We start from the raw sequence: 56,156 nt of genomic DNA, 5'->3' as shown, positions 1-56,156 counted from the left end.
GGTGGTGCGGGGGTGGCCTTGGGTTATCACAGAGCGCCGGAACTCACCGCCGACCGGTTCGTCACCGTGGCGGGCGAACGCTGGTACCGCACCGGCGACACCGGCCGGTACCGGCCGGACGGGACGTTGGAGTTCCTCGGCAGAACCGATTTCCAGGTCAAGCTGCGCGGTCATCGCATCGAGCTCGGCGAGATCGAGGCGGCGCTGCTCGCCGAACCCGGGGTGGCGGCGGCAGTCGCCCTCGTGGCCGGCGCCGGAGCAGGCCGATCGCTGGCTGCGGCGGTGGTGCCACGACCTGGTCCGGCACCGGATCCGGCGCGACTGGTCGCGGCCCTACGGCACACCTTGCCGCACTACATGGTGCCTGCCCGGATCGAATGCCTGCCCGCCCTGCCGCTGACGTCGAACGGCAAGGTGGACCGGCGGGCGCTCGGGCGGCAGCTGAACGGTAGCGGCGCGGACGACGGCGCCTCGGCTCCACCGGCGGACGGTATCGAGCGGTCGATCGGCGGGCTGTGGGTGGAGTTGCTCGGGCTCGCCCGCATCGGTCGCGGGCAGAACTTTTTCGCGCTGGGTGGCAACAGCCTGCTGGCGACCCGCCTGGTGGCCGAGATCCGCCGGCGGTGGGGCACCGAGGTTTCCCTGCGGGAGGTATTCGACGCACCGACCGTGGCTGAGCTGGCGGCGCTGGTCGAAGCGGCACTGGCCGACGGTCGAGACGAAGACGAGGAGGGGACGCTGTGACGCTGCCACAGGACGTCGAGGATCTGGTCAGCGAGCTGGAGAGCCTGGGGGCTCGGCTGTGGGAGGAGGACGGCAAGCTGCGCTTCCGGGCGCCAAAGGGCGTCATGAACGAGCAGCGGCGGGCCTTGTTGCGCGACCATCGCGAGGCGGTCCTCGCCCATGTCCGGGACGGCTCGGTGCCCCGGCTGGTGGCCGACCGGGCGAACCGGTTCGAACCGTTCCCGCTCACCGAGGTCCAAGCCGCTTACCTGCTCGGTCGGCAGCGCTCGTTCGCGTATGGCGGGATCGGCTGTCACGGTTACGGCGAGCTGACCTTCCCCGATCTCGACCCGCAGCGGATGACCGCGGTATGGCGCACCCTGATCGAACGGCACGACATGCTGCGCGCGATCGTGCATGCCGACGGTTCGCAACAGGTGCTCGAACGAACTCCACCGTTCGAGGTCGGCGTGCGCGACGTGCGCGGGCAGGGGCCCGAAGCCGCCGCGCGGGCGCTGGCCGCGGTGCGGGCCGAACTCGACCATCGGTTGTACCAGCCGGACGGCTGGCCGTTCTTCGACGTCCAGATCACCCGGACCGAGGAGAGCGCGGTCCTGCATCTGTCGATCGATTTCCTGATCGCCGATTTCGTGAGCATCCAAATCCTGCTGCGCGAGATGCGCAGGCTCTACGCCGAGCCACAGCAGGGACTGCCGGAGCTCGAGATCTCGTTCCGCGACTGTTTGCTCGCTCAGCGGCAGGCCCGCCGCCGGGCAGCGCAGGAGCGAGATCACTCCTATTGGTTGGCGCGCATCGATGAGCTGCCTCCAGCTCCGGAGCTGCCAGTTTTCGGTGATCGGGCGCTCGGCGACGGTGCGGTGCGCTTCCGGCGCAAGCAAGCGCACCTCGGGCCGTGGGAGTGGGATGCGTTGTGCGCGTTGGCGCGACGGTGGCAGGTCAGCGTGAATACGCTGGTGCTCGGCGCCTTCGCGGAAACCATCGGACGGTGGAGCCGGCGCCCGCGTTTCACCCTCGACGTCACGCTGCTCGACCGGCCGCCGCTACATCCCCAGGTGGATCAGGTCGTCGGGGATTTCACCGCGGTGGAACTGCTGGCCATCGATACCGGTCCCGCCGTCCCGTTGCGGGATCGGGTACGGCGGCTACACCAGCAGCTGTGGCAGGACCTCGATCATCGCGGCTGTAGCGGCATCACCGTGCTGCGCGAGATCGGCCGGCGCGCCGGAGCCGACGCGGCGCTGTTTCCGGTGGTGTTCACCAGTGCCATCGGGCTCGGCGCGATAGCTACTCCCGATATGGACCTGCCCGACGATCACGGCGTGCTCGGATATGGCATCAGTCAGACACCCCAGGTGTGGATCGACTGCCAGAACCTGGAGCGCGACGGTGGCTTGGCCACCAACTGGGATGTGCGGGACGGCGTACTTCCGGAGTCCGTGGTCGACGATATGTTCGACGCCTACGTCGCGCTGCTGCGCGGGCTGCCCGCCGACCCCGCGCTGGGTGACGAGCGGGTACCGGTATCGCTGCCACCTGCCCAGCGCGAGCGCCGAGCGGCCGTGAACGACACGGCGCGTCCGGTGCCGACGGGTCTGTTGCACGACCGCGTGGTCGACGCCGCGGTGGCCACACCCGACCGGGTTGCCGTGTACGCCGCCGACGGCGAGCTTCGCTACGGCGAGTTGCTCGCCCGGGCGAACGCGGTGGCCTCGCGGTTGATCGCCGAGGGGGTCCGCCGGAGCGACTCGGTCGCAATCATGTTGGCGCGCAGACAGGATCAGGTCGTCGCGGTACTGGCCGTGCTGCTGGCCGGCGCCGCCTATGTGCCCATCGATGTCGGGCAACCGCAGCCTCGGCGCGACATGATCCTCGATACCGCGGGAGTGCGTGTCGTGCTGACCGACGAGATGCGGCGCGACACCGACTGGCCCGCGGGCGTTCGCATACTCGACATCGACCGGATCGAGCCCGGCGAGTCGATCGTCGCGGTCGCGGTGTCGCCGGAGGCGCCCGCCTACACGATCTTCACCTCGGGGTCCACCGGTGTGCCGAAGGGCGTGCGGATGAGCCACCGCAGCGTGCTGAACACCGTGCAGGCGATCAACGACATGGCCGGAATCGGCTCCGCCGACCGGGTTCTCGCGCTGTCCCAGCTCGGCTTCGACCTGTCGGTGTACGACATCTTCGGCCCACTCGCCGTCGGGGGCGCGATGGTCGTGCCCGCCACGGAACGCAGGACCGATCCGTCGCACTGGGCGGAGCTGGTAGCCGATCATGGGGTCACCGTATGGAATTCGGTGCCGGCGCAGCTGCACATGCTGCACGACTATCTGGCCGGTATGCCGCGCCCACTGCCGACACTGCGGCTGGCGCTGCTCTCCGGGGACTGGATACCGGTCACGTTGCCCGACCAGATGCGCGCGCTGCTGCCGCAGCTGCGGCTGATCGGGATGGGCGGGGCGACGGAGGCCGCCATCTGGTCCATCTATTACCCGATCGACCGGGTGAGCCCGGACTGGCGCAGCATTCCGTACGGCACTCCGCTGCCGAACCAGACGTTCCATGTGCTCGACACCGAGCTGCGTGACTGCCCGGATTGGACGGTCGGCGAGCTCTACATCGGCGGTGTCGGCCTGGCCGAGGGCTACGTCGGTGACGAGCTGCGGACCGCCGAGCGGTTCCTGCACCATCCGCGCACCGGCCTGCGGCTCTACCGCACCGGTGACCTCGGTCGCTACCTGCCGAGCGGTGACATCGAATTTCTGGGACGGGAAGACCAGCAGGTGAAGATCCGCGGTCACCGGATCGAGCTGGGCGAGGTGGAAACGATACTGCTGGAACAGGATTTATTGGGCGGTGCCGTCGTTGTCGCCAGTGAGCGGCATGGGGCGCGACACCTGACGGCGTTCGTCGAACCGGCCCGTATCGATCGGCCGCAGCGGCACTCGGATCTGGCGAAGGAGCTGGCGCTGGTGTCGCTGAGGATGGGCGTCGACGTGTTCGCCGGGCGGGACCTCGGCCGTTATCGCGAGTACACCGGCCAGCTCGATCACGGAGCATTGCTGACCATGATGCACGCCCTGCGGGAGTGCGGACTGTTCACCGCGGCGTCCGACCGGCACACCGTCGCGGAGGTACTGCGCATCGGTGGGATCGCGGCCCGGCACGAGCGATTGATTCGTCGCTGGTTGCAGGCGCTGGCTGCGGAACGAATGCTGCTCGAAGAACCGGTCGGGAGGTATCGAACGGCCGGCACCGCACCCGAGTGGGCGGCAGCCGCGCTGGCCGAGCCGGATGGCGGGCTTGGTGCGCAGTGGCAGCGGGCCCGTGAGCTGGCCGGGCCCGACGACGCGGAGGTACTGGACTACTTCCAGGCCAGCGCGGACAAGCTACCCCAACTGCTCGCGGGAGCGGCGGATCCGCTGGCGCTGCTCTTTCCGGAGGGGAGCGCAGACCTCACCAGGAGGCTCTACGAGGAAACCGCCTTCAATCGCTGGGCTAACGCGACAGTGGCCCGGGTGCTGCGGGCAATTGCCGAGCGAGACCTCGGTAGCGGGCCGCTCCGGGTACTGGAGATCGGGGCGGGCGCCGGCGGCACCACGGCGGCGATTCTCGACGCGCTGGACGACTTCCGCGGCGGTGTCGAGCTGCATTACACCGACCTGTCACCGTTCTTCCTGACCATGGGCAAGCAGCGATTCGCCGACCGGGCGGGTCTGCACTTCGCCAAATACGACCTCGACGACGACTACCGGCCACAGGGTTTCACGCCCAACACCTTCGACATGATCGTCGCAGGCGACGTACTGCACGCCGTCCGGGATCGCGGGCGCGTGCTCGACCGGATCCGGGAACTGCTGCGACCGTCCGGCTGGTTGCTGTTCAGCGAGATGACCCGCGACCACTATCAGATCATGACGTCGCTGGAACTGCTGGTGCGCCCCGGCGACGCCACGACCTCCGACCGGGTGTTCCTCGATGCGGACGCCTGGTCCGCCGCGCTGGGCGCGGCGGGCTCTGACACCGTGTACTGCCTGCCTGACCAGAACCGGCCGGACGAACGCGACATTGCCGACGTACCGACGATCCTGCGCGAGCTCGGCATCTGTGTCTTCGCGGCCCAGTTCAAGAACGATCGAGCGGCGGTCGATCCCGGCGAGCTGCGTCAGGATCTGCTCGGCAAGTTGCCCGATTACATGGTGCCACCGGTGATCCAGGTGGTCGACGCGCTCCCACTGAGTGCCAACGGGAAGATCGACCGCGCCACCCTGCTGGCATGGCTGTCCTCGAATCGGCCGGTCGACAACACCGACTCGGTCGCCACACCCGCAGACGGGGAGCTCGAACGGCAGCTCGCGGCGATGTGGGCCGAATCGCTCGGCATCCCCGAGGTCGGTCGCACGGCCAACCTGTTCCGGCTGGGTGGCGACTCTCTGGTCGCGGCGCAGATCGCCGGTCGGATCCGCACCGAGGTCGCCATCGCGGCCGACGTGTTCTTCGACGAGCTGCTGCGTCGATTGCTGGAACAACCGACCGTGGCCGCGGTAGCGGAGTATCTGTCCGTCGTCGCCGCCGACACGCGGGCCGAGGCCGTCGAGCCGCCGGGCACCACGGGCGGCGTCGAACTGGTGTCACTGAGTGCCGACGGCTCCGCCGGGCCGGCTACCTTCCTGTTCCCCAGTGGTACCGGCGCGCTGTGTGGTGGCCTGGTGGCTCGCGCCGACGCGATAGGGAATCTGCAGGGACTACGCCCCGGACCGATCGGTGAGCTGGGGCAGGTGGCCGCCGACTATGCCGCGGCCGTTGCCGAGGTGTCCGACGGGCCGGTGCGCATCGTCGGCTACGGTCTCGGCAGTCTGCTCGCCGTCGAGACCGCCAAGGCCTTCCTCGAAGCCGGTGGTGCGGTTGACCGGCTGGTCCTGGTCGCCGGGTATCAGTTACCGGCGCCGGTCGAGGACGAACTGCTGCTGGAGTACCTCTACACCCTCGAGGTGGGTGCCGACCCGGGGCAGATCGGCCTGCCCGAGCCGCGGGCGGTGCGCGAGCTGGTCGGGGCCGACGGCAGCCTCGCCGCCGCCGACCCGGCCGGGTTCGGTGCGCGCTCGCCGCGACAACGTCGGGCCGATCTCGCGCGGGTCAGCGGCGCCGACGACAGTCTCGAGTACTTCCGGAGACTGCAGCGTGTGCTCGCGGAATACCCTCCGTCGCTGTATGCGGGCGACATCGACCTGGTCGTGCCCGCCGCCGAGTGGCCGTCGGGCGGCGAGTGGTCCCTGGACTTCTGGGCCGGACGCTGCCTGGGCGATGTCCGGCTCGAGCAGGTGCCGTGCGGGCACGCGGCCTGCCTGCGCGGCAACGCGACCGACGCGGTCGTGCGACTCCTGGTGGACGGACGGTCATGACGACCAGCGCAGTCGGGGTGATCGGCGCCTGCGGTGCGGTCGGCACCGAGGCGGTTCGGCACCTGCGCACCCTCGGGATCGGGCAGATTCGGCTGAGTGGCCGGGACCTACCGCGGGTCCGGCGGCTGATCGAGCGGGAACTGGCCGGATCCGGCGAGGCCGCGGCCGTCGACGTGCTGGATCCCGATGCCCTCGGCCGCTTCTGCGGCGAATGCTCGGTCGTGCTGAATTGCGCAGGCCCGGCAGCCACTATCGGTGACATCGTCGGCCGCGCCGCATTGGCGGCGGGCGCCGACTACGTCGACCCCGCAGGTGACGACGTGTTGTCGGCCCGCCTCGCCGACGCGCTACCGCCGGGTCGCCGGGCGCTGCTGTCGGCCGGGATGATGCCGGGACTGACGGGATTGTTGCCTCGCTACCTCGGCCCCGCGGCAGGGGGCCGGCTGGTCGCCCATATCGGCGGGCTGGATCGGTTCAGCCCCGCCGCCGCGGCGGATTTCCTGTTGGCGGGCACGGAATTCGGGCACGCCCGCACCGTCTGGCGGCATGGTCATCGAGTACCGGCGGCCGCGCCGCACCGCGCGACTCCGCCGTACTTTCCGGAACCGGTGACCGCGTTGCCGTACCTCAGTACCGAGACGGAGCGATTGGCCGCGGACCTGGGGCTCGACGAGGTCGACTGGTTCTCCGCCTTCGCAGGCGAACAGGTGACGACCGTGCTCGCCCGGCCGACCTCGGGCCCGGATGGGGTGTCACGCTTGCGTCGTGCCGCCGAGCTGGATCTGTTCGGCCGGCGGTCGTATCAACTGCTCGTCTTCGAACTGACCCGAGCCGCTACTCGGACCCTGGTGCTGGGTGGCACCGGAGCCAGCGCGCTCACGGGCGCGCTGGCGGCGCTGGCGGTTGCCGCTGTGCTCGGCTGCGAGGTCCCCCCGGGCGTGTGGCATGCCGCCGAGGCGCTCGATCCGGCCACCGTCATGGCGGCCTTGCCGAGACTGCCATCGGTGACGCTGTTCGACTTGGTGACCGGTTCGGTGCGGGAGCCGGAATACGTGGAGGAGACGCTGTGAACGAGCGTCAGCGAGGTGCGGTCGTGCACGAGCGCAGCCGCGTGCGAGTGGTGGTGTGTGGCGCCCGATTCGGTCAGGTCTATCTGCAGGCACTGGCCCGCTCGAACGAATTCGAACTCGCCGGTCTGCTCGCCCAGGGCAGCGCGCGGGCCCGGGCATGCGCCGAGTTCTACGGAGTGCCGCTGGTCACCGATCCGGCGCGGATGCCTGCGGGTGTTGAACTGGCGTGCGTCGTGGTGCGCGGTGGTCTGCTCGGCGGTCAGGGCGTCGAGGTGGCGAAGACGTTGATGGCGCAGGGGCTGCACGTGCTGCAGGAACATCCGTTGCACCACGACGAGCTCGCCGAATGCCTGCGCTGCGCGCGCCGACATGGCGTGGTGTACCGGCTCAACTCGTTTTACGTGCACCTCGATCCGGTGCGCCGATTCCTCTGCATGGCAAGGGAATTGCTGCGCACCCGCAAGATCGACTACCTCGACGCGGCCTGCGGGTTCCAGATGGCGTATTCGCTGCTGGATATTCTCGGGCGCACCACCGGCCGATTGCAGCCATGGGGTTTCGCCGACCCCGCGCCCGGGATGTCGAAGGGCACCGATCCGGCACCTCCGTTTCGCTGTCTGCTCGGAACGTTCGCAGGGGTCCCGCTGACGCTGCGAATCCAAAATCAGCTCGACCCCGCCGACCCCGACAACCACGCCCATGTGATGCATCAGGTAACCGTGGGCAGCGACGCGGGCCAGCTCATGCTCGCCGCGACGCACGGTCCGGTGGTGTGGAGCCCCCGGCCGGAGTTTCCCCGCACCGTCACCGCGGCCGACCAGCCACATTTCGACCGCATCGAGCCGGTGACGGACGAGCCGCCGAGTTCGGCCGTGTTCGGTCCGGCCACGGTGCCTGGCTACCAGACCCTTTTCGGCACGGCGTGGCCGCGTGGCATCTCGCGGGCGCTCGGGGACCTGCGGCGTGCGGCGGCAGCCGGCGAGGATCCCCTGCGCGAAGGGCAATATCACCTGACGCTGTGCCGGATGTGGCAGGACATTACCGCCCGGCTCGGTCCGCCCGAGCTCTTGCAGATGACCGCGCCCAACCTGCTCACTCCTGCGGAACTGGCCGTCGTGGCCGCCGCGGGCACGCGCGAAGGAACCGGATGAGCGCGACGCCAGTCGATCCGTCACCCAGGGCGTGGCTGCGCCGGTACCGGAAGCGCTCGGCGGCCCGCGTTCGATTGGTCTGTTTGCCTCCGGGCGGTGCCGGCGCCTCCTTCTATCGGCCGATAGCCGCCCGGCTGCCCCCATCGATCGACCTTGTCGCCGTGCAATACCCGGGGCGGCAGGACCGCATCGATGAAACGTGCATCGACGATATGGCCGAGATGGTCGGCTATCTCGGCCGGGTGCTGCACTCGATCGCGGACCGGCCGCTGGCGCTGTTCGGGCACAGTCTCGGCGGTGCCGTCGCCTTCGAGGTGGCGCATCGATTGGAGCAGGAGTTCGGCCTCGTCATGCGCTGCACGATCGTGTCCGGCCGGCCCGCGCCAAGCCGACCGCGGCCGGGCACCCGTCATCTCGACGACGACCTGCTCTGGCAGGACCTGCGCAGGCTGGGCGGTGCCGCCGACGAGGTGCTGAACAGCCCCGCGCTGCGCCGGCGGACGATCGCCGCGCTGCGCGCCGACTACCGGCTGATCGAAACCTATCGGCCCGGTCCACCCGCACCGCTGACGGGCGCCCTCGAGGCGTGGCTTGGCAGCGTCGACCCCGAGGTCAGCGCGGCCGAGGCCGCGATCTGGCGTCGATTCACGCGGGCGGATTTCCGGGTGCGGGTATTCGCAGGCGCACATTTCTACCTGTGGCATCGGCCCGATGAGGTCGTCGCCGCCCTGGTCGACCGGTTGAGCACCGAACTCGGTGATCAGCCGCGCGAGGAAGGAGTAGTCGGATGGGGAAACCGGTGCTGATCGAAGCGGTGCGCACACCGATCGGAAAGCGCGGTGGCTGGCTGTCCGCGCTGAAAGCGGTCGAGCTGCTGCGGCACGTGCAGTTGGCGGTGATCGCCCGGGCCGGACTGGATCCCGCGATGGTCGATCAGATAATCGGGGGGTGTGTGACCCAGATCGGCGAGCAGAGCCTCAATGTCACGCGTAATGCCTGGCTCAACTCCGGTGCCGACTACCACGTCGCGGCGACCACCGTCGACGTGTCCTGCGGTTCGGCGCAGCAGGCCAATCACCTCGTCGCCGGGCTGATCGCCGCCGACGCGATCGATATCGGCATCGCCTGTGGCGTCGAGTCGATGAGCCGGGTTCCGGTCGGCGCCAACCTCACTCGTGGCCCCGGCCACTACAAGACGCGTGCTTATGTCTGGGACGATCCGCCGGACGCCCAGTTCGGCGGTGCCGAGCGGGTCGCGCGGCGGCACGGGATCACCCGCGCCGAGGCCGACGACTACGGACAGCGCTCGCAGCGGCGGGCCGCCGCGGCCGTCGCCGCAGGCAGATTCGGCGCGGAGATCGCCGCCATCGAGATGCCGGAGCTGGACGAGCACGGTGAGCCGACCGGGCAGTCCCGCACGATCGACCGGGATCAGGGGATCCGGAACACGAACGCCGAAGGATTGGCCGCCCTGACTCCGGTCCAGGAGGGCGGAATCCACACCGCGGGCAACAGTTCTCAGGTCTCAGACGGTGCCGCCGCGCTGTTGTGGATGTCCGAACGTAAGGCCGCGGAGCTCGGTCTGCGGCCCCGCGCCCGGCTCCGGCATCAGCTGGTCGTCGGGGCCGATCCGTACTATCTGCTCGACGGACCCATCACCGCCACCGAGCGGATACTGCGCCGGGCCGGGATGGCCCTCGGCGATCTCGACCGCTACGAGGTCAACGAGGCGTTCGCGGCTGTCGTCCTGGCCTGGGCGCGTACTTTTACCGCAGATTTCGACCGTCTCAACGTCAACGGTGGCGCTATCGCGCTCGGGCATCCGATGGGTGCGAGCGGCGCCCGGCTGCTGGTGACCGCCCTGCACGAGTTGGAGCGCACAGATACCGAGCTGGCGCTGATCACGATGTGCTGCGGGGGTTCCCAGGGCACGGCGTCGATCCTGGAGCGGATCTGACCGCCCATGGACAGTTCACAGTTCTACCAGGACGCCCGTCACGATCTGGCGGGACCGCTGCACGGAGTTCGGGTGCTCGATGTCACCAAGGTCTGGTCGGGGCCGCTGGCCTCCTGTGTCCTGGCCGATCTCGGCGCGACGGTCATCAGGGTGGAAATGCCGGGCAACCGGGAAGGGCAGATGCCGCCGACGATTCCGGGAACCGGGCGTTCCTGGTTCCGCGAAACGGTGCACCGGAACAAGCGCAGCATCGGTCTGGATCTGCGAACCGAACAGGGCAGATCAGTGTTCCTACGGCTCGTCGCGACCGTGGATATGGTCGTGGAGAACTATCGGCCGGGCACCCTGAACGACTGGGGCGTTGGCTATCCGGACTGTCGCGCGGTCAAGCCGGACATCGTCGTGGTCTCGGTCTCGGGGTGGGGCCAGTTCGGTCCGGATGCCGACCGTCCTGGCTACGACCCGGTGACCCTCGCGGCGAGTGGCTGGATGTCGCTGAACGGCGACGAGGACGGCCAGCCTGCCCGCGCCCCCACCTTTCTCGCCGACGATCTCGCCGGTCTGCACGCGGTGATCGGCGCGCTCGCGGCATTGCGGCATCGGGATCAGACCGGCGAGGGACAGCACGTCGATGTGTCGATGCTGGATTCCGTGCTGTTCAGCAGCTCGGGCTTGCTGACCCTCGGGGCGTGTGGCGCACCGCTGCGCCGCTGGGGCAGCGAGGTCGACATCGTGGTGCCTGCCAACACCTTCAACTGTGCCGACGGCAGCATCTACCTGGTAGTGGCCATGGACAAGCACTGGCGTGCGCTCACCGCCGCTATCGGCAGGGCGGAACTGGCGGATGACGCCGATTTCGCCACCAATGAGCAGCGGCGTCGTAATCGGGCCGCGGTGAACCGGATAGTCGCGCGGTGGTGCCGGGATCTGCCCGTCGCGCAGGTCGTGCGGACGTTGTCCGGGTGCGGCATTACCGTGGCGCCCGTGCGTACCTATGCCGAGGCGGCCTGCGATGCCCACGTACTGGCGCGGGATATGTTACAGGTGACCGAATTGCGGAATGGAACGAGTGCGCCGTTGACGGGACCCGCGGTGAAATTCTCGCGCACGCCGACCCGGGTACGCACATCGGCACCGGATCCAGGCGCGGACACCGACGCGGTACTGGCCGAACTGGGAATTAGTGAGGGTACCGGCGATTCCGAAATCGAATAGCATCCGAAGTGGTGTGTTCGAGTCGTTGACGTCGGTCGGAACGCTCCGATACATTTGATGTAACACGCCGAATTTCGATCTCGTCGGTGTCTTTCTGCTCATTCGATGCTGGCTGCAGGTAAAGGGGAGGGAATGTCATACGCTCCCGTTGTGCTGGTCACCGGCGCCTCCCGTGGAATCGGGCGCGCGATCACCTTGCGGTTGGCCCGATCCGGATATCGCGTAGCGGGCTGCTTCACGAAATCCGGTGACAGTGCCGAAGCGGCCGAGGCAGCGATTCGTGAACTCGGCATATCGTGCTATTTCGCGCCGTGCGATATTCGTGACGAGCACGCGGTCGACGAGTTCGTCCGCGCCGCGGAAGCGGACCTAGGGCCACTGACGGCGCTGGTCAACAACGCCGGCCTGGTCAGGGACAGTCCACTGGCCCTGATGTCCAGAACGGACTGGCAGGACGTGGTGGATACGAATCTCGGCGGCACGTGGGCGGTCAGCAAATCCGTGATCTTTCGATTCCTGAAACGGCGGGGCGGATCGGTGGTCACTATTTCGTCGATAGCCGGTTTGCGCGGCACGGTAGGCCAGACGAATTACGCGGCGACGAAGGCCGGACTGATCGGAATGAGCAAATCGCTCGCCAAAGAGGTCGCCCGGTACGGAATCCGAGTCAACGTCGTTGCGCCCGGATTCATCGAGACGGACATGACCGATGCCCTGACCGACAAACAACGGAACACAGCGCGGTCGAATATACCGCTCGACCGCTTCGGGCGAGCGGAGGATGTTGCGGATGTGGTCGAATTTCTGCTGTCCGAGCGATCGTCCTACATCACCGGCCAGGTGCTGGCAGTGGACGGGGGCATGTCGATATGAACGTCACGGTCGACTGCTGTAGCCCGCTGTCGGCGATCGCCGAATTATCGGAAAAGCTCGATGACGAGTGCCTGCATATCGGCCTGCGGGTGCCGGTGCGGTCGGCCGGCGTTTATCTAGAGGGTCACTACCCGGGGTTTCCCATATTTCCGGGTGTGTTCATCATCGAATGCGTTCGGCTGGCCGTGCGGTCGGCCGTGCCGCAGGGCAGGCTACTGCGGTTGGCGGAATTGGAGTCTGCGCGGTTCTCCGCCCCGCTGCTCGACGGCGACGAATTGTCACTGGAGCTCACCGTGCGACAGGTGGACGGGGATTATCTGGTGTCCGCCCGTGGCAGGCGGCGCGACGATGTCGCGGCGGCTCAGGTGCGGGCCCGATTCGTCATGCGGGAGGCTTCGGATGCTCGAGCACGATGAACTCCGGCGCATCCTGCCGCAGCGTTTCCCGATGCTGCTGGTCGACCGGGTGATCGGCGAGGAACCCGCGGGAGTCCTCGTCGCCGAGAAGGCCGTGACCGCCGCGGAACCGTGTTACCGCAATCTCCCCGACGATGCCGCGCCTGCTGATTTCGCCTACCCGGAGGCATTACTCATCGAATCGTTCGGCCAGGCGGCCGCGCTGGCCTGGCTGGGCCGACACGATTCCATACCGACGGCTGAGCTGCCGGTATTCGCCGCCGCGCGGGATATCACGTTCGTGGCGGACGTATTTCCCGGCGACACGGTCCGTCACGTCGTCCACATCGTGCAGCGTCTGGACGGCGCAGCGTACGCGGGCGGCGACATGTGGGTGGGCGAGCGTCGGATCGCGACCGTCGGATCCCTGCTGGCCGTCGTTCGCCCGGAATCCGCGTTGACCGGACGAGCCGAACAGGGCCCGGACACGGTGACGCAATCGTCTGAAGGGAGAGGAAACGATGGCCGTAACCAATGAACGGCTCGAGAAACTGCGCGAGATCACCGCCGAGGTGCTCGAGATCGAGCCCTACGAGCTGACCGACGACGGAGATTTCGTCGAGGAATACGACGCGGATTCATTGCGCGCGATCGAGATATTGGCGCGCATCGAGAAGGTATTCAAAGTGGAGATCCCGCAAAGTGAACTGCCAGAAATGACGAACCTCAAGTCGGTCTACGCGGTAGTTGCCAATTATGCCCAGTGGACAGACTGAACCCACCAGGGTTGTCGTTACCGGCCTTGGCCCGGTGTCGAGCATCGGAATCGGGGTGTCCGCCTTTGCCGACGCGCTCGCCGCGGGGCGATCCGGCGTCTCGGCCATCCGCAGCTTCGACACCACCGGGTTCCCCTACGTACATGCCGGCGAGGTGCACGAGTTCCGTCCGGAAAGCCTGCTGCGGCGGCTTGGCGCGGGTTGGGGCCGCGCGAGCCTGCTGGCCGGGGCCGCGGCGAGATTGGCTGCCGACGACGCGGGACTGCCGCTCGACGCGCTTGGCGACATCCGCGCGGGTGCGGTCATCGGTACCACCAGCGGTGAGTCCCAGTCGGTGGAGCAGCTGACCGCGCAGGCGGTGGCCGGCGGTATCGCCACAATGAGTCGGGATATCGGCAGGCAGATCCCGGCGAACAGACTGTCAAGCGCGGTGAACACCGAACTCGGCATCCATGGCGAATCGGTGACGATCGGCACCGCGTGTTCGGCGAGCAACTACGCCATCGGATACGCCTTCGACCGGTTGGTCGCCGGCGGCGCCGACGTGATGATCGCCGGTGGCGCAGACGCCGTGTGCCGATGGGCGCACGCGGGCTTCTATCGACTCGGCGCACTGACCGAGCGGACCTGCCGTCCGTTCGACCGGGACCGCGACGGCATTCTCACCGCCGAGGGCGGGGTGTGCCTGGTGCTCGAGACGCTCGAGCACGCGCGGCGGCGCGACGCCCGCGTCTATGCCGAGTTGCGCGGGTACGGCCTCAACTGCGATGCCAAGCATCCGGTGGCGCCGGATGCGCTGAGCATGGCCGACTGTATGCGGCTGGCTCATCGCGACGCCGGGATCGAGCCGGGCGAGGTCGACTACATCTGCGCGCACGGCACCGGCACTCCGGCCAACGACCTGGCCGAGGTGCGGGCGGTGCACGAGGTCTTCGGATCGCGGGTGCCGCCGATCAGCTCTATCAAGTCGATGATCGGGCACACGATGGGGGCGGCCAGCGGATTCGGCGCGGTGGCCTGTGTGCTGGCCATCTGCCGCGGCTTCCTGCCCCCGACCATCAATCTCGCCTGCATCGATCCAGCCCTGCAACCGATCGATCCGGTGCCGAATGCGGCCCGCGCCGCCGAGGTGCGCATTGCCCAGAACAACGGCTACGCCTTCGGCGGAAACAATGCCATCACCATTTTCGGAGCCCCGCCATGCCCGCACTAGCGATCACCGGGTGGGGGATGGTGTCACCGGCCGGGCTCGGCCCGGAGCTGTTCCAGACGGCACTGGCCGAGCCGCGCCCCCCGGATTCGGCGGGACAGGTGCCGCCTGCACACTGGTTCGGCGCGTTCGATGTCCGGAAGTTGCTCGGCCGCAAGGGAACCAGCGCCCTGGACCGCTACGCCGCGCTCAGCATGGTCGCCGTCGGGGCCGCGCTCGACGACGGCGCGGTGCGGCTCGACGACACGAGTCGGCCCCGCACCGGCATCGTGCTCGGTACCACCCTTGGCAGCCTCGAGTCGACGATGAACTACAGCGCCGAAACGCTGGTCCAGGAGCGCCCGTACCTCGTCAACCCGATGCTGTTTCCGAACACCATCATGAACAGCGCGGCGGGGCAGGCCGCGATCAGATTCGGGATCAAGGGAACCAACTCGACCATCGCGGGTGGACCCATCGCCATCGTCCAGGTGCTGCAGTACGCCATGACGATTCTGCACCGCGGCCGAGCCGACCTGCTGCTGGCCGGGGCGACCGAGGAGTTCACCGAGCAGGCGGCCTGGTTGGCCGCAACGCACGCCGCGTGCTCCGCTGCCGGGGAAGGTGCGGTGATCTTCGTCGTCGAGCGCGCCGACGCCCCGCCGCGCCCCGGTGCCCGCCGGCTCGCGGAGGTGTTGGCTGTGCGCACCGGATTCATCTCGGACACAGGTGATTTCGGTATTGCCGAATGTATCCGGGCGGTGCTGGCCGATGCCGGACAGCCAACCGAATCCGTCGCGGTCGTTGCGGCGGTCGGCGATGACCCCGCGTACCGCGCGGCCGTGGACGACGTGCTCGGACCGGATCACTACGAATGGCTGGACGTGACCGACCGGATCGGCAACGCGCAGGCCGCTACCGGCGCGTTCCAGCTCGCCGCGATGATGCTGCGCTGGGTCCGTGGCGGCGGCCCGCGGTCGGCCGGGTCGGAATGCGCGCTGCTCATCGCGGGAACGGCCGACGGAGATGTCGGCGCCGTACTACTGCGCGGGGGTACCGATGTCGGTCATGGTGACGGCTAGCGCCGCGCGCACCTGCCTCGGTGACGCGGCGGCCACCTTCGACGCCATGCTGCGCGGCCGCTGCGGCGCGGTGCCACTGTCCCCGAGCCGGTTCGGCCATCTTGCCGTCCGGTACGGCTATCCGATCACCGACGGCCCGGCCAGCGGCTGCCGGGCCGCGGATCTGCTGGCCGCCTGCGTGCGCGAGGTCCTCGCCGCATATCGACCTGAACCGGACCGCCGCATGGTCGCCGTGATCGGCACCGGCCTGCGGGAACTGCCCGCGGTCGAGCGCTGGGTCTTGGATGGTGACGAATTCAGTACCGAGCGACTGCATTTCGCGGCCGCCGTGCGCGCGGCCGCTCCATCGATCACACAGGTACTCACCGTATCCAATGCCTGCAGTGCGGGCGGCACCGCGCTCGCGCTGGCCCAGGACCTGATCGAACTGGGTGAGGCGGACGCGGTGCTGGTGGGGGCCGCCGACTCGATGACCGAGTCGATGCTGGCGATGATCGGGCGGACGATGGCAGCACCCAATGACCGGGTACGCCCGTTCGACGCCCAGCGCGTCGGCGTGTTGCTCGGCGAGGGCGCTGCCGCAGTGGTGCTGACGGCGGAGGGCACCGCACCGGCGTCGGCTCGGATCCTCGGCACCGGGATGAGCTGCGACGCGCGCCACGAGACCGCCCCCGATCCCGACGGCATCACCCGCGCGATCGCCGATGCATTCACCCGCGCCGGGCGCGCACCGCGACAGGTAGACCTGGTGATCGCACACGGCACCGGTACCGCCCTGAACGACGCGACCGAGGCCAGGGTGCTCGACACGGTCTTCGCCGGACATCGCCCGCCGATCATCGCACTGAAGGGCGCGATCGGGCATACCTCGGGCAGCGCGGCCCTGCACAATGTCGTCGTCGCGCTCGAGGTATTCCGGCGCGGACTGCTGCCGCCGATCACCGGACTGCGCGAATTCCTGCCCGAAGGCGAAGACCTGTGGTTGGTGCGGGAAGAACCGGTGGCGAGTGCCCCCGAGCTCGTGATGATCGACGCGTTCGGCTTCGGCGGGACCAACGCGGTCACCTTGCTGGAGCGTTGCCGATGACCGTCGCCGTGACCGCTGCCGCCCACTACCTGCCCGGGCTGGATCTGCACTCCGTACTCCAGCTGCCAGGCCCGGCAGCGGCGCCGAGCGCGGACGTCCGGGCAATACTGGGGCGAAAGGGCTTGCTCGGCAAGGAAACCGCGACCCGCTACGCCCTTGTCGCGACGCATCGCGCGCTCGGATTTCCCGACGGCGAGCGCCCGCGCGGCGCGGTAGATCCGGATACCGCGGTCGTGGTCAGCTCCAACCTCGGCAATGTCGGCACCGTCGTCGCCGTGGCCCGAACCGCCCGCCGATACGGGAACCGCGAGGTCAGTCCGCTGGACGTGCCCAATGCGTCGAGCAATGTCGTCGCCAGCACGATCGCGCTGTGGTTCGGTCTCGGTGGTCCGAACGTCATGGTCTGCTCCGGAGCGACCGGCGGCGCGGACGCCGTCCTGCTTGGGGCGCGGCTGTTGCGGGCGGGTCGCGCGCGGCGGGTGGTCGTGGTGGGGGTGGAGCCCGCGGACGAGGTGGCCGTCGCGGTCAACGCGCAGCGCTCCGGCGCCGGGAGTCGCCAATTGCGCGGTGGCGCAGCCTGTCTCGTATTGGAGCCCGCCGATCCGCACCCGACTGCCCCGATCCTGCTCGGCGGACCGCCGAGCAGCGCCGCGGTGATCGTCGGCGACCCGGAACCGGGGTCACGGTCGCAGCGGACGATCGTCCTGAGCGATCTGCTCGGCGACACCTACGGCGCCGCCGGTGTGCTCTACGCGGTGGCGGCGACGATGCTGCTTGCCGCGGGCGCGGACGAGCCGGTGCTGGTGGTGTGCGGCGATCCCGTCGACGGTCGGCGGGTACTGACGGTGCGGCGGGGGCGAGAGCGGTGATCGGCACGCACCTGCTCGTCGAGCCCCGCCGCGCGACGGTCGCCGACCTCGTCTTCGTGCACGGCCTCGAGGATTCTTGGCGCAGCTGGCGTCCGCTGGCGCAACGGCTCGACCCGGCGTGGCGAATGGCCGCGGTGGATCTACCGTGGGGCACCGGCAGCGGCCACCGCTGGCGTCGCGACGGGCTGCCCGCCACCCACCTCGCCCGGCTCGTCGCGACCCGTGCCGAGCCGGTCGACGTGCTGGTCGGCCATTCCTTCGGTGCCAACGCAATCCTGGAACTCCTTGCCACCCAGCAGATCTCGGTCCGCGCGGCGGTCCTGCTCGCACCGTCGTACTGGCCGCCCACCGCCCCGGACGGATGGGACCTGTTCGAGCGGGCGAAGCGGAACTTCCGGCAGACGCTGGCGAGCAGCCTGCGCATCCGGCTCGGCCGCCGCCTCGAGACCGTTCCGGCCGCCGTCCTGGAATCCATGGTGGACAAGGCTTTCGACCGTATCGGGCCGCTCGGTTTCGTCGCGTGGTTCGAACAGCTCGTCGGATCGGGCAGGCTGCCGTTGGAGCGCATCACCCTGCCGATTCTGTTGGTGTCCAGCCCATCCGATCCCAGCCTCGGGCGTCGTCGCGCGACAGAACTGACCGAGCGGCTGCCGAATGCCGAGCAACTGCTCCTCGACCCCGAATATCACCATTTCAGCCATGTGGACCGCCCGGCCAGCGTGGCGGAACTCATCACCGAATTCGTCGGCAAGGCGCTAGGAGGCGCGGTATGAGTATTCCGGGTCGGGATCAGTATCGATCGACCGGACTTCGGCCCCGGTTCGAGGGCGCCAATATTCGCACTTGGATCGGCTTCAAACACTTCCTGTATCTCGCCGAGGAGGCCGTGCTCGGATGGTTCCGCGCCCAGGGGTACGGGCCGAGCCTGCTTTATCACGAGCACGGCATCGAGTTGTCTGTCGCGGACGCCTCGGTGCTGTTGCCCGCCACCCTCGATCTCGACGACGAGGTGGTCGCGCTGGTGGGCCCGCCCACCGACGGTGTCCTCCGGGTGGTCCTGCAGGCCGGTGACGGGCGCACCGTGCTGCGGGGAAAGTTTCGGGTGGCGGCGACACCGGCCGACCGGTCGCTACCGGATGCGCTGGTGCCGCTGGTGAGCGCGCCGATTACCGCCGCCGACCTGCCCGACATACCCGTCGCGCGCGGGGATGAGTTCGCGGAACTGGCCGCCCGGTATCCGCGCTCGTTTCGGACCAGTTGGCGGGTGCCGTACTTCTACTGCCAGTACTCCGGTCGAGTCCAGCACTCCGGTTATGTCCGGGCGCTGGAGGACGTCGTCGATCGTTTCCTGGCCGACCGCGGCATCTCGGTCGGCCGGATGCTGCGGGAACGGTCCTGGATCCCGGTCGTGTCGAGGGTGCGGGTCGGGGTGCTCGGCGACGCCGGTATCGAGGAGACCGTCTATGTGACGTTCACCGTGCTCGATATCGTCAAGGACACCCTCTTCGACGCCCGGATGGACTGCTGGGTGCGCCGGGGCGACTACCTGGTTCCCACCGCCACCGCGCGCATCCTGCACGGATACGCGATCGCCGCCGGCGCCGAGGCAGGCCGCACCGCGCGGTTGGACGCCGACGTCCGCGCGGCACTGCTGGGTGCCGAGCCGGTGGGGCTGCGATGAACCGCAAAGCACGGTTGTACTTCTCCTTCCGCAGTCCCTACAGCTGGATGGCGGTGGAAAAGCTCGCCCGGGCGCTACCCGGGGCATACGAACAGCTCGAATTCGTGCCGTACTGGGACCCGGACCAGCGGACCGAAGAAGATCTTCGCGCACGGGACGCGGAATTCCATTACGTCCCGATGAGCAAGGCCAAACACCTGTACGTCCTGATCGACACCAAGCGGATGGCCGAGCGGCTCGGACTGCCCATCCACTGGCCCATCGATCGGGACCCATGGTGGGAGGTTCCGCACCTGGCGTGGCTGGCCGCGCGCCGCCGCGGGCGCCCGCACTCGTTCTACCGTGCCGTCGTCACGGCCCGCTGGATCAGGGGCGAGAACATCTGCGATCCGGAGGTGATCCGCGGCTTGGCGGTGCAGACCGGATTGGACGGTGACGAACTGGTCGGCGCGGTGCACGCCGCGGACCTGCGGGCCGAGGGTGCCGATTGCCTCGCGCGGGCCTACGACGACGACATCTTCGGGGTGCCCTATCTGCGCCTCGGGCGGCAGCGATTCTGGGGCCTCGATCGTGTCGATCAGTTCATCGAGGCCTATGCGACAACGGATTTGGGACGAAAGGCGATGCGGTGAGCACTGAACGAACCGACGAGGCGGCCGAGCAGGCGCTCGACCCGGATCCATTGGCGGACGTGCCGGAGCAGGTCCGCACGGCCATCGGCGCCTACGACACCGATACGGCGGGAGGCTGCGGTTGATGGACGTCCGGCGCAGGACGGTCGAGCAGGAACGCGCGCACCGCAAGCAACGGCTCGCGGCCACCATGCGACTGTTCGCCCGGCTCGGTTTCGACGAAGGCGTCGGTGGCCATGTCACCGCCCGCGACCCCGAGTATCCGGATCGGTTCTGGGTCAACCCGTTCGGCGGCTACTTCGGCCATGTCCGTGCGAGCGAGCTGCTGCTGGTCGATGCCGCGGGTGCTGTGGTGTCCGGCGACGGAACGGTGAATCCGGCAGGTTATGCCATCCATTCCCAGATCCACGCGGCCCGCCCCGACGTCGTCGCCGCGGCGCACACGCACTCCACCTACGGGCGCGCATGGTCCGCGCTGCGCAGGCCGTTGGCGCCGTTGACCCAGGACGCCTGTGCGTTCTTCGAAGACCATGCCGTTTTCGACGAATACTCCGGCGTGGTACTGGATCTCGACGAGGGTCGCCGGATCGCCGCCGCACTCGCTGGCCACAAGGCGGTGATCCTGAGCAATCACGGCCTGCTCACTGTCGGCGGTTCAGTGGAAGAGGCGGCATGGTGGTTCATCAGCATGGACCGGTGCTGCCACGTGCAACTGCTCGCCGCGGCGGCAGGCACACCTGAGCCCATCCCGGCCGAAAGTGCGCGCCGGGCACGGGAACTGATCGGAACCCCCGGGATCGCCCGGCTGAATTTCAAGCCGCTCTTCCGATCGATCCTGGCCGAGATGCCCGACCTCGTCGACTGACCCACCTCAGCCGAACCGTATCGGCATGGACTTCAGGCCGTTGACGAAGTTGGAGGCCAGCCGCACGGGTGGGCCCGCGAGTTCGAGTCGAGTGAGCTGCGGACGCAGGCAGTCGAACAGGGTCTTGGCCTCGAGCTGGGCGAGGCGGGCACCGATACAGGCGTGCGGGCCGAAGCCGAAGGCCAGATGCGGGTTGGGCACGCGCCGAATATCGAATCGGTCCGGGTCGGCGAAGACCCGATCATCCCGATTCGCCGAGATGAAGTAGAGCACGACCTTGCTGCCGGCCCGGATCCGCGTCCCGTCCAGATCGGTGTCTTCGGTTGCGGTGCGCCGGAATTGCATGATCGGTGTCACCCAGCGCAGCATTTCCTCGACCGCGGGATGCAGCAGGTCGGGATCCTGGGCCAGCAGTCGAGCCTGATCCGGCCAGTGGATCAGCGCGAGCAATCCGCCGGAGATCAGGTGCCTGGTGGTCTCGTTCCCCGCGACGACCAACAACAGCCAGAACATGCTCAGCTCCCGCACGGTGAGGCCACGCCCGTCGACCTCCGCGCTCACCAACTTGCTGACCAGATCCGCGCCCGGCGACTTACGACGAAATTCGGCGAGCTCGGCGATATACCCGAACGCCTCGGTCATGGTCGCTCGGTACCGATCGATATCGCCGTCGCCGTATTCGGGATCGTCGAAGCCGACCAGACCGTTGCTCCAGTCGAGCAGCAGACCGCGGTCGCGGCGCGGCATACCGAGCAGATCCGCCAGGACCAGCAGGGGCAACTCGGCCGCGAGGTCGGCAACCGCGTCGAATTCGGCTGCCGCCACGACCTTGTCGGTGAGCTGCCGGGCGTGGGTGACTATCGATTCCCGCATCGATGCCAATTCGCGCGAGGTGAACGCCGGCGAGATGGTGCGCCGCAGGCGGGCGTGTCGCGGTGCGTCCATGTTGATCAGGACCTCCCGGTTGCGCGCCAGATCCGCGGCGCTGCGCGGATCGGTCAGAAACGCCCCCTTGGCCGCCGAGGAGAACACTTCGGGCGAACGTGCTGCGGCACAGATGGTTTCGTGTCGGGTGACCGCCCAGAATCCCGAACCGCGAACCGTGGCGACACCGCTGCTACCGCGCAGGACGCGAACGGGCTCGTCCACCCAGCAGACCGGGGCGTCGCGGCGACAGCGGGCGAATTCCGTATACGGTACGGCCATCGCATAAGTGGTGGGGTCGGCAAGAGTGTGGCTCATCTGTACTCACCTGTCCGTGCTGTTGTATTTCATCGTGCTCATGGCGCACCGCGCAGTAGTCCGCGCGCCCGCAACAGCGGAATGACCCCTTCGCCGAACCAGTAGGCCTCTTCCAGATGCGGTTGCCCGGACAAAATCAGGTGTTCGATTCCGCAGGCACAATATTCGTCGATCCGGTCGGCAATCTGCTCGTGGCTGCCTACGAGCGCGAGTCCCGCGCCGGGCCGGACCAATCCGTAACCCGCCCAGATATTCGGATAGATTTCCAGCTCGCTGCGGTCCCGCACCAAGGCCTGCATGCGGTGCTGACCTTCCGATTCGCTGCGCCCGAACCGTCGCTGCGTGCGCTCGATCAGTTCCGGATCCATCCCGACGAGCAGCCGATCGGCCACCTGCCACGCCTCCTCGGCAGTGCTGCGGGCGATGACATGGAAGCGGGTGCCACAGGAAATCGTCCGGCCGGCCTCGGCGGCTCTGCGGCGCACGTCGGCACAGAGCTCGGCGATCTGGGCCGGCGGTTCGCCCCAGGCGAGGTAGACATCGGCCTGCGCGGCCGCGACCGTCCGTGCTGCCTCGGACGACCCACCAAGATATACCGGCGCCAACGGCCGCCGTGGCCGAGGCAGCATGGCGTTCTTCATCCGATAGTGGGCGCCGTCGGCGTCATACGGTCGCCCGTGCGAGACACCGTGCAGGATCGAGAGAAATTCGGCGATCCGTTCGTAGCGCTGATCGTGGTCCAGCCAGTCGCCGTAGCGGTGCTGTTCGTCCGCGTCGCTGCCGGCAACCACGTTGAGCAGCAGACGATCCCCGGAAATCCGCTGGAAGGTCGCGCACATCTGGGCGAGGAGCAGCGGCGACATCAGGCCGGGGCGCAGGGCGATCATGAACTCGAGCGTGCTGGTCTGGTGGATCAGCGCCGTGGCCACCACCCAGGGATCCTCGCAGAACAATCCGGTCGGCGTCAGCACCCCGTCGAAGCCGAGGGTGTCCGCGGCCTTGGCGACCTGGGCGAGGTAGTCGATATCCGGTTCCCTTCTGGCCGTGACCTTTTCGCGGGTCGGGCCGATATCTCTGCCGTCGCCGTGGGACGGGAGGAACCAGTGCAGGGACAGGGGCATGGCGGAAATCCTTTCCTAACGCATCCTGCTCAGGGCGCTCACCCGGACGGCGGGCAGAGCTGTGACGGCATGAACTACCGCGTCGAATGCGGTCAGAAATCGATGCGCCCAGTCGTCGGTGAACCAATCGCGGCGATAGAAAAGCACCGCGCGCAGGGTGTCGCCGACCGGCACCAGCGTCAATTCGAAGCCGAATCGGCTCCCGATATCTTCGGGTACCACCAGTTCCAGCCGTAGCTCGCCGACCGTGGCGATCGGCCGTGGATCGGTGACAAATTGGAACACCACGTCGTCGGGTCGCATTCCGCCGGTATCGACCAGCCCCGGCGGCAGCAGTTGAAAAGGGCAATCCTGGTTGGCAATCGCGCCCGTCACCGTGGTATGTGTAGCCGCGAGCAGATCGAGAAAGGTTTGCTCGGCACGTATCCGAGCGCGCAGCATCGCCATGTTCGCCAGAAATCCGACGGTATTGCGGGTTTCCGCGCGGAGCCGGTTGGCGAACAATGAACCGACGGTCAGATCATCCTGCCCGGTCTCGCCGTACATTCGCACATAGAACGCAGCAAGCAATACCGCGAACAGCGTGGTGCCTTGTGATTTTCCGATATCGTGCAGGCGCTCGGTGACATCTCGATCGAAGGCGACGGAGATCGATCCGCTACGGCGGAGACCATTGTCACCGTCGACTGTTTCGATGATGCGGGGCAGTGCCGCCCCGCTGAGCTGGTGTAGCCAATAATTCTGCTGCCGGGTCAGGGCGCCGGTTTCGACGAGCCGATGCTGATGCCGGGCGAAGTCCGGATACTGCCAGCCGACCGAGGGCAGCCGGGTCGCGGCGGCGCCGTCGAGAAATGCGCTGAGCTCACCGAAAAGCACGCCGGTCGACCAGGCGTCGGTAATGGCATGGTGCAGGCTCAGGCACAGCAGATGCTCGTCGGCGCTCAACCGCCACAGCCGCGCCCTGGCCAGTCGGCCACTGAGATCGAAGCGCGTCCGGAGTTCGGTCGCTACCGCGTGCTGTGCCAGCTCCTGCGGATCGGCCTCGCCCGACAGGTCGTCTTCGGTGAGCGGAATGCTGGCGCTGTCGTGTACGCACTGGCGCAGGTGCCGGCCGGACCCGGCCAGGGTGGTGCGCAGGGCGTCGTGCCGGGCGGTCAATCCGTCGAGCGTGATACGCAACTGGTCCCGCGTCAGCGGACCGGTGATGCGGCACAGCACAGGGCAGTTGAGCACGCCGTAGTCGGCGCTTGCCCGGTAGTGATCCAGAAACCACAGCAGCCGTTGACCCACGGTTGCTGATAGTTCACGCATATTCGTGCCCCCGATATCTGAAGAAAGCGATCGCCGGAATGCGGTCAGGCCTGGTTGCCGTCCATCGATGGCGACAGCCACGTCGAACGACCGGATTTTCGCGCGGCTTTCCAGCGAAGCCGCAACTTGTCGGCGAAGAATTCGCGATTGACCCAGTAGAACTCCAGCCAGATGTTGTCCGGATCCCGCAGCCAAATCTGTGCACCGGTTTCGTGCCCGGACATCGAAACACCGGAATGCGTTATGCGCAACCGGTCCAGATGGGTTGCCCATTCGTCGAGATCGGCGCGCTCGGGCACGTGGTATGCGAGATGATGCAGACCGACCCGGAATTCACTGAATCGATCCGCCTCGCCCGGCCCGGGCTGTTCCGGATAACCAAGGACGACCGAGGCGAACGACGCGGGATGCAGCAGCGTTCGAAATCGGAATCCGGAACCCACCGGGGTCACGTCGTTGACGACGATCATATCGAGGACCTTCGCATACCATTCAGTACTGCGATCGAGGTCGGTGACTGTCAGGTTGACGTGATTCTTTCCGTCCAGTCTCGGCATTGTCGGCACTCGAGCACCCCCGTATCCGGCCATGGCAAGAGCATCGATTCCCAAGCTACCGCTCCGCGCCCATAAAAGTCACCTAACGCCAGCCGCGGGAATCGCGAATTTGATACGCCAGTTTTCGGGCGTTACTTGCGCGGCGTCGTCGACGATTCGTACAGTCGAATTCGGCCGGTAGTGGGAGCCGAATCCGGAAGGGGGCCGTGACACCGTGCGGAGCATAGAGACCGTGGCGGACTTTCGTGTCCGGGCGCGGGATTGGCTGGCGGACAACGCCCGTCCGCGCATCGGTACCGGCGAGGTCGACCTCCCGGCTGCGCGGCGGTTCCAACGGGCTGCCTGCACCGCGGGATTCGCCGGAATCTCCTGGCCGCGCGAGTACGGCGGCTCGGGGCTGACGGCAGACCATCAGCGTGCCTTCGAGGAGGAGGCGCTTGGCTTCGACTTACCCACCGAACCCTTCACCGTCGGCCTCAGTATGGTCGGCCCGACTCTGCTCGATGTGGGCAGCGAGGCGCAGCGGCGGCGCTACCTGCCCGCGCTGCTACGCGGGGAGGAAATCTGGTGCCAGTTGCTGTCCGAACCGGAGGCCGGGTCGGATCTGGCCGGCCTGCGCTGCCGCGCGAGCGGTGTCGACGGCGGTTTCCGGGTGACCGGTCACAAGATCTGGGTATCCCGCGCACAATGGGCGGATTTTGGTGTGCTGCTTGCGATTACCGATGCCGACCGACCGCGTCACCGCAACCTCGGCCTGCTGATCGTCGACATGCGCGCGCCCGGGGTCACGGTGCGCCCGCTGCGGGATCTGGCCGGCCGAACGACCTTCAACGAGGTTGTGCTCGACCGGGTGTGGGTGCCAGGCGACCGGGTAGTTGGCGGACCACACGCCGGCTGGACCGTCACTATGGCGATGCTGCAACACGAACGGGCCGCAGGCGCACTCGGACTGCGGGCAGGCGACCGGTCGATGTGGTTCGCCGATCTGGCCGCCGCCGCCCACTGCCGCGGGGTCGCCGACTCGCCGGTGATCCGTGAGCGCCTGGCCACCGTCTACCTCCACGAGCGGGCTCTCGGGCTGTACCGCGCTCGGCTTGCCCAGCGGGCGCAGTCCGGTGACGATCCCGGAGCTCGCAGTTCGGTCGCCAAACTGGCCTGGTCCCTGATGGACTTGCTGGCTGCGGATACGGCCGCCGAGGTAGTCGGTTCGGACGCCGTGTGGTGGCGGCCCGACCGCGCCGACGGCGACCGCTGGGCGAGGTTCCTGTGCACCGCGCTGTCTACCGGAATCGCTGGCGGGACCGACGAAATTCAGCGAACTGTCATCGCCGAACGACTGCTCGGCCTGCCACGCGAGCCGAGTCACTGAGTGAAAGGGTGTGCAGCGGTGGACATGCTGCCCAGCACCGAACAGGTCGAACTGCGCGCCGTGCTGCGTAAATCGATGGCCGGCCCGAGATCGATGAGTGCTGTCGCGAATCCGGCAGCCGGCTGTGACCGTGCGCTGTGGGCACGGCTCACCAGCGAACTGGGGTTGGCGACGATCGGCGTGCCGGAACGTCTCGGCGGGGCAGGCGGCGGAATGCGCGACCTCGTCGTGCTCTGCGGCGAGGTCGGCCGGGTACTTGCCCCGGTACCGGTGCTCGGCCATTCAGTGGCCGTTGCCGCGATCACGGCCGGCGGTACCGAAGTCGCCGATCTGCGTGCCGCGGTACTGTCCGGCGAGTTATTGGCCACCTGGGCGCCGGAAGCGAACCTCGTTGTGCGACAAGGTCGTTTGTCCGGCACGGTCCCGGTCGTGCTGGATGGCGGGGTGGCCGATCTCGCAGTGCTCCCGGCCGCGGGCGAGCTGTACGCCGTGCGCGGCGACGCTGACGGGGTGCGCCGAATTCCGTTGTCCACCATGGACCGAACGCGGACATTGGTCGAGTTGGCGCTGGACAATGTCCCGGCACGTCGACTCGCGTGCGCCGACCCGACCGCCACAATGGCCCGCCTGACGGATATGGCGCGGGTCCTGCTGGCTGCCGAGCAAGCGGGCGGGCTGGCTCGCTGCGTGGAACTGGCGGTGGCCCACGCCAAGTCCCGGGTGCAGTTCAGCCGCCCGATCGGCAGCTTTCAGGCTGTCAAACACCGTTGTGCCGACATGTTCGCTACGGGTGAGATCGTCGACGCGGTGGTCTGGTACGCGGCGTGGGCGGCCGACGAGGCCCCCGCCGAGCTCGCGTCTGCCGCCCTCGACGCGAAGGTGTTGGTGGCCACCGAGTTCTGCCGGGTGGCGGCCGACGCCGTACACGTGCACGGCGGACTCGGATTCACCTGGGAACACGAGGTCGGGTGGCACTACAAGCGGGCGCGCACATCTGCTCGGCTGTTCGGCGATCGCGCCGCGCTGCGGCTGCGGCTCGCCGACCGGCTGATGGCGGAGACGTTGCCATGAGATCCGACATCGAGGTCGGGCCACGGGCCCACGTGGTCGTGCTGGCCGGTTCGCTCAATCCCGCGTCGAAGGCGGAACGGTTGGCGCGGTGGTGTATTCGCCGCTCTGCCGAGCTGGGTGCCTCGACGAGGTTGTTCCGCGGTACCGATCTGGAGTTCCCCTTCTACCGCGCGGGCACCTCCGAGTGTCGTGCCGCGGCTCGCGACTATCTGGACGAGTTGCGCAAGGCAGACGGCGTGCTGTTGGTATCTCCGGCTTATCATGCCTCGCCCTCCGGGCTGCTCAAGAATGCGCTGGACTACGTCAACGAGTTGGCGGCCGATGCCGAACCCTACTTGGACGGGCGGCCGATCGGCTGTGTCGCGGTCGCGGGGGGTGATCAGGGCGCCCACGCCACGCTGGCCGGGCTGCGCACGATCAGCCACGCGCTGCGGGCTTGGCCGACCCCGCTGGGACTGGCGTTGTCGCACGACCGAGCCGACGCTGACGAACAGGGCCGACCGACCAGCCTGCGCACGATTGCCGAAGTCGACACGATGCTCGCGCAGGTTATCGAGATGGCGCAGCGGCGCGCGATCGCCCGAACGGCGGCGTGCGCTGACCGGTATCCGGCCCCTGGACTGCTGCGGTGATGGGACTTGCTCATGACGCCGCCGTAGCCAGGCCACCCACCACTTCTTGCCACCGCGATGAGCGTCCACGTGATCTGGCATATCACGCAAATTTGGCGGCGCACAGGGCGGTAGTCGGGCTTGTTGCCCATCCCTCGGTTGGGTAACATGCGAGTGTTCTGCGAACACGATTGTCTATTGATCGTCGATTCGATCCTCATGGCACCGGGACCGGCGCGTCGACTAGCTGTCCGGCCTGGCGGAGCACCAGGTAACCGCCGGAGGCTCGGGGGCGACCGTCTACGGTGGATCGAACATCGAAGGGAATTATCGCGCTGTGAACGAGTTTCCGTACCCGCCTAACAGACTTCCCGTGCTCGGTGACGTGTTGTCGCTCAACCCCGGTAAGCCGGTTCAGTCGATGGCTAAGCTTGCGGACAAGCTCGGTCCGGTCTATGAGTTGCGTTTCGGTCCGATGCGGATGGTGGTCGTCAACAGTGCCGAACTCGTCGACGAGGTGCAATCGGAAGCCTTGTGGGAGAAGGAGTTCGGGCCGCCGATCCGGCGCCTGCGCAAGGTGGTCCGCACCGGATTGATAGCCGCGGCGACCGAGGATCCGCAGTGGGGCGCCGCGCACCGCGTCCTCATGCCCGGGTTCAGCCGCGAGGCGATGCGCGGGTACCACCCGACGATGATGCAGGTGGTCGCCGAGCTGATACGTAAGTGGGAGCATGGCAGCGATCCCGTCGACGTTGCGGGCGAAATGAACTCCATGGCACTGGAAGTCATCGCACGCGCGGGATTCGGGCACAGCTTCACGACGCTCGACGAGCCGCCCGCCGGCAACAGTCTCCCGGTCGTGAAACTGATGGTCGACGTGCTCCGGTATGCCAGTCGCCCGGTTTCGGTAAAGCTCGTCGACGAGACGATCGGTCGATTCGCCCTGCGGCGCCACCGGCACAACGTCACCGAGCTGCAGCGAATCGCCGGCAGCCTGATCGACAATTGCCCGCCGGTGGCCGACGAGGCACCAAATCTGTTGCAGCACATGATGGAAACGCCGGACCCGGACACCGGGCAACGGCTGTCGCGGGCGGTCGTGCGGGACCAGGTACTCACCTTTCTGATCGCCGGCCACGAAACCAGCGCGAACACTTTGACTTTCGCGCTGCACGCGCTGGGGGACCGGCCGGACATCGTCGAACGGGTGCGTGCGGAGATCGACACGGTCGCCGGCGGCGACCCCGCGACGCTCACCTATGAGCAGGTGGCGAAGCTGCAGTATCTGCGCCGAGTTGTCGACGAGATCCTGCGACTGTGGCCGGTGGCGGGCGGGTACTTCCGGCGCCCCAAACAGGACACACACCTGGGGGCGCATCGCATCGGTCGCGGCGCCTGGGTGTATGTGAATCTCCTTGCCGTCCATCGTGACAAGCGCGCGTGGGGACCCGACGCCGACCGGTTCGACCCGGACCGATTCGCCCCGGACCGCTTCGCCCCGGACGCCACCCCGCGGCGCCCGGCGGGGGCGTACAAGCCGTTCGGCATCGGAGTGCGTTCATGTATCGGGCGTCAGTTCGCGATCCATGAAATCGTGCTGACCCTCGCGCACGTGCTGTACGCATTCGACTTGGAGCCGGATCCGAAGTATCAACTCGCGGTCGACGAGCTTGTCACGCTGAAACCTGCTGGGCTCAGGATGCGGATGCGTTCCCGGAATCGCCTTCCGGCTTCGTGAGTGGCTATAGCTATTGCCTCCCGCCGCTCGGTCTGCGAACCTTGCAGCCATGTGCGGCGGCACCGGGCGCGGTAGCCGCGCCGGCCGGGGGTGCAGGAGCGCCCTCCTCGGCATCGTCGGCCGCCGTGCCGGTAATGCGTTGCGGTAAGACTTGTTTCGAGGGGGGCAGGCGCGGTGTCCGATGTGGCAGGCCGGTTCGCGGATTTGCTGCGCGACATCGAGATTCCCTATCCGTGGGAGCGTGACACCTTTGTTTCCGCGGTGGGGCGCCATCGCGGGCGACCGATCCGGCTACAGCCGGTCGAGGATCCCGCACTGCTGTCCGGTGCCGGATGCGGAACGACTACCAGTGGCCTGTGGATCAAGACAACGCACGCTGACATCGTCTTGTACTTCGCCGATACGGAATGGCATGCCGATCATGTGATCTCGCACGAGATAGCGCACATGCTGTTAGGTCACGACGAAGAAGGCACCGTTGACGGCGGCCCCGCGGACCGGCTGCCGTTGCACGAACTCTTGCCCTCGCTGTCGCCCGATGCGATCAAAAGCGTCCTCGGCCGAAACGATTACAGCAGCGAACGAGAAATGGCTGCAGAGACTTTCGCGGATCTACTGATGGTCGAGGCCACTTTGCCGCGCAGGCGGCCCTCGGTCGCGCGCCGCACGTTCTTCCGGACGCGACACCGATGACATCAGAGATACCGGGCATCATCCAGTGGACGGCTTTCGTTTTCGTCGCCATCGTGATCGTTGGCCGCTACCTCCTGGTCGCTCAAACGCCGATGGACCGATTGGGCACTCGCGCACTGTTGTTCGGGCTCGTCTGCGACATGATGCGCAACGTCAGCGTGCAGCATGCCATTACCCGCGTCTGCTGGATGTTCGACGACGCGTACGTGATCAACGTCGTCCGTCAGATATCCTTTGGCCCGCTGCTGCTTTCGATCATGTGCATCTACGGGATGGCCCGGTTCGCCGCCGCACCCGACGACGACTGGTCAACCGTGGCTCGTCGCCAGCGACGCTACGATGCCGTGGCACTCACCGCCGCCGCGGTGATCCTCGCGGCTGGAACCCCCGCTCGTGCGCACAACATGCTGATCGACGAATACCAGGGCTGGGGTGCGGCCATCGTATGGATCGCTTACTATTCCGTGCTCGCGGCGAGTTCGGTATCGATCATCAAGATGATGGTCCCGGAACTGCGCAGCGGCGACAACACCACCCGCGAAATCGCCATCTACCTGGTCGTTCTCGCCTACTTTGGTTATCTCACCATCGAGTCGATCTACGTACCCGCCGAGACGGTGACCGCGGTTGTCGCCCACACCGCGGCGCAGGACCCGTCGATGCAGTCCAGGGCGTTCACCGCGTTCGTGGCACTTGTCGCCGGTACCGCCATCCTCACCGTCCCGCTCATCGGAGCCCTGCTCGTCCGCACCGGCTGGGATAGACCGGGACGCTATTGTCGGCGCATCAGACCGCTGTGGCGCGATCTGACCGACTCCTATCCGGAAGTGGTCCTCGAACGTCCGGCCACCGGCACCGCGGCCGATTCGATCAGCCAATTGCACCGCATGACAATGGAAATCCGGGACTGTCTGGTCCGCCTGAACCGCTACGCACCGGGCGCGCCACCCCATCGAGCCGCCGGATCCGAACACGACGAACTGTGCGACTACGCGCGCCGGATCTCCGCCGCGGTCGCCGCGAAACGCAGCGGACAACTCCCGCCGCCGCCCGGCCGCACCGAGCATTCCGCGCACCCCGCACAGCGCCGCGACCTCGAAGCCGAGCTGAATCAGCTCGTCGAGCTCTCGCGCGTCTGGCGACGACTCCACGGCCGATCCGGAATAACTACTGCACCAGGGCTATTTTTCGACAGCTGTCGGCTCGGCGGAGCGGTTGCGAAGGAAAGCGAGCAGGTCGGGACCGCCGCGCAGGCACCAGAGCGCGATCACGGGGTCACAGATCGCGCAGCCGAGGGAGGAGTTGTGCGCGAAGGGGACGATCGGGTTGCCTTTGAGGTGGTGCAATACGTCGCTGAGGGTATGCAGCAGCCACGCGATGCCGATGAACGTCCACGAATTCAGGCCGCGGAACGCGCAGTAGGTGATGGCGGCGGCGAACGCGTACTCCCAGGCGCCGAGTCCGCCGCCGCTGAGATAGGCGGCTCCGGCCCCGGCGACCATGATCGCGTTGAACGTGCGGCGATGTGGTTCACGGATGAGTGACATGAGCAGGGCGTAGACGCCGCCGATCAGCAGCGGCGCAACGACATTGGTGATAGCGGAAATCATGACCGGGTGACTCCTCGTAGCGGGCTCAGGGGATGAATCGGACACGAAGTTATCGCCCGCCGGGAACCTGTCCCAGTGGCTTTTTCGTCAGGTATCCACGGAAAAACGCCATGGTCTTGTCGTCGTCTCTTTCCCGCACCGGCCTGTTCACGGTCATGACGCGAATCCGGCGATGGGGTAGTTTCACGCCATGCACACGGTCGCGGTTCTGGCTTTGGACGGGGTCATACCTTTCGATTTGTCCACTCCCGTCGAGGTTTTCGACCGCACCCGCCTGCCGGACGGCCGCCGCGCCTATCGGGTCCGTATCTGCGCCGAGCGGCCCGAGGTGGACGCGGGCGCGTTCGCGTTACGGGCGCCCTGGGACCTGGCCTCGGTGGCTCAGGCCGATACCGTGATCGTCCCGGGAGTCGCCGACCCGACCGTCCCGCTGTCGCCGGGCATTCGCGACACGATCCGCGCCGCCGCCGCGGCGGGCACCAGGATCGCCTCCATCTGCACCGGGACGTTTCCCCTCGCGGCCACCGGCCTCCTGGACGGGCTGCGGGCAACCACCCATTGGATCGTGGCGGACCTGCTGGCAGCCACCTATCCGCAGGTCGAGGTCGATCCGGGCGTGCTCTACGTCGACAACGGTCAGATCCTCACCTCCGCCGGCGCCTCCGCAGGCCTGGATCTGTGCCTGCATCTGATCCGCCGCGACTACGGCTCGGCCGTGGCGGCCGACGCCGCCCGGCTGTCGGTAATGCCGCTGGAACGCGAAGGCGGGCAGGCCCAGTTCATCGTCGCGCAGTTCCCGCCCGCCCCGCTCGGCGCCGGGCTCGAGCCGCTGCTGCTGTGGTTGCAGGACAACATGTCCCGCGACATCACCATCGCCGACATCGCCGCCGAAGCAGGCACCAGTACCCGAACCCTGTTGCGGCAGTTCCGCACTCAGACCGGTACCACCCCACTGCGCTGGTTGCACCGTGCTCGGATCCGCCGCGCCCAGCATTTGCTGGAGACGACCGATCACACGGTCGAACGCGTGGGCGCCCAAGTGGGTTTCGGCTCACCGACCGCGTTCCGAGACAACTTCAAACGCACCGTCGGCGTCCCGCCGAACGCCTACCGCCGCACCTTCCGGTGAGCGCCGATCGAATCAGCCATCGCGACCGTGACAGCCCCCCATGACGCACTCGATTCGGTGCGGTCGATCGAGCGGACCTATCGCGGGTGACAGGCAGTTCCCTTCGACCAGCGTGCTCACGCCGCACCGGGCTCGCCCGCGTGCAGCAGTTGTTCGTTGAGGCGGGCGCGGGAGGCATCGACGTGATGGGCTCCGCCGGAGGTCAGGTCGGCGGTGATATCGGTGCAGGCGCGGGCGGCGGCGGTCGCGCGCGGGATCGCGGTGTGTTCGTAGGCGCGAACGGCTTGGTCGAGTTCAGGGTGGGTGGCGAGGGCGGTGGCCAGGTCGGCGCCGTCGAGCAGGGCGAGGTTGGCGCCGACGCCATAGGGTGGCATCAAATGGGCGGCGTCGCCGAGCAGGGTGACGCCGGGGACGTGGTCCCAGCCGTGGCCGACCGGCAGCACATACAGGGGTCGATTGACGAAATCGGTGCTGTGCCGGATCAGTTCGCGCAGACTGTCGTGCCAGCCGTCGAAGCGGCCCAGCAGATGCTCGCGCACCGCGGCCGGATCGCCGAGGTCGATGCCCGCGACGACATGCCAGTCGACGGGAACTTCGGCAAGCCCGGCATAGACGCCCAGGCGCCCGTCCGCGGCCCGTTGCGCTGACAGCATCGTGGCGCCGGCGGTGGCAATCAGGGTGCCGGGTCCGACGAGGGCCGCCAGGGCGGGATGGCGGCCGAGATCGGTAACGGAGCTTTCGACGACGCTGTTGCCGAGGTAGGTGGGGGTGGCCGCCGAGACGGCCGCTCGGATGCGTGACCAGGCGCCGTCGGCGCCAACCACGAGATCGAAGTCCTCGGTTGTGCCGTCGGCGAACCGCAGACGAGAGGTCGCGTCGGGGCGGGGCGTGACCCGCTCGACCGGCCGCCCCCAGTGCACGGTGCCGGGTTCGAGCGAGTCGAGCAGCAGTTCGCGTAGCTGGCCGCGGTCGATCTCAGGCGCGGAGTGTTCGCCCTCGACGGGGAGTTCGTGGTGCAGTAGTTCGGCGGTAACCGGGTCCAGGGCGCGCATCTCCTGAGCCTCGGGGCGGGCCGAGTTGAGGAACCGGTCGAACAGCCCGATGGTGCGCAGCGCGGCTTGGCCGGTGGGTGTGTGCAGATCGAGCATGCCGCCTTGCCGACGTGCTCGCGGTGAGGCGTCGCGCTCGAACACGGTTACCGCGAATCCGTGGGTACGCAGGCCGCGGGCGCAGGCCAGTCCGCCGATTCCGGCGCCGACGACGGCGATACGTGGGGCAGGGGAGTTCATCGTGATCAAGTCCTTCGAGGGGGTAGGTCGGCGACTCGGCCGGGACTTCCCCAGAAAAGCACAACGACACAAAACATGCAACCGCTAAATCTTTTGATCGTTACACCTTTTCGAGTAGGGTAGCGGCATGAGCGAACCGATCGGCCGCCGTGAGCGCAAGAAGGCGCAGACGCGCAAGGCGTTGGCCGACGCCGCGCTCGAACTGTTCGTCGCCCGCGGCTACGACCAGGTGGGGGTCCGCGACGTCGCCGACGCGGCGGATGTGTCGGTTACCACGTTGTTCAAGTACTTCCCCACCAAGGAGGCGCTGGTCTTCGATCTCGACGAGGACGTCGAGGCGGCGCTGGTGGCGGCCGTGCGTCAGCGCCCGCCCGACCGACCTCTGCTTGCCGTCTTACACGAGCACCTTCGCGACTGGGTAACCGCGGTCGCGGCGGCCCCCAGCACCCCGGTCTTCGCCCGCCTGATCGAGGAGACTCCAGCCCTGTCCCAGTACGCCAGCCGTATGTGGTTGCGCCACGAAACCGCGCTGGCCCGCGCTATCGCCGCCGAAACAGGCGCTGCCGCAGACGATATCGCCTGCTCGGCCCTCGCCCGCTTCGCACTCGAGGCCGTCGAACTGGCCCGCAAACAACCCGACCCGGGCAAGTCGATCGACACGATCTTCGACCTACTCGACCAAGGCTGGGCCAGGCATCCGGTCAGACCCCTCAGGCGTTGACCCGTACCAGAGACGCGAACGCCCCGACCTATGACAGGCCGGGACGCACCTGGCATCTCAATTCGCGTCATGGTCGCCATAGCGTCGAGGAGCGGGCGCCGCGGCGAGGCGTCATGGATCAGACGTCTGGCAAAGGACCTGCGCCGCAACAGGATCGAAGTCGCCAAACGGACAGGATCGAGGAGCTTTGTGAACCGTAGGACGGCCTGTGTCGGTGCTACGTCGGTCAGCGGACGTGGCGGAGTGGCAGCTCCTGTGGTGCCGCTCCGCCACGAACTTCGGCAGATGGCCTAGTGGCGGCGGGTGATGACTACGGGTTTGATCTCGGTGGGGACGTTGGCGAAGGCGCTGACGGGGATGCCGAAGGAGGCGGCTAGGACTTCGCGGGGGAGGGAGTTGAGGGTGCCGACGATGCCGATGTCGTCGTTGGGTTCTCCGGCGCTGGTGTTGAACATGACGAGTACGTCCAAAGGTTGTTCGGTGCTGGCGTTTTCGAAGTAATGGAAGTATCCCTGCGGTGCGAAGACGAGATCGCCCTCTACCGCGTCGAAGACGTCGTTCTTGTACGTCCCGTCGGGATGGGTGCCCAGGATGCTCCACTTCGCTTTGCCCGAGATGATGTAGTTCAGCTCCCATGCCGAGGGATGCCAGTGTGGTTCGCGGATCCCGCCAACGTCCAGGTGGACGAAGTACACAGATCCCTTCTGCCCCTTCAGTACTGGGAAGTTGTCTTCGTTCGCGCCCTGGAGATATCCGCCGTCGTGGTTCGCTCGATCCGCCGCCCTGAGCTTGAACAGATGGGACGCGTTGTTGAGGTTGCTGTCGACTGTGCCCTCGTCGCCGAGTGCACTCGGCGTATCGGGGCTCGCCGCCGCCGCTCCGATCAACCCGCCGCCGGGCGCCGCCGCCCCTACCGCGACGACACCGGTGCCGAGCAACGCCCGGCGGTCCAGCTTGCCGTTGTTGTTGTCCTGCTGCATATTCGAGTCTTCTGACATGTCGCCATCTCCCCTGATGCAAGGAACCTTCGATTTAGTTAGCACTTCTAAGGTTCAAGTTAACCCGGCCGCATCGGGGCGGCTACGTGACAAGGGTCATAGCTGAACGGACTGGTTCGTCCAGTCGTGATCAACTCGAATCCGTTGAACGTCAAGGGCTTCCGATGTGTTGGGCGTCCCACCTCGGAGGCGCTGTGGACAGCGGAGTATGGGCCGAAAGGTGCTGTGACCGAGGAGGATTGCTCGATTACTCCGTCGTCGGCGAGGTAGGAGGGCGCGGCCGTTGTCCGGTCGCGGGCTCGTCGATGGTCGCCGGGGCGTCTGCGACGGTCGCGGACAGGCTCGGCGAGCTGCGCGTCGATCGGGTGGGGGAGGGGGCTCAGGCATGGAGGTGGGCGAGCAGATACCGGCGTGCCGAGTCGACGTGCTCTTCAGCGCAACGCGCCAGCGTTTCGCGATCATTGGCACGCAGCAGCTCGGCGAGCTGTCGATGCTCGTCGATCACTCGGTCTCGGTAGCGTTCGTAACCCGTTGCGATGCGGTGCATTTGGAACAGGTAGACCTGTGATCGCACGGTCAGCCAGGCCTGGCTGAGCCGCTGGTTCCCGGCGGCGTCGTAGATCCGGTCGTGAAAGGCGATGTCCAGGGCGAGCAGTCGCGTCGGGGATGCTTCGCCCGCGATCTCGGCCGCCATCGCCTCGACCAGCTCATCGAGCGGTGTCAACTGTTGCGGACTCGCGGTGGCCTGCGCGGTGATGGCGGCCAGCCGGTCCAGCGCGCCGCGGATCGCGTAGACCTCCTCCACGTCGGCCGCGGTCACCTCGATGACGGTGGTCCCGCGGTGCCAGCCGGTGCGGATCAGCCCCTCGCGTTCCAGCAGCGTCAAGCCCTCGCGGATCGATCCGCGGCTCACGCCGAGCGCGGCGGCGAGTTCGACCTCGCGTAGCGGCGCGCCGGGCGGGACGTCGCCGTCGAAGATCGCCTGGCGGATGACGTCGGCGGCTTCGTGCGCGAGTCCGCGGCGGGCCGCCTTCGGCAGCGAGATATCCATGTCTGAATGTTGACATCGGGACATGGGTTGGCGCAAGGTTGCGTTGGTTCGAAGTGAAGGAGTGATGATTCATGCAATCCCGTCCCGCTGTGCATCTGGCGATACCGGTCGACGATCTCGACGCCGCCCGACGGTTCTATGGAGACATCCTGGGGCTCGACCGAGGACGTTCCAGCGACCATTGGATCGACTGGGACCTCTACGGTCATCAGCTGGTCACCCATCGGGTCGCCGGTGAGATCACCGCCCAGGGCCTGAGCGAGGTCGACGGGCATCGGGTGCCGGTGCCGCATTTCGGTCTGCTGTTGCGAACGGCGGATTTCCACGTGCTGGCCGACCGGTTGCGTACTGCGGGTGTGGAATTCGTGATCGAGCCCTACCTGCGGTTCCCGGGCCGCCCGGCCGAGCAATGGACCATGTTCCTGCGCGATCCGGCCGGGAATGCCTTGGAGTTCAAGGCTTTTGCCGACGAGACGCAGGTGTTCACCCGATGAGGCGGGTTTTGGTGACCGGTGCCTCGCGGGGGATCGGTCGAGCGGTGGCAACGGTATTCGCCGAAAACGGTGATCGCGTGGCGGTGCACTACGGCCGCGACGCCGATGCCGCGGAGCGCACCCGGGCGCGGCTGCCGGGTACGGGACATGCCGTGATCGCCGGTGACCTCGGTGATCCGGCGGCGGCGCAGCAGGTGGTGGAGACGGCGATCCACGCTCTTGGTGGCATCGATGTCCTGGTCAACAATGCGGCGGTCGCGACCTCACCCGCCACTCGGCACGCGGTCGCGGAGGTCGATTATGCCCAGTGGCAACAGATCTGGCGGCAGATGACCGATGTCAACCTGCTCGGCGCGGTGCATGTGACCTATGCGGTCGCTAAGCATCTCATCGACCGCGGCGCGCCCGGCAGCATCGTCAACATCGGTTCGCGCGGCGCGTTCCGGGGTGAACCGGAATTCCCCGCGTACGCGGCGAGCAAGGCCGCGCTGCACGCCTTCGGGCAGTCCATGGCGGTGGCACTGGCTCCGCACGGCATCGCGGTGAGCTCGGTGGCGCCGGGATTCATCGGCACCGAGCGGCAGGAAGCGAAACTGGCGAGCGAGGCCGGCGACGCGGTGCGCGCGCAGAGCCCGTTCGGCCGGGTCGGCACGCCGGAGGAGGTCGCCGCCGCGGTGCGCTACCTGGCTTCGTCCGAGGCGGTGTGGGCTTCGGGGACGGTGCTCGATCTCAACGGCGCGTCCTACCTGCGAACCTGAGCAGATCGCAAAGTCCTTGTGCGCGGCCAGGATTCGGCCGGACCGTAGCACTGCGACAACAGTTCGCGTCAGGACAGTTTCGCGGTGGGGGCGAAGGCGGGCAGTTTGTCGAGGCTGCTTTGCACGGCTTCGGTGCCGTAGTCGAACATCTGCCGCTCGTACTCGTCGACCGCGCCGAGCAGGTCCTGGCGGCCTTCGTCGGCCTCGATCAGGCACTGGCGCAGCAGGTCGGCATCGCGCAGCGCGGTGTTCGCGCCGTTGCCGCCGGTCGGTGAGGTGGCGTGGATCGCGTCGCCGAGCAGCGTGACCGGGCCTGGCGTCCAACGCTTTCCGGGCTTGACCACCCGGATGGACAGCAGCGTGCTGTTGTCCGGGTCGGCTTGCTCGATCAGCGCGCGCAGCAACGGGTGCCAACCTTGCATCCTGGACAGCACGGCGTCCTGCGCGGTCAGATCCTCGAGCGAACCGTTCGGGGGCAGGATCATGGCCCAGCGCACGTAGTCGCCGATTTCGGGCAGTGCGACTTCGGGTGCCAGCTGTTCGGCGGCCTGCTTCGGCGGGGTACGGAACCGCATCGCGCCGAGCAGCAGGCTGACGCCGTCGCCGGCGATCTTCGAGCCGTAAGCCTTTGACAGGCCCGCGAACTCGTCGGTCAACGGCGTGCGGCCGATGACGAACCGGACACCGGTATCGGCCGGGGTGGTCTGTGGTGACAGCACCCCGCGGACCGCGGAGGTCACGCCGTCCGCGCCGACGAGCAGGTCGGCGGTGGCCGGGTCGCGGCGGGCGAACTGGGCTCGGACTGTGCTGTCGGCCAGGACGTCGTAGCCGGTGAGTGCGGCGTCGGTGTGCACGGTGAGGCCGGTCAGCAGCAGGTGTCGTAGTACTTGGCGGTCGACGACGATGCCGGTCCGGCCCGCACCGAGCCTGCCGATCTCGTTCAGCTGCGGATCCAGGACCAACTGCTCAGCGGAGGCGTTCATGACGATCTCGTCCAGCAGCGGGTGCCAGCGCGCCGGCAAGCAGTTGCGCGCCGCCTGGAAACCGATCGGGTTCAGCACCAGCCGATAGCCCTGGAATCGGGCGACGATCCCCGGGTCGCGCTCGAATACCTCGGCCTCGATCCCGGCACCACGCAGACCCTGCGCGAGAGACAGGCCTCCCAGACCGGCTCCGACAACGGAAACTCGCATCACACACCTCCACGACATCGAAACGAACTTAGTTCGTTACTTGCGATCTAAGTTCTACTCGCTGAACTTAGATCGCGTCAAGCTGTAGTGACCGGCCTGTCAGCCGATCCCCGCTGACGCCGCACAGCTCGCCACGCCCCGCCCGCGGCGGGAGCGCCTTGTCGTGCCAAGTAGCGCTGGGGCTGTGCGGGACCGGACGTACGCGGATCGCTGCACAGTCGTCACTGTCGGGTTGGTAATGGTTTCGGGCGTGAACTCGACAAGTGATGTACGACGCCGGAATTCGAGGTGCGTCCCGCAGCGGGTGGGCTGCAGCATCAACAGCCGGGAACATCGTTTATGCAAGCAGTGGCATCCATCCTCGTTCTCGTATGGATGGGCACGGTCGTCATCGCAGTCATCGCCCTGGTGCGTGGTCGCCTGCATTGGGCGCGCATACGCAACCGCAAGACCGCCGGATGGGTATTTGCAGCGTCGTTTTTGCTGTTCATCTTGATCGGAGTTGTTGCGCCGAAGAAGGATTCGGTGGAACCTGTCTCGCGAACGAACACTGAGCACAGTGCGGCACCGGTTACGGCGACGAGTTCGAAACCGGCTGTCACATCCGTCCCCGCAACCAGCCCGGAATCAGCACTCTCACCGATTCCGGTGACTCCGGAGCCGACGACATCGGTCGTGCTGTCGATCCAGCCGCTCGTACCGCCAATTCCCTCGACCGTGGCCTCGGCCCCGGCTCTGGAAGAGCCCAACCCTGTGCCCGCACCGCATTCAGTGCCCGCACCGCCGGTGAACGCACCGGCTCCCAGAGCTGGAGTGACCTCCGGGGCCTTTTGCAGCCCCGAGGGCGCCACCGGAACCAGCAAGACCGGCAAGCCCATGGTGTGCGGTCCCGCAAGCGACGGGCGTTCCCGTTGGCATCAGCCGTGATCAGCCGGGCCTGCGTTCAGCGTGTGTCCCCTTACCAGCTCAGGACGAGAGCGTAGAAGGTTATCTGCCCTGTTCGCATAATCCCCTTCGCGATAGCAAGGTCGCTTACGGAAACTTCGGGTGCGCACTGCGATTCGCCGACGTCTCTGAGATCAGCTATGTGTCAAGCATTCCCGAGCTTTTTGCACCAGTGGATCGCCCTCCTGGATCGGGATATCGCGATTCGGCCAGTCGGTCCACTGCATGGCCGACGGGGTGATCGCGGCCAGCGAACTGGCACGGCCGTCGACCGGTGCATGTTGCGATAAAGCCTGGCCGCGTTCTGGTTTCGGTGAGTTGGTGCCCAATCCCCATACTCCATCGATGGTGGCGCCGTCCGGCAGCTGCCAGCGCATCACGATGATGTAGTAATTGCCGTAGGGCACTGAATTTCGGGACCTCGCGAAGGGGTCTTCGATAGCGTTCGCGGCATCAGGCGTGATCGGCCCCTTCGGTGATCGAGCCACGATCAGGGAGGTCAGACTGTCATCGACACGAAGGCAATCGTCGGGCTCGCGGACATCGGCGACGACAGCTACCACCAGGGCTGCTGCCGCGACCCCCGCCGCGACAAGTGCCATCCCCGCGTAGACCGAGGTCCTCTTGGGCCTCTGCAACCCGTCTCCACCTCATCGTCTCGACCGAACCGAAAGTCTTTGTCCGCCTGCGCCGCCGATCCGTTAACGCTCGCCAGCTTACGGATCTCGAAGCACTACCAGGGCATCGGTCTTCGTGTAGTCCACGGGGTTCGGCGGGTCGGGAGTAACGGGCGCGACTCACGCGTACTGGATGCAGAAAGCGCAGCGCACCTGAGCTCGGAGTCTGTCTCGGACCGGCGCTCGTCGGAGCCGGTAAGGGGCGGAGGCCGAATTGTCACGGCCGGATTGTTCGTAAGTATTAGATCGACTTCATGCGAGTTAAGGGGCTGGGATGCGTTGTGTCACAAGTAGTCCCGGCAGCGGCCGTTGCGGTCCGTACGGCTTATAACGTTGGGTAATCAAAGCGTGACAATGCGAGCAGATCGGGATGATGAGCGAAGAGCAGAAAGGCACTTCTGACGAAAAAGGCGGCATCAAACCGTCCCAGGTCACCGCGGCGGCGCTGGCGGCGGTAACTGCGGCTTTTCTGGGATCGACGCTCGGGGTGGCCGGCACCGTGGTGGGTGCCGGGATCGCGAGCGTGGTGTCCACGGTGGGTGGTGAGCTGTACCTGCGCTCACTGAGCAAGACCAAGGAGGCGGCGCAGCGCACCAAGGAGGCGGCGCTGGCGCTGGCCGACTCGAGTACTCGGGAGCAGGCCGGGCCGGTTCAGCAACCACGGCAGGTGTCCGGACAACGAACGGTCAACTCCTATCCGAATACGCAGGACCGGGCCGGGCGTAGGAACGACATGCGTCCAGGAGCCGGGTACCAAACTCAGTGGGGGCAGCGGCAACCCATGTACTACAGGGTGCCGGGAGCCAGTGCCGGACGGCCCGCCGACGAAGCGCGCACTGTACTCATTCCCCGGCTGAATCCCGAATCGCCGGCCCAGGGTGCCGAGACCGGTGCGCAGCAGGAACGTCGCGGGTATGGCCTGCGCTGGCCGTTGATCATCGGCACCAGCGTGGTGGGGTTCGGCATCGCGATCCTGGCGATCACCGGCTTCGAGGGCGTCATCGGGAAGTCGATCTCGGGCGACGCGGTCACCACCGTCGGCCACATATGGAGCGGTGGTGATCAGCCCGACAAGCCGCCGACGGGGGGCGGCGACGAGAACGTTCAACCCAGCCAGAGCCGGGTGCCGACAACCATGACCCCGCCGAACGGCAGCGACGGTACGAAACGCCCGACGACTACCGGTTCGACACCGTCGACGAGCGTGCCCGAGTCATCGACACCGTCGACGAGTGTGCCGGAGCCATCGACACCATCGACAAGCGTGCCGAAGTCAACGAACACGTCGCGGACCCCGAACTCCCCGCCGAGCAATAGCAACAACGCACCGAGTGGTAGTAACCAACGCCCCGGCTCGGCGGGAGGCAGCTAGACAGAACGTCCGGTATGCCGCTGTGCGGGTGGCGCGGACCATCCCGAACGGTGTGCAGGCGACCGAGACCTACTGTGGCCGAGGAACATACGGTGCTGTGGTCGTTCGGATCGACCTCGCCCACGTGGGCAGCCGATGAGCGCGATCGCTCGTGGTATGCGCGCTTTCAGCGGAGCGTCACCGGCAGCGTTTCCAGGCGCTGGAATTGGATGCTTCGGCGCCAACGCAGGCTTGGCCGGTCAGTTGCGAGGGCGATATCGGGGTATTTGGTCAGCAACTGCGTGATAGCGATCCGCGCCTCGGTGCGCGCGAGTTGAGCTCCGAGGCAAAAGTGGATGCCGTGCCCGAAAGGCAGTGACCGCCGGGGTTTTCGCGTGCTTTCGAAGGTCTCGGGATTATCGGTGGCGGAGGGGTCGTGACCGGCTGCGAGGAGGGATACCATGACCCACTCGCCAGCAGCGATGTCTTGTCCACCGAGAGTGACGGGCTCGGTGGTGAGACGCAGCGTGGCCGTCGGCTGTGGCGGGTCGATGCGGAGGGTTTCATCGATGATCGCCTCGAGCGCATGGGGGTTGATGCGTGCTCTGTCCAGTTCCGCGGGGTTTTCGAGCAGGTTGAGCACGGTGTTGGCGATCAGGCTTGTCGTGGTTTCGTGGCCTGCGATGAGCAACAGGGCGATCGTGGATGTCGTTTCGCTCAGGCGTATCTGGCCGCGGCGCGTCTCGTCGACAAGGGTGCTCAGCAGATCGTCGCGGTGCCGGATTCTGCGACTGGCGAGGCTGGTCAGGATTATTTGGCTGAAATCGAATGCGGCCCTGTTTAGTTCGCTGATACCTGAGGACAGGACATCACCGAGGACGTGTGAAGACCGGCCGATGCGTGCGGAATGGCGCGCCGGGATGCCGAGGATCTCCGCGATGATCTGCACCGGTAGCGGCACGCCGAGGGTCGAAACCAAGTCGACGGGCTGAGTTGGATCCATCTTGTCGATGAGCTTGTCGGCGATATCGGTGATCCGAGGGATTCGCTCGGTGACGGCGCGCGGCGTAAACGGGTCAGCAGCGACGCGACGAAGGCGGTCGTGGTCGGGTGGGTCGGTAGCGAGCATGTGCGTGAGCATGTAGGAGCCGAGGGTCTGGTCGATCCGCTGCCGCAGGGTTCGAGGAACGCCGTTGCTACGCAAGCCAACCATTGTTCCGGGGGTCTTGATCACAGCTGGATGAGTGAGCACTGTTTTGGCCAGCTCGTAGTTGGTGATCATCCATCCGGTGACCCTGTGCGGGGCCGTGAATCGGTGGATCGGGCCTTCGAGTGCGAGTTGACGGACGAAAGCAGCGGGTGCTTGGAAGTAGCGATCGTCGAACGTCACATCCTGGACTGTCGTCACCACACGGTTCTACCATCAGCTGCCGGATACGTGCAGTAAGCAAGATGGCTTCCGCCGAACATGATCATGCACGCGTTCGATCATGTTGGCCGCCAGCGTGATTCAACGAGAAACGACGTCTGGTGTCCGGCAGGCAGGGGACACGGCCGACAGCCAGGAGTCGCCCCATGCTCGGCGCAGTCAGCTGAATGGTTGAGATTCCAGCAGGCACGGCCCGCCGGTGCTGGGGCGCTGGGCGTGTTGAAACGGTAGCTCTTAGTCGCGGATAGACGTAGGCACTCGCTCAGCGCTAAAGTCACAAGCTATGACAACGGGGGCGGACGCTGGTTCGGGGCAGTCGCTTTCCGTCGTGCCCGACCAGGTGCGTGCTTTCGGCAACTACGTGTACGGGCTGGCGGACACGTTGCGCTCCGCATTGAGCTCGGCGGAAAGCAGTGTCGCCGGACTGACTTCCGACGATGGCAAGACCGGTACGTGGACGGGTGATTATGCCGCCGAGTTCGGTCGTGGCTGGCGTGAGGTGCGCGAGGGCGGCGGCCAGATCGTCTCGGCGTTGGCCACTTTGGCGGAAAAGCTCGGTGTAACCGCTGATTCATATCAAGCGGTGGACAAGAGTCGTGCCGCTGCGTTGGGCATGTCGAGTCTGGAGTTGCCATGACCGACGAGTTCACCTTCGACCTGGATCATATCGACGAAATCGTGGCGCAGTTGTCGGCTCTGGCCGGCTTCGTCGGCGATCACCTCGACGAGATCGACCGCAAGGCGAAGACGCTCGCCGGCAGCGATTGGGACGGTGCAGCCGCAAACGCATACCTGCAAACCCACAGTGACTGGATGGCCGGAGCTCGCGAATTCGTCGACGGCGTACGAGATATGAGCGATGCCGCCGCGGCGGCTCATAGCCGCTACACGCGTGCGATCAGTTTCAATCTGAAAATGCTAACCAGCGAGCAATAGATGAGCACGATTGATGTGGCGGTGTATTTCGATGCCGCCAAGCGTTGCCGCGATCTGGCAGACGACCTCCGCAAGGCCGACAAGCCGGTGCACGACGCGGTCAAGGGCGACTGCGCGGGGATGGCCGGTGACGCGCCCGGCAGCAAGCAATGGGGTCAGGCCTACGACCAGGCAGCTCAGCAGACCATGCAGGCATGCTCCAGTCTGGCCAACGCCTTGACCAATTACGCCGGGATTCTCAACGCCACCGCCTACAACTATGCGGTCGCGAACAAGAGTAATCCGCTACCCGCACGCCCTGACATCAGTGGCGTCGGCCAGTATCAAGTCAGCATCCCGACCTCGGTGCGCGACAACGGGATCGGCTTCGACCACGGTGGTGGCGTCGGCGGCGCGGTCAAGGCGTTCTTCGACAAGATCGTCGCCAAGGTGTTGTCCATGTTCGGCAAGCTCCCCAACGGCGACAAAGACAAACTCGACAAGGCCAACACCACGTGGTCCGCTTTCGCCAAAGACAGCACGATCACCGGTGCCGCCGCCCGGATCGAAACGATCTCGGGGCTCTTCCACGACCAGGATACTGAGGCCAACCGGGCAGCTATTCAGGCCACCTTCACCACCCTGAAAGCCAGCGCGGATGCCGTCACCACCGCGGCACAGAAGATGGCCCCGACGGTCGGCGGATATCATGCCGCGTCGGTCGATCTGAGCCACACGACCACCAATTCGATCAACAGTCTGGAATGGTCGCTCGGCATCACAGCCCTGCTCGGCATCGGGCTGTTCGTCTTCAGCTTCGGCGGCTCCGGTGAAGCCGCGGCGGTCGCGGGCGAAGTCGAGGTCGGCGAGGCCGTTGCGGCCATCCAATCCGGGTACCGGGCGAGTCAAATGCCCAAGATCCTTGGGATGGCCGAGCTCGCCGCCGGTGCCGTCGGCGTTGTCGCCGCGTTCGCCTGGGCGCACGAGGGTGGCCTCGACGGGATCATCACCAAGCTTGCCGCGATCATCGCGATGACGGCGTCGATCGACGAAGCGGACGATTTCAAGAACTTGCCGCTGGCACCGGACAACCCGGCTCCCGGCATGACTGATGAGGTCGAAAAGTATATACGCGGAAAACATATCAAGGGTGGCTCAGAATACAATCCTTCCAAGGGCACCTGGCCCGACACGATTACCAGCGAAAAGCTCGACGAGCTGGCCGAGGCGGCCGAAAACTCGCCTGCCAGAGGGCCGAACAAGGACGGCAACTTCGAACGCGAAGTGGATGCGGGTGACGGTAATATCGTCGGTAGCGTGTCCGAGAAGTTGGGTGGCTACGCAACCAGCCGATACAAGATCATTACTGACCGGTTCGGCGGAATTATCACCATGTATCCGATACCGTAGACGTCAGGAGTTGAATTGGGCATCGACATTATCATTCAAAATCAAATCCACGAAAAAATCGAACTGGCATACGGTGATGCTGAGGACACGCTCGTCAAGTATCGCGCGAATGCCCCGGCAGGCTCACTGCTTCGCGGCTTGCATGCGCATGCGGACACCATGTTCAACACCAGCCAGCTGAACGTACTCCTGGACGAGCTCGCGAACATGTCTGCGGACGACGACAAAGAGGCGGAGCTGCTCGCCATACTGCGCAAAGCCGCGGAAACCGCAATCCGCAGGAATGGATACCTCTGGTTCAGCGGGGACTGAACAGGCGCCCTCCATCACACGGGCCCGCCAGCTGGCCATTCCAGCCTGTACCCCACCTATGGTGGCTGTTATGGCCGCAGGCCGGTGCTGATTACGGCGCCAGCCCGATGGGTTCACTAGGTCTGGTCGAGTGCGCGCAGGGCGGCGTCTACCAGGGTAGTGGCGGTGCGGGCGCACAGTTCTACGGCTTTGTCCGGTGGCAGCGCGCGGATATCTATGAGAACCATGAAGGCTTCCCAGCCGACGACCGTCGCTATTGACGAAACGAGTTCCTCGAAGTCCGGCGCGGACATGCGCTCGCGCATCGGCGCCAATGCCCACTCGATCCAGCGGACTCGGCGGTGCCCGCGGCGGGGCGTATTCGGTTCGGGCGGTTCGGCGTCGATGGTGAGTTTCACCAATCGTCTTCCGAGCGGCAGCGATTCGACGACGTTGACACCCATGGCGTGGGTCAGTGCGGCGACTCGGACGCGAGGATCGGTGGAGGTGACATGCTCGAGGGCGACATCGGTCTCGGTGCTGAGCAGGGCGAGGGTCGCGTCGAGCATGAGCTGGTCGAGGCTGGGGAAGTGTAGATAGACGGTGCGCCGCGAGACCTCGGCGGCGGCAGCGATGTCGTTGACGGATGGGTCGGCGCCGCTGCTGATCAGAGCCATCGTCGCCGCCACGATGGCATTGCGGGTCCGGCGCCGCTGAGCGGTGCGGCCCGGCCCGTCGGTCGCGGAGGTGGCTCGGGTCATCGGTGTGCGGTTCCTCGGTTCCGTGTCTTGACAGCGCGTGCTGTGTAGTCAATATACTCATCTGCATTAAGTGCACAGCAGTGCATTGAATGCACTGGGATGAATGAAGCGCCTACAGGGGTCGATCACCTGCACGGCTCAGCTGTCATCACGGTGGGGCTTGGTGTCGTGCACCGGGCGCGGACAGAAGGTAACGACAGTGATGTATCTCGTTGTGGGCCAGCGGGTTCGGGACGCACCGCAGTGGGTTCGGGCGTTCACCCCCGGTGCCGAGACTCGCCGCGCGGCTTTGCTGCTCGCTGATCCGGTAGCGAGCCGCCGGATCACGACGGCACAGTGACGGCGTCGGAGCGCGAAGTTGTTGCAGGAGAAATGATTCAACGAGCGCGAGGCGCCGCGCGGCGGGCGTCCACGGCAGACTCGAACCGGCGGATCGGCGATTCGCCGAGCGTGGCGGACCACGTGGTGATCGAACGGACGACAGGGGAACTGGTGGGGCGTGCTCGCGCCGGATTCGTCGGCGCTCGCGCCGAAGTCCATGTCCTCGGTCCGGTGCGCGTGGTGGACGACGGCCGTGATCTCGGCGTCGATCGTCCGTTGGAACGGGCGGCACTGGTTCGGCTGGCACTGGCGCGCGGCGTCCCCGTTCCGGACGGGCGTCTGGTGGCAGACCTCTGGGGTGAGGAGGAACTGCCTCGTCCGATCGAGCGTCTGCGCGTGCTGATTTCGCGGTTACGCGCGGCGCTGGGTGAACACGGCGCGGCGGTGACCCGATCGCCGTCCGGATACCGGACCACCGTGTCCGTCGCCGATCTGATCGCCGCCGAAGCCGCCGCGGCGCAGATGCATGCGGCGCATCGCGCCGGACAGCATGCCACGGTGCGTTCGGCCGCCGAAGCGGCCTTGCGGATGTGGCGTGGTCCCGCGTTGGCCGATCTGACGTCCGCGCCGTTCGCCGTGGCGGAATCGACCAGGCTCGATCAGTGGCGGCTCGGTTTGACGGTAGCCAGGCTGGACGCGACGCTGCACCTCGGTTCGGGCGCCGAAATCGCCACGGAATTAGCGGGATTGGTGCGCGAGCACCCACAGCACGAACCACTCGCCCGGCTGCACGCGCTCACCTTGTATCGCACCGGAAGTCAGGCCGATGCCCTCGAGCGGTTGCATCGGCTGCGCCGAGTGTTGTCCGACGAGCTCGGCGTCGATCCAACCCCGGAAACAGCCGAGCTGGAGCTGCGCATCCTTCGCCACGATCCGTCGCTGCGAGCGCCCCGGATGACCTACGCCGTCGACCTTTCCGATGCGTCAGCCGACACCGCATGCCCGGTGCCTGCTGATGCGTTCATCGGCAGGCGGCAGGAACTGGCTGCGGTGGTAGATAGTCTGCGACGGCCTTGTGTGGTGACACTGATGGGCGGGCCGGGCAGCGGTAAGACCCGGCTCGCGCTCGAGGCCGCACGCGGTGTCGCCGCCGCTGGGCGGAGCGTGGTCTTCGTCGAGCTCGCGCCACTGCAGCGCAGAGACACCATCAATCAGGCGATCGCCGCCGCCGTCGATGCGGCGCCGGAAGGCTGCGAGGAGGCGGTCACCGCGGCGCTGACACGCGCAATCCTGGTGCTGGACAACGCAGAGCACGTCACCTACGAGATCAGGGCGATCACCGCGGCGCTTTCGGCGCGGGTACCCGGGCTGACCTGCCTGGTCACTTCGCAGCGTGCGCTCGGACTACCCAGGGAGACGCTCATCCGGATCGGCGCGCTGGACCGTGCCGCCGGACTCGAGCTGTTCGCCGAGCGTGCGATGTGCCCGACAACGGCGGCCGATCGGTCCGACATGGTCGCGGTCTGCGCGGCGGTCGACTGGCTCCCGCTCGGTATCGAACTTGCCGCGGGCATGACCCGGACCTTCACCATTTCTCAACTCGCCCAACGGATCGACGGACGCATCCGGCTGCGCATGGGCAGTCGTCGAATCGCCGGCGGTGCCAGGCACAGCAGCCTGCGAGCGGCCTTGGATTGGAGTCATGAGCTGCTCGATCCGTCCGAACAGGCTGTGCTGCGCCGACTATCGGTTTTCGCGGGCGGTTTCGGGCTGGAGGCTGCCGAATGGGTGGTGCCCTGCACGGTGGTTGAAAAGGCCGATGTCGCACCGGCATTGGCGGGTCTGGTGGATCGCGGCCTCGCCACCGTGCTGGTCGACAGCGCGGATCGCCGCTTCTTGCTTTTGGAGACGGTGCGCGACTACGCGTCGACCTTGTTGACGGCCGCGGGGGAGGCTCCGATCGCCCGGCGGCGACACCTCGAATGGTGCATGGATCTGTTGTGTGCCGCAAGCGACGGAGCCGACTCCGCCGCTTCGATTGCCGCGGTATTCACCGAGTGGTCCAACGTGCTCGACGCACTCGAACACGCGGCGGGTTCGCCATGGGCCCGCAGCGGTTTGCAGCTGGCGATGGCCATGCACAAGCCGTGGGTCGCCAGGGGATGGCATCAAGAGGCGAGCCAGCACTTCGAGGCGTTGATCGACGCGGCGGCGACCGCCGACGAACGCGCAAACGCGTTGAACAGTCACGCATTCCACCTCATGATGCTCGGTCGATTCGACGAATCGGCGCGCCTGTGGGCCACCGCGGACGAAACCGCCGACGGCCTCGGCGACGACGCCCTCTCTCTCGACATCCGCTATCACCGCGGCATAGTCGACATTGAGCGCGGCAGGCTCGGGGCAGCGGTGGCCATCCTGGAAGCAGGCGAACGGCACGCGAGCCGAATCGGCGACCGGACCCGGACCGCGTCCTTCGCGAACGCGGGTGGCACCGCCCAATTATTCGCTGGGCTGGCCGAATCCAGCCTGGAAAGCTTCGGCCGTGCCATCCGATTCGATCGAGAGTCGAAGGATGAGCGCGGGCTGGCTCGCGGTCTCAGCAATCGGGCCACTGCGCTGGTGGCGCTGGGTCGGCTTGCCGAGGCGCTGGTGGCGGCCGAGGAGTCCGACAGCTACGCCGACCGATGGGAGGACCGCAAGATTCTCTCCCTCAACGAATTGGTCCGTGCCGCAGTCGCACTCGCAGCCGACGGACTGGACGACGCGGAAACCCATTGCCGGGCAGCGCAGTCCTGCCTCAGCCACGAAATCAGCACGGCAGACATTGATTTGGCCGATGTTCTGCTGCGTAAGGGCGAGCTGTCCGCCGCGAAAGCCTTACTGAACAACGTGTACGAACACGTGGTACCGAGCGGCATGTTGTGGCTGGCCGCCCGGCCGGTCTCCGCCGCTCTCGCCGTCGCCCTCGGCGACCGTGAAGCCGCCGCGGTGCTGGTAGGCCAAACCACCGGCCAGTACGCAAGATCGGGCTTCGGCTGGCCACGTTACGTCGACCGCCTCCACGACGTACAACGACAACTCGCCGCCAGCCGCCCCCGCGCGCACTCGGCAACGCTTTCGGTGCAACCGCTGGCGGTACTCCGGCAACAGTTCTGACTATCGCGATCGAGGTGAAGGCTGATCCCGCGGAACTGTTCGACCGGCTGATCGGGGCTCGGACCAACGCAACCTGCCCACGGCCGAAGGACGGACCTGTCAAGATTTGCGCCTACATCGGTGTGATCGCCCGGACGACGAGCATGCGCTGTGGGCTCGGGCAGATCAGGTTATCCCAAGGCAGCCACAGTGATTCGGTGTTATCGGGCGGGTAGACGCGCAGGGTGTTGGTGCGCAGGGCCGCGCACTCGTTGATCTGCTTGGGGTAGGAGATGAATTCGAATTGCGCTGCCCCGCCTGGTGCGAGCGTGACGGGGGCAGGTTGGGGCGCCTGCGGGCCCTGGTCCCGAATGGCTGGCTCGCCGACCGGCTCGCCGGTGGGGCCGTTGGTTTGTGAAACGCCCGGGAATCCTTGCAGGACACAGGTTCGGGAGGTGGAGTTGATGAACCTCAGGAACCAGGTCCCGCCCACCTGGCCGCCGACTCCCTTGTCCAGGCGAAGTTGGGCGGTCACGCATTTCGGGGGCGCGGTGTCGGCGGGAGTCGCCGGGTCTGCGACGGCGGTTCTGGTCGCGGGCGCCGCGGTGGGCTCGGGGACGTTGCCGCCGGGTTCCGGGACGCTGCCGCCGGGCGCACTCGCCTGCCCCGGTTGGGTGGGCTGCCCGGGTTGGGTGGGCTGCCCGGGTTGTGCTGAAGGCAGCGGGGTTCGGGTCGCCGGGGTGGTCGTGTGCGAGTCGCAACCGCTTGCGGTGATGGCGACGCCCGCCGCGAAGCCGGCGACGAGCAGTGATTTGATCCGCATGAGATCCCCTCGAGTTCGGTACTGCAACCGTTCGGTATGCAAGCTGCACATCGAGGTGTGTCAGTCGCCGTTACGTCACGCGTCGGCAAGGATTTGGATAATCGGCTGCAAATCAACGCAGTTCGCCGTTTCGTTGTCCGAAACCCCCTGCTCCGGGCACCTTCGGTCAAAGTGTTAACGCCAGGCTGTGTGGAACGTGCCCCAGAAAGTGGGGTCGTCACAAGAGTCGAGCTGAGCAGGTGGTCGGCGATCGTGCTCAGCTCGTCGATCCGTCTGCCGGGGCGGTGCAGACAATGATGTTCTGTGGAAGTGTGTTCAGACAAGGTCGGACTGCTCGGCGGAGCTTTGCGTTGTCGCACCCAGTACGCAGTCGAGAAGATGGTCGATCAGATCGAGTGCTGACCGGGCGGTGTCGTATCCCTGCAGCAGACCTTGGGCCAGTCCGCCGATTGCCGCTGTGATCAGTGCGGCGTCGCGCTGTGCGCTGGCCTCCGCGCGTCCGAGTCGGGCGATCTGATTGGCGATGACCGTGACCAGAGTGCGTGGGGCGGCGAACGTTTCTTCAGCGGTAATGGCTTGGCCAGTCACCGCTGCCCACCCGAAGCTGCCAAGAACGATAGTTTCCTCCCGGCGCTGGGCGTCGAGTGGCAACAATTCGGCGAGGATGGCATGGATCACCGCGCGGGGTGCCGCGTCCGGACCCATTGCGGTCCATCGGCGCATGAAACGGGCGCCGGCATCCTCCATCACCGATCGGTGGGTCGCCAGCAGGAATTCGCGCTTGGATCCGAAGTAGTACTGCACCAGCCGGATCGACATCTCGGCTTCGACCGCGACCGTCTGGAAGGTGACACTTTCGAGCCCGCCGCCGACGATGACCCGGCGCACGGCATCGGTGATCTGCTTCCGTCGCACATCATGGTCGACCAATCGTGGCACCGGTTCGCCGCCTTCCGTCGTCCGACAACTGCTCGATGGTACGCCCATAACATTTAAGTGGTATGGTCATGCCACCATACGTGGTATGGGCATACCGTAAAAGGAAATGGGGAGGCCATGTCGAAGATTGGGCGTTTCACCAGCGATGAGGCCAAGACGGCCTATCTGCGTGCTTACGATGCACTTGCCGCCGACTGGCCGGTGCCGTCGACGGAGATCGACGTCGAGACGAGATTCGGGACCACCCGAGTTCGCAAGTCGGGGACCGGGCCCGGCCTGCCCCTGATCCTGTTGCCAGGCATGCCCGGCAACAGTCTGTTCTGGATGCCGTTCATCGAGGAGTTGGCGCGTGAACGCGTCATCTACACCCCCGACATCATCGGTTGGGCCGGTCGGAGCGAGCAGCGCGTGCCGGTCCGCGATCATGGCGAGATCGTCGAGTGGCTGGTCGCGGTCATCGACGGGCTCGGCGAGGATCGCGTGCATCTGGCCGGGTATTCCGACGGCGCTTCGACCGCATGCCTGTTCGGAGTCCACCGGTCCGATCGTCTGGCGAGTGTGTCCATGCTGGAACCGGGCGGGGCAACCTTCGCAAAACCGCGATGGAGCTTGCTGCTGAAAATGATCCTCGCGGGTATGCGGCCCACCCGCGAGCGCATGGAGAAATTCGTGCAGTTCTTGACTCCAGGTGTCGTGCTCGGCGACAAGGAATGGGCAATGATGTTGCCGGGGTTCAAGTTCCGGCTGGCCTTGCCGTGGCCCAAGCCGTTCACCGACGAACAACTCGCAGCCGTCACCGCCCCGCTGCTGGTGCTGTTCGGCGAGACCACGGTGGCCAACGACCCCGAAATCGGACTGCGGCGCCTGCGTGAACAGGCGCCCGCCGCCGACGTCGAGGTCTATCCGGGCGTCGGACACGAACTGCTGTGGGCACTTCCCCAGAAGGTGATACCCCGACTGCTCGGATTCATCGCCGAACACGACCCTGCGCGGGACGTGAGCAACCAGATTCGACCCGGCGACGCACGATAGAAGATTCGGAGCGCCAATTTACTGTGCGCCCGCTGACCGTCCCTGGCCGCTACGCCGCTGACCGCCACCTGGGCGCATTCAGTGCGGTATCTTTCGAGGATCTCAGCTCGTCGTCTCGTAGGTCAGTTTCACGACTTGCGAAAAGGTCTTCACGGCTGTGAGCCTCAGTTCGGCGTTTTGACCTTCTTGGAAGTACCGCTTACCGCGTCCCAGTAGCAGGGGGTAAATGGTGAGGTCTATTACGTCTATCAGCCGCTCCCGCAGCAGCGTTTGACCGAACAGACCGTGGCCAAGGATCAGCAGGTTCCCTCCGTCCTGCTGCTTGAGTCGGGTCACCTCGGCGACGACATCGCCTCGAATGATGGTCGGATTGCCCCAGTCGGCCTTTTCCAGCGTGGAGCTGAATACGTATTTCGGGATTGCGTTGAGCCGGTCGGCCCACATCGGCTTGTGGGTGCCGCCGCCGTAAAGCTTGGCGAACGCCTCATAGGTGTTGCGGCCGAACATGATCGCGTCGCATGTGGTCAGCAAGCCCAAGCCGTCGCGCAGGTATGCCTCGTCCTGATATTCGCCGACCCCCATGCCCACCGGGTCTTCGAAAACACCGTCCGCCGAAACCAGGACGTACTCGATCACCTTCCGGGTAGCGCCTGCCCCGATGGCCGAACCTTGCGGTGTGCCGGTTTCTGTGTCGGTAGTCATGCCGCACACGAACTTGGCCATTGCGGCTCCTTTGATCTCGTCTGGACGGTCTACTGTGCGCCAGGGAGGGATGGCGGCAGGCCGAATGCGGGCAGGACGGTGTTTTCGAAGCGGGTCATGGCGCCGATTCGGTCGCCGGCGAGGGTGAGGACGAAGAGGCCGACTCCGTGGATACCGGTGGGGGTGTCTCGATAGACCCCGAAGGCCGGCTGACCGTTGGCTCGCGTCGGCACCAGTTCGAATCTCCGTGCCGAACCGAAAATGAACGCGCAGAAGCGGGCAACGCTGTCTATGCCCCGGTACTCCAGCGGGATCGGTGGCATCGACATGAAAACCTCGTCGGTCAACAGAGCCACCAACGCGTCGACGTCGGCGGATTCGTAAGCGCTGACGAATTTTGCGACGATCGCGTTCTCGGCAGGTGAGTCGCTGGCAGGCGATTGCTCTCGGGCAGTAGTCACCGGCAGTCGGCGCTGCATTCCCGCACGCGCGCGTTTGAGGGCGCTCTTGACCGATTCGACGGTCGTGTCCAGCATGTCGGCTACTTCGTTCGCGTGGAATCCGAGGACGTCGCGCAGGATGAGCACGGTGAGCTGGCGAGGCGGCAAGATCTGCAGTGCGGTCACAAACGCCAGGGAAATGGATTCGGTCTGCTCGTAGCGCGCCTCCGGACCGAGCGGCACACTGATCGCACCGTCCAGCAGGGCGTCGGGATAGGGCTCGAGCCAGTGGATTTCGCCGAATCCAGTGGGTTTCGGTGGTTCGATTCCCGGGATGTCCCACTGCTTTGCGGGACGTCGGCGGGCGGCGCGCAGCGCGTCGAGGCACCGGTTGGTGGCGATGCGGTACAGCCAGGTGCGTAGTGCGGCGCGCCCGTCGAATCCTTCGAGACCACGCCACGCGGCGAGCATCGTGTCCTGCAGCGCGTCCTCGGCATCCTGAAACGATCCGAGCATTCGGTAGCAGTGCACCTGTAGCTCGCGACGGTGTGGCTCGGTCAGCGCTCGGAACGCCTCGCCGTCACCGGCCCGCGCCCTCGACATCAGGTCCGTTCTCGCCAACTCCACTCTCGCTACCTCATTCCTTAGCTGCGATTCCATCCTGTATGGACGGCGGCCAGGGCGCGAACGGGGCGGTCACCCAGCGCCCCGTTTTCCGATGCCGCGGTGTCCATACCCGTGACAGCCGACACCATCGTCAAGGGAGCACGGAAATGGGAAAGATCGTTATCACTTCGAATGTCACACTCGATGGAGTGGTCCAAGACCCGGACGGCGCAGAGGGTTTCGAGCGGGGCGGCTGGTTCCACCAGTACGTGGGGGCCGAGGATCTCGAAGACTGGGTCGTCCGCGAGACGCAGGAAGCCCTCGGCGTCGAAGCACTGTGAATCCCCCCGGTGAGTCCGGGGACTTCATCTTCTGTGAAGGATGGAGTCGTGTCGTCGAGGAAGAAGTATCCGGCCGAGCTGCGTGAGCGGG

55 protein-coding genes and 1 pseudogene (1 of these 56 running past the window's edge) are annotated in these 56,156 nt (G+C 66.7%); 39 read left to right on the top strand and 17 right to left on the bottom strand.

What is annotated here, in order from left to right:
• The 20 genes from ACIA8C_RS12720 to ACIA8C_RS12625 all read left to right on the top strand — a co-directional run.
• Positions 1-744: the 3' portion of an amino acid adenylation domain-containing protein gene (locus ACIA8C_RS12720; protein WP_397133966.1), read on the top strand. It extends 5,793 nt beyond the left edge of the window; the window shows 744 of its 6,537 coding nt (coding positions 5,794-6,537); the start codon falls outside the window, past its left edge; it ends in the stop codon at positions 742-744.
• On the top strand, positions 741-6,146 hold the full coding sequence (locus ACIA8C_RS12715; protein ID WP_397133964.1) for an amino acid adenylation domain-containing protein: 5,406 nt from the start codon (positions 741-743) through the stop codon (positions 6,144-6,146). The genes ACIA8C_RS12720 and ACIA8C_RS12715 overlap by 4 nt, the downstream gene beginning before the upstream one ends.
• Positions 6,143-7,216 carry a saccharopine dehydrogenase NADP-binding domain-containing protein gene (locus tag ACIA8C_RS12710; RefSeq protein WP_397133962.1) on the top strand — a complete coding sequence of 358 codons (1,074 nt, stop codon included), beginning with the start codon at positions 6,143-6,145 and terminating at the stop codon, positions 7,214-7,216. The genes ACIA8C_RS12715 and ACIA8C_RS12710 overlap by 4 nt, the downstream gene beginning before the upstream one ends.
• Complete coding sequence (locus tag ACIA8C_RS12705) at positions 7,213-8,367, top strand: Gfo/Idh/MocA family oxidoreductase (RefSeq protein WP_397133960.1); 1,155 nt, start codon at positions 7,213-7,215, stop codon at positions 8,365-8,367. Before ACIA8C_RS12710 ends, ACIA8C_RS12705 begins: the two co-directional genes overlap by 4 nt.
• On the top strand, positions 8,364-9,173 hold the full coding sequence (locus ACIA8C_RS12700; protein WP_397133958.1) for a thioesterase II family protein: 810 nt from the start codon (positions 8,364-8,366) through the stop codon (positions 9,171-9,173). The genes ACIA8C_RS12705 and ACIA8C_RS12700 overlap by 4 nt, the downstream gene beginning before the upstream one ends.
• Complete coding sequence (locus ACIA8C_RS12695; protein ID WP_397133956.1) at positions 9,155-10,324, top strand: steroid 3-ketoacyl-CoA thiolase; 1,170 nt, start codon at positions 9,155-9,157, stop codon at positions 10,322-10,324. The genes ACIA8C_RS12700 and ACIA8C_RS12695 overlap by 19 nt, the downstream gene beginning before the upstream one ends.
• 6 nt (positions 10,325-10,330) lie before the next feature.
• Complete coding sequence (locus ACIA8C_RS12690; protein ID WP_397133954.1) at positions 10,331-11,539, top strand: CaiB/BaiF CoA transferase family protein; 1,209 nt, start codon at positions 10,331-10,333, stop codon at positions 11,537-11,539.
• 132 nt (positions 11,540-11,671) lie between these two features.
• Positions 11,672-12,412, top strand: coding sequence for a 3-oxoacyl-[acyl-carrier-protein] reductase (gene fabG / locus ACIA8C_RS12685; protein WP_397133952.1), 741 nt, complete (start codon positions 11,672-11,674; stop codon positions 12,410-12,412).
• Positions 12,409-12,828: a hypothetical protein gene (locus ACIA8C_RS12680; protein ID WP_397133950.1), complete on the top strand. Its 420-nt coding sequence runs from the start codon at positions 12,409-12,411 to the stop codon at positions 12,826-12,828. The genes fabG and ACIA8C_RS12680 overlap by 4 nt, the downstream gene beginning before the upstream one ends.
• On the top strand, positions 12,812-13,345 hold the full coding sequence (locus ACIA8C_RS12675; RefSeq protein WP_397133948.1) for a 3-hydroxyacyl-ACP dehydratase FabZ family protein: 534 nt from the start codon (positions 12,812-12,814) through the stop codon (positions 13,343-13,345). The genes ACIA8C_RS12680 and ACIA8C_RS12675 overlap by 17 nt, the downstream gene beginning before the upstream one ends.
• Positions 13,329-13,583 carry an acyl carrier protein gene (locus ACIA8C_RS12670; protein WP_397133946.1) on the top strand — a complete coding sequence of 85 codons (255 nt, stop codon included), beginning with the start codon at positions 13,329-13,331 and terminating at the stop codon, positions 13,581-13,583. Before ACIA8C_RS12675 ends, ACIA8C_RS12670 begins: the two co-directional genes overlap by 17 nt.
• Positions 13,564-14,796, top strand: a complete 1,233-nt coding sequence (locus ACIA8C_RS12665; RefSeq protein ID WP_397133944.1) for a beta-ketoacyl-[acyl-carrier-protein] synthase family protein — start codon at positions 13,564-13,566, stop codon at positions 14,794-14,796. The genes ACIA8C_RS12670 and ACIA8C_RS12665 overlap by 20 nt, the downstream gene beginning before the upstream one ends.
• Positions 14,784-15,854, top strand: coding sequence for a beta-ketoacyl synthase N-terminal-like domain-containing protein (locus ACIA8C_RS12660; protein ID WP_397133942.1), 1,071 nt, complete (start codon positions 14,784-14,786; stop codon positions 15,852-15,854). The genes ACIA8C_RS12665 and ACIA8C_RS12660 overlap by 13 nt, the downstream gene beginning before the upstream one ends.
• Positions 15,841-16,941: a beta-ketoacyl synthase N-terminal-like domain-containing protein gene (locus ACIA8C_RS12655; RefSeq protein ID WP_397133940.1), complete on the top strand. Its 1,101-nt coding sequence runs from the start codon at positions 15,841-15,843 to the stop codon at positions 16,939-16,941. The genes ACIA8C_RS12660 and ACIA8C_RS12655 overlap by 14 nt, the downstream gene beginning before the upstream one ends.
• Positions 16,938-17,810: a beta-ketoacyl synthase N-terminal-like domain-containing protein gene (locus ACIA8C_RS12650; protein ID WP_397133938.1), complete on the top strand. Its 873-nt coding sequence runs from the start codon at positions 16,938-16,940 to the stop codon at positions 17,808-17,810. The genes ACIA8C_RS12655 and ACIA8C_RS12650 overlap by 4 nt, the downstream gene beginning before the upstream one ends.
• Positions 17,807-18,583, top strand: a complete 777-nt coding sequence (locus ACIA8C_RS12645) for an alpha/beta fold hydrolase (protein ID WP_397133936.1) — start codon at positions 17,807-17,809, stop codon at positions 18,581-18,583. Before ACIA8C_RS12650 ends, ACIA8C_RS12645 begins: the two co-directional genes overlap by 4 nt.
• On the top strand, positions 18,580-19,491 hold the full coding sequence (locus tag ACIA8C_RS12640; RefSeq protein ID WP_397133934.1) for an acyl-CoA thioesterase: 912 nt from the start codon (positions 18,580-18,582) through the stop codon (positions 19,489-19,491). Before ACIA8C_RS12645 ends, ACIA8C_RS12640 begins: the two co-directional genes overlap by 4 nt.
• Positions 19,488-20,123 (top strand): 2-hydroxychromene-2-carboxylate isomerase, encoded by a 636-nt coding sequence (locus ACIA8C_RS12635; RefSeq protein ID WP_397133932.1) that lies wholly within the window; start codon positions 19,488-19,490, stop codon positions 20,121-20,123. The genes ACIA8C_RS12640 and ACIA8C_RS12635 overlap by 4 nt, the downstream gene beginning before the upstream one ends.
• A complete protein-coding gene (locus ACIA8C_RS12630; RefSeq protein ID WP_397133930.1) occupies positions 20,120-20,248 on the top strand; it encodes a hypothetical protein in 129 nt (42 codons plus the stop codon). Before ACIA8C_RS12635 ends, ACIA8C_RS12630 begins: the two co-directional genes overlap by 4 nt.
• Positions 20,248-20,988: a class II aldolase/adducin family protein gene (locus ACIA8C_RS12625; protein WP_397133928.1), complete on the top strand. Its 741-nt coding sequence runs from the start codon at positions 20,248-20,250 to the stop codon at positions 20,986-20,988. Before ACIA8C_RS12630 ends, ACIA8C_RS12625 begins: the two co-directional genes overlap by 1 nt.
• A gap of 6 nt (positions 20,989-20,994) precedes the next feature.
• Here the strand turns inward: ACIA8C_RS12625 and ACIA8C_RS12620 are convergent, their stop codons facing one another.
• From ACIA8C_RS12620 to ACIA8C_RS12605, 4 genes are all read right to left on the bottom strand, one after another.
• Positions 20,995-22,230, bottom strand: a complete 1,236-nt coding sequence (locus ACIA8C_RS12620; RefSeq protein WP_397133926.1) for a cytochrome P450 — start codon at positions 22,228-22,230, stop codon at positions 20,995-20,997.
• 38 nt (positions 22,231-22,268) lie between these two features.
• Positions 22,269-23,351: an LLM class flavin-dependent oxidoreductase gene (locus ACIA8C_RS12615; protein WP_397133924.1), complete on the bottom strand. Its 1,083-nt coding sequence runs from the start codon at positions 23,349-23,351 to the stop codon at positions 22,269-22,271.
• A gap of 15 nt (positions 23,352-23,366) precedes the next feature.
• Positions 23,367-24,641, bottom strand: coding sequence for a condensation domain-containing protein (locus ACIA8C_RS12610; RefSeq protein WP_397133923.1), 1,275 nt, complete (start codon positions 24,639-24,641; stop codon positions 23,367-23,369).
• A gap of 65 nt (positions 24,642-24,706) precedes the next feature.
• On the bottom strand, positions 24,707-25,219 hold the full coding sequence (locus tag ACIA8C_RS12605) for a VOC family protein (protein WP_397133922.1): 513 nt from the start codon (positions 25,217-25,219) through the stop codon (positions 24,707-24,709).
• A gap of 232 nt (positions 25,220-25,451) precedes the next feature.
• Here ACIA8C_RS12605 and ACIA8C_RS12600 point away from each other — a divergent pair, with 232 nt between their 5' ends.
• From ACIA8C_RS12600 to ACIA8C_RS12575, 6 genes and pseudogenes are all read left to right on the top strand, one after another.
• Positions 25,452-26,588: an acyl-CoA dehydrogenase family protein gene (locus ACIA8C_RS12600; RefSeq protein ID WP_397133921.1), complete on the top strand. Its 1,137-nt coding sequence runs from the start codon at positions 25,452-25,454 to the stop codon at positions 26,586-26,588.
• A 24-nt stretch (positions 26,589-26,612) separates the two neighbouring features.
• A complete protein-coding gene (locus tag ACIA8C_RS12595) occupies positions 26,613-27,659 on the top strand; it encodes an acyl-CoA dehydrogenase family protein (protein ID WP_397134743.1) in 1,047 nt (348 codons plus the stop codon).
• The gene (locus ACIA8C_RS12590; protein WP_397133919.1) at positions 27,656-28,291 is read left to right on the top strand and encodes an NADPH-dependent FMN reductase; all 636 of its coding nucleotides are present in this window, start codon (positions 27,656-27,658) and stop codon (positions 28,289-28,291) included. Before ACIA8C_RS12595 ends, ACIA8C_RS12590 begins: the two co-directional genes overlap by 4 nt.
• A 316-nt stretch (positions 28,292-28,607) precedes the next feature.
• A complete protein-coding gene (locus ACIA8C_RS12585; RefSeq protein WP_397133917.1) occupies positions 28,608-30,008 on the top strand; it encodes a cytochrome P450 in 1,401 nt (466 codons plus the stop codon).
• A 204-nt stretch (positions 30,009-30,212) separates the two neighbouring features.
• On the top strand, positions 30,213-30,701 hold the full coding sequence (locus tag ACIA8C_RS12580; protein ID WP_397133915.1) for a hypothetical protein: 489 nt from the start codon (positions 30,213-30,215) through the stop codon (positions 30,699-30,701).
• Positions 30,698-31,831, top strand: a pseudogene (locus tag ACIA8C_RS12575) (MAB_1171c family putative transporter); the annotation flags it as partial. The gene ACIA8C_RS12580 and the pseudogene ACIA8C_RS12575, both read left to right, overlap by 4 nt.
• A 51-nt stretch (positions 31,832-31,882) precedes the next feature.
• Here ACIA8C_RS12575 and ACIA8C_RS12570 read toward each other — a convergent pair.
• Positions 31,883-32,248, bottom strand: a complete 366-nt coding sequence (locus tag ACIA8C_RS12570) for a DUF6010 family protein (protein WP_397134741.1) — start codon at positions 32,246-32,248, stop codon at positions 31,883-31,885.
• Between the two features lie 253 nt (positions 32,249-32,501).
• On the opposite strand from ACIA8C_RS12570, the gene ACIA8C_RS12565 reads away from it, so the two are divergent.
• A complete protein-coding gene (locus tag ACIA8C_RS12565) occupies positions 32,502-33,440 on the top strand; it encodes a GlxA family transcriptional regulator (RefSeq protein WP_397133913.1) in 939 nt (312 codons plus the stop codon).
• 116 nt (positions 33,441-33,556) lie between these two features.
• Here the strand turns inward: ACIA8C_RS12565 and ACIA8C_RS12560 are convergent, their stop codons facing one another.
• Complete coding sequence (locus ACIA8C_RS12560; RefSeq protein WP_397133911.1) at positions 33,557-34,729, bottom strand: FAD-dependent oxidoreductase; 1,173 nt, start codon at positions 34,727-34,729, stop codon at positions 33,557-33,559.
• A gap of 127 nt (positions 34,730-34,856) precedes the next feature.
• Here ACIA8C_RS12560 and ACIA8C_RS12555 point away from each other — a divergent pair, with 127 nt between their 5' ends.
• A complete protein-coding gene (locus ACIA8C_RS12555; protein ID WP_397133909.1) occupies positions 34,857-35,450 on the top strand; it encodes a TetR/AcrR family transcriptional regulator in 594 nt (197 codons plus the stop codon).
• Positions 35,451-35,740: 290 nt separating this feature from the next.
• Here ACIA8C_RS12555 and ACIA8C_RS12550 read toward each other — a convergent pair whose 3' ends face one another.
• Positions 35,741-36,448 carry a cupin domain-containing protein gene (locus ACIA8C_RS12550; RefSeq protein WP_397133907.1) on the bottom strand — a complete coding sequence of 236 codons (708 nt, stop codon included), beginning with the start codon at positions 36,446-36,448 and terminating at the stop codon, positions 35,741-35,743.
• Positions 36,449-36,827: 379 nt separating this feature from the next.
• Positions 36,828-37,499, bottom strand: coding sequence for a GntR family transcriptional regulator (locus ACIA8C_RS12545; RefSeq protein ID WP_397133905.1), 672 nt, complete (start codon positions 37,497-37,499; stop codon positions 36,828-36,830).
• A gap of 71 nt (positions 37,500-37,570) precedes the next feature.
• Between ACIA8C_RS12545 and ACIA8C_RS12540 the strand changes: the two genes are divergently transcribed.
• Positions 37,571-37,993, top strand: a complete 423-nt coding sequence (locus tag ACIA8C_RS12540; RefSeq protein WP_397133903.1) for a VOC family protein — start codon at positions 37,571-37,573, stop codon at positions 37,991-37,993.
• Positions 37,990-38,751 (top strand): SDR family NAD(P)-dependent oxidoreductase, encoded by a 762-nt coding sequence (locus tag ACIA8C_RS12535; RefSeq protein WP_397133900.1) that lies wholly within the window; start codon positions 37,990-37,992, stop codon positions 38,749-38,751. Before ACIA8C_RS12540 ends, ACIA8C_RS12535 begins: the two co-directional genes overlap by 4 nt.
• 68 nt (positions 38,752-38,819) lie before the next feature.
• Here ACIA8C_RS12535 and ACIA8C_RS12530 read toward each other — a convergent pair whose 3' ends face one another.
• The 3 genes from ACIA8C_RS12530 to ACIA8C_RS12520 form a co-directional block, all read right to left on the bottom strand.
• Positions 38,820-39,944, bottom strand: a complete 1,125-nt coding sequence (locus ACIA8C_RS12530; protein ID WP_397133898.1) for an FAD-dependent oxidoreductase — start codon at positions 39,942-39,944, stop codon at positions 38,820-38,822.
• A gap of 317 nt (positions 39,945-40,261) precedes the next feature.
• Positions 40,262-40,822: a hypothetical protein gene (locus tag ACIA8C_RS12525; protein WP_397133896.1), complete on the bottom strand. Its 561-nt coding sequence runs from the start codon at positions 40,820-40,822 to the stop codon at positions 40,262-40,264.
• Positions 40,823-41,023: 201 nt separating this feature from the next.
• Positions 41,024-41,527 carry a hypothetical protein gene (locus tag ACIA8C_RS12520; protein WP_397133894.1) on the bottom strand — a complete coding sequence of 168 codons (504 nt, stop codon included), beginning with the start codon at positions 41,525-41,527 and terminating at the stop codon, positions 41,024-41,026.
• Between the two features lie 412 nt (positions 41,528-41,939).
• Here ACIA8C_RS12520 and ACIA8C_RS12515 point away from each other — a divergent pair, with 412 nt between their 5' ends.
• The gene (locus tag ACIA8C_RS12515; RefSeq protein WP_397133892.1) at positions 41,940-42,938 is read left to right on the top strand and encodes a hypothetical protein; all 999 of its coding nucleotides are present in this window, start codon (positions 41,940-41,942) and stop codon (positions 42,936-42,938) included.
• A gap of 166 nt (positions 42,939-43,104) precedes the next feature.
• Here ACIA8C_RS12515 and ACIA8C_RS12510 read toward each other — a convergent pair whose 3' ends face one another.
• Complete coding sequence (locus tag ACIA8C_RS12510; protein ID WP_397133890.1) at positions 43,105-44,325, bottom strand: cytochrome P450; 1,221 nt, start codon at positions 44,323-44,325, stop codon at positions 43,105-43,107.
• A gap of 304 nt (positions 44,326-44,629) precedes the next feature.
• On the opposite strand from ACIA8C_RS12510, the gene ACIA8C_RS12505 reads away from it, so the two are divergent.
• The 4 genes from ACIA8C_RS12505 (at position 44,630) to ACIA8C_RS12490 (ending at position 46,983) form a co-directional block, all read left to right on the top strand.
• The gene (locus tag ACIA8C_RS12505) at positions 44,630-44,983 is read left to right on the top strand and encodes a WXG100 family type VII secretion target (protein WP_397133888.1); all 354 of its coding nucleotides are present in this window, start codon (positions 44,630-44,632) and stop codon (positions 44,981-44,983) included.
• Positions 44,980-45,282: a WXG100 family type VII secretion target gene (locus tag ACIA8C_RS12500; RefSeq protein WP_397133886.1), complete on the top strand. Its 303-nt coding sequence runs from the start codon at positions 44,980-44,982 to the stop codon at positions 45,280-45,282. Before ACIA8C_RS12505 ends, ACIA8C_RS12500 begins: the two co-directional genes overlap by 4 nt.
• A gap of 120 nt (positions 45,283-45,402) precedes the next feature.
• Positions 45,403-46,671: a hypothetical protein gene (locus ACIA8C_RS12495; protein WP_397133884.1), complete on the top strand. Its 1,269-nt coding sequence runs from the start codon at positions 45,403-45,405 to the stop codon at positions 46,669-46,671.
• Between the two features lie 15 nt (positions 46,672-46,686).
• Positions 46,687-46,983 carry a hypothetical protein gene (locus tag ACIA8C_RS12490; RefSeq protein ID WP_397133882.1) on the top strand — a complete coding sequence of 99 codons (297 nt, stop codon included), beginning with the start codon at positions 46,687-46,689 and terminating at the stop codon, positions 46,981-46,983.
• Positions 46,984-47,099: 116 nt separating this feature from the next.
• Here the strand turns inward: ACIA8C_RS12490 and ACIA8C_RS12485 are convergent, their stop codons facing one another.
• Positions 47,100-47,723, bottom strand: coding sequence for a TetR/AcrR family transcriptional regulator (locus ACIA8C_RS12485; RefSeq protein WP_397133879.1), 624 nt, complete (start codon positions 47,721-47,723; stop codon positions 47,100-47,102).
• A gap of 199 nt (positions 47,724-47,922) precedes the next feature.
• Between ACIA8C_RS12485 and ACIA8C_RS12480 the strand changes: the two genes are divergently transcribed.
• Both ACIA8C_RS12480 and ACIA8C_RS12475 read left to right on the top strand, forming a co-directional pair.
• Positions 47,923-48,063 (top strand): hypothetical protein, encoded by a 141-nt coding sequence (locus tag ACIA8C_RS12480; RefSeq protein WP_397133877.1) that lies wholly within the window; start codon positions 47,923-47,925, stop codon positions 48,061-48,063.
• A 32-nt stretch (positions 48,064-48,095) separates the two neighbouring features.
• Entirely contained in the window at positions 48,096-51,203 is a 3,108-nt protein-coding gene (locus ACIA8C_RS12475) for a BTAD domain-containing putative transcriptional regulator (protein ID WP_397133875.1), read from the top strand.
• 112 nt (positions 51,204-51,315) lie between these two features.
• Here the strand turns inward: ACIA8C_RS12475 and ACIA8C_RS12470 are convergent, their stop codons facing one another.
• Together ACIA8C_RS12470 and ACIA8C_RS12465 are read right to left on the bottom strand one after the other, a co-directional pair.
• Positions 51,316-52,005 (bottom strand): DUF4232 domain-containing protein, encoded by a 690-nt coding sequence (locus tag ACIA8C_RS12470; protein WP_397133873.1) that lies wholly within the window; start codon positions 52,003-52,005, stop codon positions 51,316-51,318.
• 315 nt (positions 52,006-52,320) lie between these two features.
• The gene (locus ACIA8C_RS12465; RefSeq protein WP_397133871.1) at positions 52,321-52,944 is read right to left on the bottom strand and encodes a TetR/AcrR family transcriptional regulator; all 624 of its coding nucleotides are present in this window, start codon (positions 52,942-52,944) and stop codon (positions 52,321-52,323) included.
• A 117-nt stretch (positions 52,945-53,061) separates the two neighbouring features.
• On the opposite strand from ACIA8C_RS12465, the gene ACIA8C_RS12460 reads away from it, so the two are divergent.
• The gene (locus ACIA8C_RS12460; RefSeq protein ID WP_397133868.1) at positions 53,062-53,976 is read left to right on the top strand and encodes an alpha/beta fold hydrolase; all 915 of its coding nucleotides are present in this window, start codon (positions 53,062-53,064) and stop codon (positions 53,974-53,976) included.
• Positions 53,977-54,078: 102 nt separating this feature from the next.
• Here ACIA8C_RS12460 and ACIA8C_RS12455 read toward each other — a convergent pair whose 3' ends face one another.
• Together ACIA8C_RS12455 and ACIA8C_RS12450 are read right to left on the bottom strand one after the other, a co-directional pair.
• A complete protein-coding gene (locus ACIA8C_RS12455) occupies positions 54,079-54,699 on the bottom strand; it encodes a dihydrofolate reductase family protein (RefSeq protein WP_397133866.1) in 621 nt (206 codons plus the stop codon).
• A 29-nt stretch (positions 54,700-54,728) separates the two neighbouring features.
• The gene (locus ACIA8C_RS12450) at positions 54,729-55,739 is read right to left on the bottom strand and encodes a sigma-70 family RNA polymerase sigma factor (protein ID WP_397134739.1); all 1,011 of its coding nucleotides are present in this window, start codon (positions 55,737-55,739) and stop codon (positions 54,729-54,731) included.
• Positions 55,740-55,891: 152 nt separating this feature from the next.
• Here ACIA8C_RS12450 and ACIA8C_RS12445 point away from each other — a divergent pair, with 152 nt between their 5' ends.
• Positions 55,892-56,065: a hypothetical protein gene (locus ACIA8C_RS12445; RefSeq protein ID WP_397133864.1), complete on the top strand. Its 174-nt coding sequence runs from the start codon at positions 55,892-55,894 to the stop codon at positions 56,063-56,065.
• The last annotated feature ends 91 nt before the right edge of the window (positions 56,066-56,156 follow it).

Source organism: Nocardia sp. NPDC051321 (genome assembly GCF_044455225.1).
GTDB lineage: Bacteria > Actinomycetota > Actinomycetes > Mycobacteriales > Mycobacteriaceae > Nocardia.
This window is presented reverse-complemented; position numbering and strand designations above follow the sequence as displayed.

Excerpts from the sequence above, each read along its gene's own strand:
- ACIA8C_RS12615 (WP_397133924.1), bottom strand. The coding sequence starts at position 23,351 with ATGCCCCTGTCCCTGCACTGGTTCCTCCCGTCCCACGGCGACGGCAGA.
- ACIA8C_RS12620 (WP_397133926.1), bottom strand. The coding sequence starts at position 22,230 with ATGAGCCACACTCTTGCCGACCCCACCACTTATGCGATGGCCGTACCG.
- ACIA8C_RS12635 (WP_397133932.1), top strand. The coding sequence starts at position 19,488 with ATGAACCGCAAAGCACGGTTGTACTTCTCCTTCCGCAGTCCCTACAGC.
- ACIA8C_RS12495 (WP_397133884.1), top strand. The coding sequence starts at position 45,403 with ATGGCCGGTGACGCGCCCGGCAGCAAGCAATGGGGTCAGGCCTACGAC.
- ACIA8C_RS12560 (WP_397133911.1), bottom strand. The coding sequence starts at position 34,729 with ATGAACTCCCCTGCCCCACGTATCGCCGTCGTCGGCGCCGGAATCGGC.
- ACIA8C_RS12695 (WP_397133956.1), top strand. The coding sequence starts at position 9,155 with ATGGGGAAACCGGTGCTGATCGAAGCGGTGCGCACACCGATCGGAAAG.
- ACIA8C_RS12680 (WP_397133950.1), top strand. The coding sequence starts at position 12,409 with ATGAACGTCACGGTCGACTGCTGTAGCCCGCTGTCGGCGATCGCCGAA.
- ACIA8C_RS12540 (WP_397133903.1), top strand. The coding sequence starts at position 37,571 with ATGCAATCCCGTCCCGCTGTGCATCTGGCGATACCGGTCGACGATCTC.
- ACIA8C_RS12460 (WP_397133868.1), top strand. The coding sequence starts at position 53,062 with ATGTCGAAGATTGGGCGTTTCACCAGCGATGAGGCCAAGACGGCCTAT.
- fabG (WP_397133952.1), top strand. The coding sequence starts at position 11,672 with ATGTCATACGCTCCCGTTGTGCTGGTCACCGGCGCCTCCCGTGGAATC.
- ACIA8C_RS12690 (WP_397133954.1), top strand. The coding sequence starts at position 10,331 with ATGGACAGTTCACAGTTCTACCAGGACGCCCGTCACGATCTGGCGGGA.
- ACIA8C_RS12535 (WP_397133900.1), top strand. The coding sequence starts at position 37,990 with ATGAGGCGGGTTTTGGTGACCGGTGCCTCGCGGGGGATCGGTCGAGCG.
- ACIA8C_RS12475 (WP_397133875.1), top strand. The coding sequence starts at position 48,096 with ATGATTCAACGAGCGCGAGGCGCCGCGCGGCGGGCGTCCACGGCAGAC.
- ACIA8C_RS12445 (WP_397133864.1), top strand. The coding sequence starts at position 55,892 with ATGGGAAAGATCGTTATCACTTCGAATGTCACACTCGATGGAGTGGTC.
- ACIA8C_RS12655 (WP_397133940.1), top strand. The coding sequence starts at position 15,841 with ATGGTGACGGCTAGCGCCGCGCGCACCTGCCTCGGTGACGCGGCGGCC.
- ACIA8C_RS12700 (WP_397133958.1), top strand. The coding sequence starts at position 8,364 with ATGAGCGCGACGCCAGTCGATCCGTCACCCAGGGCGTGGCTGCGCCGG.
- ACIA8C_RS12570 (WP_397134741.1), bottom strand. The coding sequence starts at position 32,248 with ATGTCACTCATCCGTGAACCACATCGCCGCACGTTCAACGCGATCATG.
- ACIA8C_RS12670 (WP_397133946.1), top strand. The coding sequence starts at position 13,329 with ATGGCCGTAACCAATGAACGGCTCGAGAAACTGCGCGAGATCACCGCC.
- ACIA8C_RS12470 (WP_397133873.1), bottom strand. The coding sequence starts at position 52,005 with ATGCGGATCAAATCACTGCTCGTCGCCGGCTTCGCGGCGGGCGTCGCC.
- ACIA8C_RS12530 (WP_397133898.1), bottom strand. The coding sequence starts at position 39,944 with ATGCGAGTTTCCGTTGTCGGAGCCGGTCTGGGAGGCCTGTCTCTCGCG.
- ACIA8C_RS12525 (WP_397133896.1), bottom strand. The coding sequence starts at position 40,822 with ATGGGCTTGCCGGTCTTGCTGGTTCCGGTGGCGCCCTCGGGGCTGCAA.
- ACIA8C_RS12565 (WP_397133913.1), top strand. The coding sequence starts at position 32,502 with ATGCACACGGTCGCGGTTCTGGCTTTGGACGGGGTCATACCTTTCGAT.
- ACIA8C_RS12675 (WP_397133948.1), top strand. The coding sequence starts at position 12,812 with ATGCTCGAGCACGATGAACTCCGGCGCATCCTGCCGCAGCGTTTCCCG.
- ACIA8C_RS12640 (WP_397133934.1), top strand. The coding sequence starts at position 18,580 with ATGAGTATTCCGGGTCGGGATCAGTATCGATCGACCGGACTTCGGCCC.
- ACIA8C_RS12485 (WP_397133879.1), bottom strand. The coding sequence starts at position 47,723 with ATGACCCGAGCCACCTCCGCGACCGACGGGCCGGGCCGCACCGCTCAG.
- ACIA8C_RS12710 (WP_397133962.1), top strand. The coding sequence starts at position 6,143 with ATGACGACCAGCGCAGTCGGGGTGATCGGCGCCTGCGGTGCGGTCGGC.
- ACIA8C_RS12555 (WP_397133909.1), top strand. The coding sequence starts at position 34,857 with ATGAGCGAACCGATCGGCCGCCGTGAGCGCAAGAAGGCGCAGACGCGC.
- ACIA8C_RS12550 (WP_397133907.1), bottom strand. The coding sequence starts at position 36,448 with ATGTCAGAAGACTCGAATATGCAGCAGGACAACAACAACGGCAAGCTG.
- ACIA8C_RS12515 (WP_397133892.1), top strand. The coding sequence starts at position 41,940 with ATGAGCGAAGAGCAGAAAGGCACTTCTGACGAAAAAGGCGGCATCAAA.
- ACIA8C_RS12595 (WP_397134743.1), top strand. The coding sequence starts at position 26,613 with ATGCTGCCCAGCACCGAACAGGTCGAACTGCGCGCCGTGCTGCGTAAA.
- ACIA8C_RS12665 (WP_397133944.1), top strand. The coding sequence starts at position 13,564 with ATGCCCAGTGGACAGACTGAACCCACCAGGGTTGTCGTTACCGGCCTT.
- ACIA8C_RS12500 (WP_397133886.1), top strand. The coding sequence starts at position 44,980 with ATGACCGACGAGTTCACCTTCGACCTGGATCATATCGACGAAATCGTG.
- ACIA8C_RS12505 (WP_397133888.1), top strand. The coding sequence starts at position 44,630 with ATGACAACGGGGGCGGACGCTGGTTCGGGGCAGTCGCTTTCCGTCGTG.
- ACIA8C_RS12605 (WP_397133922.1), bottom strand. The coding sequence starts at position 25,219 with ATGCCGAGACTGGACGGAAAGAATCACGTCAACCTGACAGTCACCGAC.
- ACIA8C_RS12625 (WP_397133928.1), top strand. The coding sequence starts at position 20,248 with ATGGACGTCCGGCGCAGGACGGTCGAGCAGGAACGCGCGCACCGCAAG.
- ACIA8C_RS12650 (WP_397133938.1), top strand. The coding sequence starts at position 16,938 with ATGACCGTCGCCGTGACCGCTGCCGCCCACTACCTGCCCGGGCTGGAT.
- ACIA8C_RS12455 (WP_397133866.1), bottom strand. The coding sequence starts at position 54,699 with ATGGCCAAGTTCGTGTGCGGCATGACTACCGACACAGAAACCGGCACA.
- ACIA8C_RS12545 (WP_397133905.1), bottom strand. The coding sequence starts at position 37,499 with ATGGATATCTCGCTGCCGAAGGCGGCCCGCCGCGGACTCGCGCACGAA.
- ACIA8C_RS12660 (WP_397133942.1), top strand. The coding sequence starts at position 14,784 with ATGCCCGCACTAGCGATCACCGGGTGGGGGATGGTGTCACCGGCCGGG.
- ACIA8C_RS12590 (WP_397133919.1), top strand. The coding sequence starts at position 27,656 with ATGAGATCCGACATCGAGGTCGGGCCACGGGCCCACGTGGTCGTGCTG.